This window comes from Iodobacter arcticus, from assembly GCF_042664895.1.
GTDB classification, from domain to species: Bacteria; Pseudomonadota; Gammaproteobacteria; order Burkholderiales; family Chitinibacteraceae; genus Iodobacter; species Iodobacter arcticus.
Genome location: NZ_JBHTBQ010000015.1, coordinates 1 through 56,626 on the forward strand (window position 1 = coordinate 1; position 56,626 = coordinate 56,626).

59 protein-coding genes and 1 rRNA gene (1 of these 60 cut by a window edge) are annotated in these 56,626 nt (G+C 47.8%); 30 read left to right on the forward strand and 30 right to left on the reverse strand.

All coding sequences use genetic code 11. The features are described 5' to 3' along the window. Positions 1-62 precede the first annotated feature (62 nt). From rrf to ACFQNF_RS09985, 9 genes are all read left to right on the forward strand, one after another. A 5S ribosomal RNA gene (gene rrf, locus ACFQNF_RS09945) occupies positions 63-176 on the forward strand. A gap of 321 nt (positions 177-497) precedes the next feature. After that, on the forward strand, positions 498-1,598 hold the full coding sequence (aroC, locus tag ACFQNF_RS09950) for a chorismate synthase (protein WP_380187842.1): 1,101 nt from the start codon (positions 498-500) through the stop codon (positions 1,596-1,598). A 2-nt stretch (positions 1,599-1,600) separates the two neighbouring features. Next, positions 1,601-2,233, forward strand: coding sequence for a DUF4136 domain-containing protein (locus tag ACFQNF_RS09955; RefSeq protein ID WP_380187843.1), 633 nt, complete (start codon positions 1,601-1,603; stop codon positions 2,231-2,233). A 91-nt stretch (positions 2,234-2,324) separates the two neighbouring features. Beyond that, the gene (gene hpnD / locus ACFQNF_RS09960; protein ID WP_380187844.1) at positions 2,325-3,161 is read left to right on the forward strand and encodes a presqualene diphosphate synthase HpnD; all 837 of its coding nucleotides are present in this window, start codon (positions 2,325-2,327) and stop codon (positions 3,159-3,161) included. Then, complete coding sequence (gene hpnE, locus ACFQNF_RS09965; RefSeq protein WP_380187845.1) at positions 3,149-4,462, forward strand: hydroxysqualene dehydroxylase HpnE; 1,314 nt, start codon at positions 3,149-3,151, stop codon at positions 4,460-4,462. Before hpnD ends, hpnE begins: the two co-directional genes overlap by 13 nt. 35 nt (positions 4,463-4,497) lie before the next feature. Next, positions 4,498-5,307: an SDR family NAD(P)-dependent oxidoreductase gene (locus tag ACFQNF_RS09970; RefSeq protein ID WP_380187846.1), complete on the forward strand. Its 810-nt coding sequence runs from the start codon at positions 4,498-4,500 to the stop codon at positions 5,305-5,307. Between the two features lie 144 nt (positions 5,308-5,451). Beyond that, the gene (locus ACFQNF_RS09975) at positions 5,452-7,428 is read left to right on the forward strand and encodes an ATP-dependent DNA helicase (protein ID WP_380187847.1); all 1,977 of its coding nucleotides are present in this window, start codon (positions 5,452-5,454) and stop codon (positions 7,426-7,428) included. Positions 7,429-7,567: 139 nt separating this feature from the next. Further along, positions 7,568-8,590 carry an endolytic transglycosylase MltG gene (mltG, locus tag ACFQNF_RS09980; RefSeq protein WP_380187848.1) on the forward strand — a complete coding sequence of 341 codons (1,023 nt, stop codon included), beginning with the start codon at positions 7,568-7,570 and terminating at the stop codon, positions 8,588-8,590. A gap of 191 nt (positions 8,591-8,781) precedes the next feature. Next, positions 8,782-10,017, forward strand: a complete 1,236-nt coding sequence (locus tag ACFQNF_RS09985; RefSeq protein WP_380187849.1) for a hypothetical protein — start codon at positions 8,782-8,784, stop codon at positions 10,015-10,017. A gap of 116 nt (positions 10,018-10,133) precedes the next feature. Here the strand turns inward: ACFQNF_RS09985 and ACFQNF_RS09990 are convergent, their stop codons facing one another. From ACFQNF_RS09990 to ACFQNF_RS10010, 5 genes are all read right to left on the reverse strand, one after another. Continuing rightward, positions 10,134-11,309 carry a porin gene (locus ACFQNF_RS09990; protein ID WP_380187850.1) on the reverse strand — a complete coding sequence of 392 codons (1,176 nt, stop codon included), beginning with the start codon at positions 11,307-11,309 and terminating at the stop codon, positions 10,134-10,136. Between the two features lie 281 nt (positions 11,310-11,590). After that, positions 11,591-12,406, reverse strand: coding sequence for an indole-3-glycerol phosphate synthase TrpC (gene trpC, locus ACFQNF_RS09995; RefSeq protein ID WP_380187851.1), 816 nt, complete (start codon positions 12,404-12,406; stop codon positions 11,591-11,593). A 180-nt stretch (positions 12,407-12,586) separates the two neighbouring features. Beyond that, positions 12,587-13,609 carry an anthranilate phosphoribosyltransferase gene (gene trpD / locus ACFQNF_RS10000; RefSeq protein ID WP_380187852.1) on the reverse strand — a complete coding sequence of 341 codons (1,023 nt, stop codon included), beginning with the start codon at positions 13,607-13,609 and terminating at the stop codon, positions 12,587-12,589. Between the two features lie 54 nt (positions 13,610-13,663). Continuing rightward, positions 13,664-14,059: a lysozyme inhibitor LprI family protein gene (locus ACFQNF_RS10005; protein WP_380187853.1), complete on the reverse strand. Its 396-nt coding sequence runs from the start codon at positions 14,057-14,059 to the stop codon at positions 13,664-13,666. Between the two features lie 152 nt (positions 14,060-14,211). Further along, positions 14,212-14,781 (reverse strand): aminodeoxychorismate/anthranilate synthase component II, encoded by a 570-nt coding sequence (locus tag ACFQNF_RS10010; RefSeq protein WP_380187854.1) that lies wholly within the window; start codon positions 14,779-14,781, stop codon positions 14,212-14,214. A gap of 236 nt (positions 14,782-15,017) precedes the next feature. Between ACFQNF_RS10010 and ACFQNF_RS10015 the strand changes: the two genes are divergently transcribed. Further along, positions 15,018-15,251 (forward strand): type II toxin-antitoxin system HicB family antitoxin, encoded by a 234-nt coding sequence (locus ACFQNF_RS10015; RefSeq protein WP_380187855.1) that lies wholly within the window; start codon positions 15,018-15,020, stop codon positions 15,249-15,251. 39 nt (positions 15,252-15,290) lie between these two features. Beyond that, positions 15,291-15,692 (forward strand): STY0301 family protein, encoded by a 402-nt coding sequence (locus tag ACFQNF_RS10020; protein WP_380187856.1) that lies wholly within the window; start codon positions 15,291-15,293, stop codon positions 15,690-15,692. A gap of 261 nt (positions 15,693-15,953) precedes the next feature. On the opposite strand, the gene ACFQNF_RS10025 is transcribed toward ACFQNF_RS10020, so the two are convergent. After that, the gene (locus ACFQNF_RS10025) at positions 15,954-16,340 is read right to left on the reverse strand and encodes a type II toxin-antitoxin system VapC family toxin (RefSeq protein ID WP_380187857.1); all 387 of its coding nucleotides are present in this window, start codon (positions 16,338-16,340) and stop codon (positions 15,954-15,956) included. Next, on the reverse strand, positions 16,337-16,579 hold the full coding sequence (locus ACFQNF_RS10030) for a type II toxin-antitoxin system Phd/YefM family antitoxin (RefSeq protein ID WP_380187858.1): 243 nt from the start codon (positions 16,577-16,579) through the stop codon (positions 16,337-16,339). Before ACFQNF_RS10030 ends, ACFQNF_RS10025 begins: the two co-directional genes overlap by 4 nt. A gap of 564 nt (positions 16,580-17,143) precedes the next feature. On the opposite strand from ACFQNF_RS10030, the gene ACFQNF_RS10035 reads away from it, so the two are divergent. Genes ACFQNF_RS10035 through ACFQNF_RS10045 form a run of 3 tightly spaced genes read left to right on the forward strand, consistent with a single transcriptional unit; the run spans position 17,144 to position 18,687 of the window. Beyond that, a complete protein-coding gene (locus ACFQNF_RS10035) occupies positions 17,144-17,776 on the forward strand; it encodes a PAAR domain-containing protein (RefSeq protein WP_380187859.1) in 633 nt (210 codons plus the stop codon). A gap of 9 nt (positions 17,777-17,785) precedes the next feature. After that, complete coding sequence (locus ACFQNF_RS10040; RefSeq protein WP_380187860.1) at positions 17,786-18,328, forward strand: type VI secretion system amidase effector protein Tae4; 543 nt, start codon at positions 17,786-17,788, stop codon at positions 18,326-18,328. Then, positions 18,325-18,687, forward strand: a complete 363-nt coding sequence (locus tag ACFQNF_RS10045; protein WP_046352090.1) for a hypothetical protein — start codon at positions 18,325-18,327, stop codon at positions 18,685-18,687. The genes ACFQNF_RS10040 and ACFQNF_RS10045 overlap by 4 nt, the downstream gene beginning before the upstream one ends. A gap of 642 nt (positions 18,688-19,329) precedes the next feature. On the opposite strand, the gene ACFQNF_RS10050 is transcribed toward ACFQNF_RS10045, so the two are convergent. The 11 genes from ACFQNF_RS10050 to trpE form a co-directional block, all read right to left on the reverse strand. Then, entirely contained in the window at positions 19,330-19,881 is a 552-nt protein-coding gene (locus ACFQNF_RS10050) for a hypothetical protein (RefSeq protein ID WP_380187861.1), read from the reverse strand. Positions 19,882-20,058: 177 nt separating this feature from the next. After that, the gene (locus tag ACFQNF_RS10055) at positions 20,059-21,015 is read right to left on the reverse strand and encodes a hypothetical protein (protein ID WP_380187862.1); all 957 of its coding nucleotides are present in this window, start codon (positions 21,013-21,015) and stop codon (positions 20,059-20,061) included. Positions 21,016-21,245: 230 nt separating this feature from the next. Further along, complete coding sequence (locus ACFQNF_RS10060; protein ID WP_380187863.1) at positions 21,246-22,370, reverse strand: PIN domain-containing protein; 1,125 nt, start codon at positions 22,368-22,370, stop codon at positions 21,246-21,248. Between the two features lie 114 nt (positions 22,371-22,484). Beyond that, the gene (locus ACFQNF_RS10065; RefSeq protein ID WP_380187864.1) at positions 22,485-22,907 is read right to left on the reverse strand and encodes a hypothetical protein; all 423 of its coding nucleotides are present in this window, start codon (positions 22,905-22,907) and stop codon (positions 22,485-22,487) included. 467 nt (positions 22,908-23,374) lie between these two features. After that, positions 23,375-24,052: a hypothetical protein gene (locus ACFQNF_RS10070; protein WP_380187865.1), complete on the reverse strand. Its 678-nt coding sequence runs from the start codon at positions 24,050-24,052 to the stop codon at positions 23,375-23,377. Beyond that, complete coding sequence (locus tag ACFQNF_RS10075; protein ID WP_380187866.1) at positions 24,049-24,609, reverse strand: hypothetical protein; 561 nt, start codon at positions 24,607-24,609, stop codon at positions 24,049-24,051. The genes ACFQNF_RS10070 and ACFQNF_RS10075 overlap by 4 nt, the downstream gene beginning before the upstream one ends. Before the next feature lie 161 nt (positions 24,610-24,770). Beyond that, positions 24,771-24,947, reverse strand: coding sequence for a PAAR domain-containing protein (locus ACFQNF_RS10080; protein WP_380187867.1), 177 nt, complete (start codon positions 24,945-24,947; stop codon positions 24,771-24,773). Positions 24,948-25,050: 103 nt separating this feature from the next. Beyond that, positions 25,051-25,737 (reverse strand): TIGR02117 family protein, encoded by a 687-nt coding sequence (locus ACFQNF_RS10085; protein ID WP_380187869.1) that lies wholly within the window; start codon positions 25,735-25,737, stop codon positions 25,051-25,053. A 155-nt stretch (positions 25,738-25,892) separates the two neighbouring features. Further along, positions 25,893-26,402 (reverse strand): superoxide dismutase [Cu-Zn] SodC, encoded by a 510-nt coding sequence (gene sodC / locus ACFQNF_RS10090; protein WP_380187870.1) that lies wholly within the window; start codon positions 26,400-26,402, stop codon positions 25,893-25,895. Positions 26,403-26,535: 133 nt separating this feature from the next. Next, positions 26,536-27,192: a glycine-rich domain-containing protein gene (locus tag ACFQNF_RS10095; RefSeq protein WP_380187871.1), complete on the reverse strand. Its 657-nt coding sequence runs from the start codon at positions 27,190-27,192 to the stop codon at positions 26,536-26,538. 70 nt (positions 27,193-27,262) lie between these two features. Beyond that, positions 27,263-28,732: an anthranilate synthase component I gene (trpE, locus tag ACFQNF_RS10100; protein ID WP_380187872.1), complete on the reverse strand. Its 1,470-nt coding sequence runs from the start codon at positions 28,730-28,732 to the stop codon at positions 27,263-27,265. 432 nt (positions 28,733-29,164) lie between these two features. Here trpE and ACFQNF_RS10105 point away from each other — a divergent pair, with 432 nt between their 5' ends. The 14 genes from ACFQNF_RS10105 (at position 29,165) to ACFQNF_RS10170 (ending at position 43,846) form a co-directional block, all read left to right on the forward strand. Further along, complete coding sequence (locus ACFQNF_RS10105) at positions 29,165-29,884, forward strand: ABC transporter ATP-binding protein (protein ID WP_046349792.1); 720 nt, start codon at positions 29,165-29,167, stop codon at positions 29,882-29,884. Further along, positions 29,881-31,257, forward strand: a complete 1,377-nt coding sequence (locus ACFQNF_RS10110) for an ABC transporter permease (RefSeq protein WP_380187873.1) — start codon at positions 29,881-29,883, stop codon at positions 31,255-31,257. The genes ACFQNF_RS10105 and ACFQNF_RS10110 overlap by 4 nt, the downstream gene beginning before the upstream one ends. 108 nt (positions 31,258-31,365) lie before the next feature. After that, positions 31,366-32,121, forward strand: a complete 756-nt coding sequence (locus tag ACFQNF_RS10115; RefSeq protein ID WP_380187874.1) for an outer membrane lipoprotein-sorting protein — start codon at positions 31,366-31,368, stop codon at positions 32,119-32,121. A gap of 3 nt (positions 32,122-32,124) precedes the next feature. Continuing rightward, positions 32,125-33,300, forward strand: a complete 1,176-nt coding sequence (locus tag ACFQNF_RS10120) for a hypothetical protein (protein WP_380187876.1) — start codon at positions 32,125-32,127, stop codon at positions 33,298-33,300. A 48-nt stretch (positions 33,301-33,348) separates the two neighbouring features. After that, positions 33,349-34,389 (forward strand): sensor histidine kinase, encoded by a 1,041-nt coding sequence (locus ACFQNF_RS10125; protein WP_380187877.1) that lies wholly within the window; start codon positions 33,349-33,351, stop codon positions 34,387-34,389. Between the two features lie 14 nt (positions 34,390-34,403). After that, the gene (locus tag ACFQNF_RS10130; RefSeq protein WP_046349798.1) at positions 34,404-35,132 is read left to right on the forward strand and encodes a LytR/AlgR family response regulator transcription factor; all 729 of its coding nucleotides are present in this window, start codon (positions 34,404-34,406) and stop codon (positions 35,130-35,132) included. A 345-nt stretch (positions 35,133-35,477) separates the two neighbouring features. After that, positions 35,478-37,094: a methyl-accepting chemotaxis protein gene (locus tag ACFQNF_RS10135; protein WP_380187878.1), complete on the forward strand. Its 1,617-nt coding sequence runs from the start codon at positions 35,478-35,480 to the stop codon at positions 37,092-37,094. 69 nt (positions 37,095-37,163) lie between these two features. Further along, on the forward strand, positions 37,164-38,054 hold the full coding sequence (locus tag ACFQNF_RS10140; RefSeq protein ID WP_380187879.1) for a DMT family transporter: 891 nt from the start codon (positions 37,164-37,166) through the stop codon (positions 38,052-38,054). Between the two features lie 75 nt (positions 38,055-38,129). Then, on the forward strand, positions 38,130-38,873 hold the full coding sequence (gene surE / locus ACFQNF_RS10145) for a 5'/3'-nucleotidase SurE (protein WP_046349799.1): 744 nt from the start codon (positions 38,130-38,132) through the stop codon (positions 38,871-38,873). Then, positions 38,858-39,529: a protein-L-isoaspartate(D-aspartate) O-methyltransferase gene (locus ACFQNF_RS10150; RefSeq protein ID WP_465262210.1), complete on the forward strand. Its 672-nt coding sequence runs from the start codon at positions 38,858-38,860 to the stop codon at positions 39,527-39,529. The genes surE and ACFQNF_RS10150 overlap by 16 nt, the downstream gene beginning before the upstream one ends. A gap of 118 nt (positions 39,530-39,647) precedes the next feature. Next, on the forward strand, positions 39,648-40,655 hold the full coding sequence (locus ACFQNF_RS10155) for a peptidoglycan DD-metalloendopeptidase family protein (protein ID WP_380187880.1): 1,008 nt from the start codon (positions 39,648-39,650) through the stop codon (positions 40,653-40,655). Then, the gene (gene rpoS / locus ACFQNF_RS10160) at positions 40,652-41,617 is read left to right on the forward strand and encodes an RNA polymerase sigma factor RpoS (protein ID WP_380187881.1); all 966 of its coding nucleotides are present in this window, start codon (positions 40,652-40,654) and stop codon (positions 41,615-41,617) included. The genes ACFQNF_RS10155 and rpoS overlap by 4 nt, the downstream gene beginning before the upstream one ends. A gap of 243 nt (positions 41,618-41,860) precedes the next feature. Beyond that, on the forward strand, positions 41,861-42,286 hold the full coding sequence (locus ACFQNF_RS10165) for a cache domain-containing protein (RefSeq protein ID WP_380187882.1): 426 nt from the start codon (positions 41,861-41,863) through the stop codon (positions 42,284-42,286). Between the two features lie 30 nt (positions 42,287-42,316). Next, a complete protein-coding gene (locus ACFQNF_RS10170) occupies positions 42,317-43,846 on the forward strand; it encodes a methyl-accepting chemotaxis protein (RefSeq protein ID WP_380187883.1) in 1,530 nt (509 codons plus the stop codon). Positions 43,847-44,043: 197 nt separating this feature from the next. On the opposite strand, the gene ACFQNF_RS10175 is transcribed toward ACFQNF_RS10170, so the two are convergent. The 8 genes from ACFQNF_RS10175 to ACFQNF_RS10210 form a co-directional block, all read right to left on the reverse strand. After that, positions 44,044-45,168: a DUF6058 family natural product biosynthesis protein gene (locus ACFQNF_RS10175; protein WP_380187884.1), complete on the reverse strand. Its 1,125-nt coding sequence runs from the start codon at positions 45,166-45,168 to the stop codon at positions 44,044-44,046. Between the two features lie 24 nt (positions 45,169-45,192). After that, positions 45,193-45,636, reverse strand: coding sequence for a GNAT family N-acetyltransferase (locus tag ACFQNF_RS10180; RefSeq protein WP_380187885.1), 444 nt, complete (start codon positions 45,634-45,636; stop codon positions 45,193-45,195). Positions 45,637-45,645: 9 nt separating this feature from the next. Beyond that, on the reverse strand, positions 45,646-46,116 hold the full coding sequence (locus ACFQNF_RS10185) for a GNAT family N-acetyltransferase (RefSeq protein WP_380187886.1): 471 nt from the start codon (positions 46,114-46,116) through the stop codon (positions 45,646-45,648). Between the two features lie 223 nt (positions 46,117-46,339). Continuing rightward, positions 46,340-47,161: a 2,3,4,5-tetrahydropyridine-2,6-dicarboxylate N-succinyltransferase gene (dapD, locus tag ACFQNF_RS10190; RefSeq protein WP_380187887.1), complete on the reverse strand. Its 822-nt coding sequence runs from the start codon at positions 47,159-47,161 to the stop codon at positions 46,340-46,342. A 213-nt stretch (positions 47,162-47,374) separates the two neighbouring features. Then, entirely contained in the window at positions 47,375-48,580 is a 1,206-nt protein-coding gene (gene dapC, locus ACFQNF_RS10195) for a succinyldiaminopimelate transaminase (RefSeq protein WP_380187888.1), read from the reverse strand. Positions 48,581-48,871: 291 nt separating this feature from the next. Beyond that, positions 48,872-49,396: a peptide-methionine (S)-S-oxide reductase MsrA gene (msrA, locus tag ACFQNF_RS10200; protein WP_380187889.1), complete on the reverse strand. Its 525-nt coding sequence runs from the start codon at positions 49,394-49,396 to the stop codon at positions 48,872-48,874. Positions 49,397-49,550: 154 nt separating this feature from the next. Beyond that, the gene (gene queF / locus ACFQNF_RS10205; RefSeq protein WP_380187890.1) at positions 49,551-50,378 is read right to left on the reverse strand and encodes an NADPH-dependent 7-cyano-7-deazaguanine reductase QueF; all 828 of its coding nucleotides are present in this window, start codon (positions 50,376-50,378) and stop codon (positions 49,551-49,553) included. Between the two features lie 261 nt (positions 50,379-50,639). After that, positions 50,640-51,227: a LexA family protein gene (locus ACFQNF_RS10210; RefSeq protein ID WP_380187891.1), complete on the reverse strand. Its 588-nt coding sequence runs from the start codon at positions 51,225-51,227 to the stop codon at positions 50,640-50,642. A 191-nt stretch (positions 51,228-51,418) separates the two neighbouring features. Here ACFQNF_RS10210 and ACFQNF_RS10215 point away from each other — a divergent pair, with 191 nt between their 5' ends. Together ACFQNF_RS10215 and ACFQNF_RS10220 are read left to right on the forward strand one after the other, a co-directional pair. After that, a complete protein-coding gene (locus tag ACFQNF_RS10215; RefSeq protein ID WP_380187892.1) occupies positions 51,419-52,363 on the forward strand; it encodes a tRNA-dihydrouridine synthase in 945 nt (314 codons plus the stop codon). A 2-nt stretch (positions 52,364-52,365) separates the two neighbouring features. Next, positions 52,366-53,247: a mechanosensitive ion channel domain-containing protein gene (locus tag ACFQNF_RS10220; RefSeq protein WP_380187893.1), complete on the forward strand. Its 882-nt coding sequence runs from the start codon at positions 52,366-52,368 to the stop codon at positions 53,245-53,247. 114 nt (positions 53,248-53,361) lie between these two features. On the opposite strand, the gene ACFQNF_RS10225 is transcribed toward ACFQNF_RS10220, so the two are convergent. The 4 genes from ACFQNF_RS10225 to pflA form a co-directional block, all read right to left on the reverse strand. Further along, positions 53,362-54,171, reverse strand: coding sequence for a substrate-binding periplasmic protein (locus ACFQNF_RS10225; protein WP_380187894.1), 810 nt, complete (start codon positions 54,169-54,171; stop codon positions 53,362-53,364). A 155-nt stretch (positions 54,172-54,326) separates the two neighbouring features. Further along, positions 54,327-55,019, reverse strand: a complete 693-nt coding sequence (gene lolD, locus ACFQNF_RS10230; RefSeq protein ID WP_380187895.1) for a lipoprotein-releasing ABC transporter ATP-binding protein LolD — start codon at positions 55,017-55,019, stop codon at positions 54,327-54,329. Continuing rightward, positions 55,012-56,250 carry a lipoprotein-releasing ABC transporter permease subunit gene (locus ACFQNF_RS10235; protein WP_380187896.1) on the reverse strand — a complete coding sequence of 413 codons (1,239 nt, stop codon included), beginning with the start codon at positions 56,248-56,250 and terminating at the stop codon, positions 55,012-55,014. Before ACFQNF_RS10235 ends, lolD begins: the two co-directional genes overlap by 8 nt. 343 nt (positions 56,251-56,593) lie before the next feature. Beyond that, positions 56,594-56,626, reverse strand: partial view of a pyruvate formate-lyase-activating protein gene (gene pflA, locus ACFQNF_RS10240; RefSeq protein ID WP_380187897.1) — the 3' end only. Its footprint extends 753 nt past the window's final position; only the last 33 of its 786 coding nucleotides appear in the window; its start codon lies beyond the right edge, outside the window; it ends in the stop codon at positions 56,594-56,596.

Below are 56,626 nucleotides of genomic sequence, written 5' to 3' on the forward strand. Positions count from 1 at the left end.
ACTTCTTCTATTGAACTGAACGCGTTGCAGAGCAAGATGTGCAACGAGTTAACCCGTTAAAGTCTGGCGACCATAGCGAGGTGGTCCCACTCCTTCCCATACCGAACAGGACAGTGAAACACCTTAGCGCCGATGATAGTGCAGATTACCTGTGTGAAAGTAGGTCATTGCCAGACACCCCCTTACTGAGCGAATCAAAGATTCGCACGTTAAAGTAGTAAAGATGCAGTAAACAGAACCCCCGTACTCGAAAGAGGCGGGGGTTTTGCTTTGCGCGGAAGAAATGCACGTGTCAGTGCAACTACAAAATCAAGCTTCTGTGGTTTGCTGTCGGGTTACGCGATAAAGCGTTGCTAACCCGACCTACGTTGCGATATTACGAGTTGGGTGCTGTCAGTAAAAAATACTCGAGTGGATGTTTGCTTGTAAGCCTAGATCGATGGCTGTCCATGTTAGAATTCAGACTATCTGTCTGCCACTGGCTCTGAGGATTTGGAATGTCTGGAAACACGCTGGGTTTATTGTTTACGGTAACTTCATTTGGTGAAAGCCATGGGGCAGGGATAGGTTGCGTGGTGGATGGCTGTCCTCCTGGGATGGATCTGAGTGTTGAAGATATTCAGGCTGAGTTAGATCGGCGTAAACCAGGCACCTCACGCCATGTCACGCAGCGTAAAGAGCCGGATACGGTAGAGATTTTGTCTGGCATTTATGAAGGCAAAACCACCGGCACGCCAATTGCGCTGCTGATTCGCAATCAAGATCAGCGTAGCCAAGATTACGGCAAGATTGTTGAAACATTTCGTCCGGGGCATGCTGATTACACCTATTGGCATAAATATGGCATTCGCGATCCGCGTGGTGGTGGGCGTTCGTCCGCGCGTGAAACGGCGGTGCGTGTAGCGGCTGGAGCGATTGCTAAAAAATGGTTGCGTGAGAAATACGGAATTGAAATTCGTGGCTATATGAGCCAGCTAGGTGAAATTGCGATTCCATTTAAGAGCTGGGATGAAGTGAGCGGAAATGCATTTTTTGCGCCTAACGCTGAAATCGTGCCGCAACTTGAAGATTATATGGATGCGATTCGTAAAGAGCGCGATTCGGTTGGCGCGCAAATTACCGTGGTGGCAGAAAATGTACCAGTTGGCTTGGGCGAGCCTGTGTATGATCGCTTAGATGCAGAAATTGCTTACGCTATGATGAATATTAATGCGGTGAAAGGCGTTGAGATTGGCGCTGGCTTTGAAAGCATTGCGCAAAAAGGCTCGGTGCATTGTGATGAGCTGACTCCAACAGGCTTTGCAAGTAATCACGCTGGCGGTATTTTGGGTGGGATTTCTACCGGGCAGGATATTGTGGTGAATTTAGCGGTCAAACCCACTTCCAGTATCGCGCAAGAGCGCCATTCGATTGATAAAGAAGGCAATCCCGTGCTGATGGCTACCACCGGCCGTCATGATCCTTGTGTAGGGATTCGGGCCACGCCGATTGCTGAAGCGATGCTGGCTTTAGTATTGATTGATCACGCTCTGCGCCATCGTGCCCAGTGCGGTGACGTTAAAGTAGATACACCGCGTATTCCAGGGAAAAGGATTTAATCATGCTTAAGCTGATGGTACTTGCGGCTTTATTTTTAACGGGCTGCGCTGCGCCACAATTTGCAGCAACGGTAAGCGTAAGGCATAACCTGGCAAGCAGCCCTGCGGCTCAGCGTTTCGCGTTTGAGCGCAATGCATCTCAAGTACAAAGCCTGGCTCAGCGTGATTTTGAAGAAGATGTAAGCGCCGAGCTGATGCGTAAAGGCTATGTGTACGAGCCTAATATGAGCGCAGCAGACTGGCTGGTGCGATTGCAGTATCAAGTGGATGGCGGCAAAACAATCACAACGCAGGAGCCTATCTGGGGGACGGTGGGCTTTAGCACCTACTACCGCCGGGTTTCTACTGCAAATGGGGTTGTGCTCGTGCCTTATACACGAACAGAGAATGGCATTGTAGGTAGCCGCCCTGTGAGTGATACGGTTTATAACCGCCAGCTCAGCTTAGATATTCTGGATAGAAAAGATTTGGCGGCAGGGCGTTTTGCTAAGTTATTTGAAGGCAAAGCGGTTAATCGCAGCTCTGATGATGCGATTGAGCCGGCCGTGCCTTGGCTGATTCGCGCCATTTTTGAGCAGTTCCCCGGCATTTCTGGCTCTACGCGGGAAGTGAAAATTATCTTGCCTGAGCAATGATGATGGCTGAGGGCTGGCTCTTCTTTATTGAAAAGATAAATAGCGATGCCTTCAGTGTCGTTTTACGCTAATTATTTAAACGGAAAACCCCGTGACCCCTGAGCAATATTGTGAAGATAAAGCCGCCAAAAGCGGCTCCAGTTTTTATTACAGTTTTCGTTTTTTGCCTTTAGAGCAAAGAAAAGCGATTACTGCCTTATATGCATTCTGTCGTGAAGTCGATGATGTGGTCGATGAATGCCATGAAGAAAGTGTGGCAAGAACTAAATTAGCTTGGTGGCGTAGCGAAATTGATCAACTATTTGCGGGCTCGCCTCAGCATCCGGTCACTCAAGCTTTATTGCCAGCGCTTAAAAAATATGATTTACAACGCGAGTTATTTATAGAGATCATCGACGGAATGGAGATGGATCTAGATATGGCTCGTTATAATAGTTTTAAAGATCTGCAATTGTATTGCTATCGGGTGGCGTCTGTTGTTGGGCAAATGGCTGCACAGATTTTTGGCTTTACTGATCGCGGCACCCTTAAATACGCGCATGATTTGGGTTTGGCGTTTCAATTAACCAATATTATTCGTGATGTGGGTGAGGATGCCCGCCGTGGCCGGATTTATTTACCAGTGACTGAATTACAGCAATTTAATGTACCTGCCGCAGATATTCTGGCCTGTCGTGAAACAGCAGAATTCAGAGCGCTTATGGATTTTCAAATTGAGCGTGCAGAGCAATATTATGCGCAAGCCATTGCTGCATTGCCTGCTGTAGATAAAAAACAACAACGTACAGGCTTGGTGATGGCGGCGATTTATCGGGCGACATTAAAAGAAATTAAAAAAGATGGCGTAGGCAAAGTGTTAAATCAACGGATTTCTTTAACCCCTATTCGTAAATTATGGCTAGCGTGGAAAACGTGGTGGCTGTGCTAAATAACTATTCGGTTGCTGTACTGGGTGGTGGCTATGCCGGAATCACTGCTGCTGCGGAGTTAGCTGCCGCTGGCGTTAAAGTCAGCGTATTTGAGGCGGGTAAAGTCTTGGGTGGCCGTGCTAGGAAGGTCTGGCTGGAAGGCAAGTCGCTCGATAATGGGCAGCATCTTGTGATTGGGGCCTATACCGAGCTGCTTTGCATGATGGCCAAGGTGGGCGTAGATAGCAAAGCGGTCTTTTTGCGCCGCCCAATGGAGCTGGTGGTGGAGCCGGGTTTCAGACTGGCTTGTCCTTCTGTTCCTGCTCCATTGCACTTGGCTTTGGGGCTGCTGTTTGCTCAGGGCTTATCCTGGTCTGAGCGATTTGCCTTGGTTCGCACGGTTCGTGCTGCGCAAGCTGCCAAATGGAAACTGGCACAGGATGTAACGGTCAGTTGCTGGCTTAAGGATCAGCGCCAGCCGGATGGCTTAATTAGCCGTTTTTGGCAGCCGCTGACGGTGGCTGCATTAAACACCCCGCTTGAATGTGCATCCGCTCAGGTGTTGCTGAATGTGTTGCGAGATAGCTTAGGGGGCGTGCGAGCTGCATCTGATCTGCTGCTGCCCCGTCTTGATTTCTCAGCCTTGTACCCAGATACAGCTGCTCAGTTTATTGAGCAAAAAGGGGGGCAGATTTACCGCTCCAGACGTATCAGGCGTGTTGAAAAAACTCAGCAAGGCTGGCAGCTGAATGGCGAGCCTGAAGTTTTTGATGCGGTGATCTGTGCTTTGCCACCGCATGGCTTGTCTGCTTTGCACGTGTCCGAGCCCGATGTATTGCCAGTGCAGTTGAATAGCTGGACTTATCAGCCGATTGTAACGGTGTATTTGCAATATGATCCCGCAGTGAAGCTGGCTAAACCTATGCTGGGCCTGAGTGATTCTTTAGCGCAATGGGTGTTTGATCGTGGGTTTACCCATCAAACGGATGGCTTGATGGCTGTGGTGATTTCTGCTGAGGGGCAGCATCAGGCTTTCACTCAGGACGAGCTGGCAGAGGCGGTTGTGCTGGAGCTTCATCAGCGCTTGGGTTTGCCGATGGATATCAGCTGGCAACGTGTGATTACTGAAAAGCGAGCCACTTTTGCCTGTATACCCGGCCTTGAGCGCCCTGCGAATCAAACGAGTGAAGTCGGGTTTTGGCTGGCAGGGGATTACACCGCAGGCTTGGCGGGAAAGGGGGATTATCCGGCGACCTTGGAGGGAGCAGTCAGAAGTGGCATGGCGGCTGCGCAAGGTGTGTTGGAAGAGCTGGATCAATAAATCGGATCAATAAGTTCAGATAAAAGGAATAAAAAATGAACGAAGTAATCGGTGATTGGAAAAACTATCAAGCGCCCGCTGGCGCGTTTCGTAGCCGCGTGATTTTAGTCACGGGTGCGGGGCAAGGAATCGGCGAAGCGGCTGCGATGGCCTTGGCCGAGCATGGTGCAACGGTGATTTTGCTGGGCCGTAATGAGAAAAAACTCGCCAAAGTATATGACGCAATTGAAGCAGCGGGCTATCCGCAGCCGGCGGCGATTCCTTTTGATTTAGCAAAATCCGGCGAGGCAGAAATTGCCCAGATGGCGGTGCTGATTCAAAAAGAATTTGGCCGCTTAGATGGTATTTTGCATTGTGCTAATGGCTTCACTCATTTATCGCCACTCGCCAATCAAAAAATGGACGAATGGGTGGACATGTTCAAAGTGAACGTTGCCGCGCCCTTTGTGCTTAACCGTGCCTTATTTCCACTTTTAAAAGAAGCGCCAGACGCCAGTATCTTGCTCTTAGGCGAGCACCACGCTTTTGCGCCCAATGCCTATTGGGGCGGCTATAGCGTGACAAAAGTAGGGCAGAAAAATTTAGTTGAGATTGCCGCGGCTGAGTGGGAAAACATGGAGCATTTGCGGATTAATCTCTTGGTGCCAGGCCCAATTCAATCGCCATTCCGCCTAAAAACGCATCCAGGTGAAACGCGTGAAAGCCTGCCGCCAACCAGCGCCATTGTGCCGGCCATTTTGTACTGGATGGGCGACGCAAGCCGTGGGCAGAGTGGTCTAACGCTAACAGCTGACATTGCTGTAAATAAAATTGAAGCTGAGGGGAACTTGTCGGTTGAGGGCTAATCCTAGCTAGAGTGCTAATGAGTGTTAGTGCTTGCTTCGTCCCCTTATGGCCCCACCGCTGGTGGGGCTTTTTTTATGTATTTTATTTAGAGAGAAGCGCCTCCATCTTGTTACAATCCTGTCTTTGCTTTTTGGCCTACGTTTATGACACTTGATGCAGTTTTTGCCGACGACGGCCCCTTTGCCGATGCGTTTCCTGGCTATAAATTGCGCGTGCAGCAATTAGAAATGGCGCAAGCCGTTGAAGCTGCCATCAAGAACCAAGGCCAGCTGATTGCCGAGGCGGGCACGGGCACGGGTAAAACCTTTGCTTATCTTGTGCCTGCCCTCTTATCTGGCGGCAAAGTGATTGTTTCGACGGGGACTAAAACGCTGCAAGACCAGCTGTTTCAGCGTGACATTCCGACGGTAAGGCAAATATTACAAGTGCCGGTGACGGTGGCACTGCTTAAGGGCCGCTCAAATTATGTTTGCCATTATCATTTGGCACGCACCGAGCAAGAAGGGCGCTTTATGCGCAAAGAAGACGTCGCCGATTTGGTGAAAGTGCAGCGATACGCTAAAACAACGATTTCAGGGGATAAAGCCGCCTGCCCCGGTGTGCCAGAAAATGCACCGATCTGGGGGCAAGTCACCTCGACTCGGGATAATTGTCTGGGGCAAGACTGCCCAAGTCACCAAGATTGCTTTGTGCTAAAAGCGCGTAAAGATGCGCAGGATGCCGATGTGGTGGTGGTAAACCATCATTTGTTTTTTGCCGATGTCTGGCTGAGAGATGAAGGTGCGGGGGAGCTATTGCCCGCCTGTAATACCGTTATTTTTGACGAGGCGCATCAGCTGCCCGAAGTGGCAAGCTTGTTCTTTGGTGAAACACTCACCTCGGGCCAGCTGATCGATTTGGCGCATGATTCGCGAGCCGAAGCGCTGGTTGCGGCTAAAGATTTTATTATGTTGCCTGCTGCTGCCGAAGCGCTGGAAAAAGCCGTGAAAGACTTGCGGCTGGTATTTAAATCGGATGCCACGCGCTTTCCGCTACACCAGCTAGAGCAGCAGAATCCTGAGTTTATCCCCGCACTGGATCTGGTCGCCGAAAAGCTAGCTACGCTGTGCGATTTACTCGGCAAGCAGTCTGAACGCGCCGAAGGCTTAGAGAATTGCCAAGTTCGCGCGCTGGAATGCGTGGATATTTTGAAGCGCTGGAAAGCAGGCGACGATGAAGAAAGCGTGCATTGGGTTGATGTTTTATCGCATGGGCTGATCTTGCACGCTACACCGCTCAATATCGCCCAGCTGTTTCAAAAGCAATTGAAATCACACCCGCGTGCATGGGTGTTCGCCTCGGCCACCTTGGCCGTGAACGGGCATTTCAACCATTTTAAGCATGAACTAGGCTTGTGGGATGCGGTTGAAGCCACTTGGGAAAGCCCCTTCGATTACAAGCAGCAGGCCGCGCTGTATGTACCGCAAGATATGCCCGAACCGAATGCGCCAGACTTTACCAAGCAAGTGATAGAAAAAGCGTGGCCGCTGCTGCAAACCACGCAAGGCCATGCATTTTTGCTGTTTACTAGCTTGCGCGCGATGCGTGAAGCGCATGAATTGGTGCAGGAAAAGCTTAAAGCTGATGGGCTGGAATGGCCGGTGTTTCTGCAAGGCCAAGGCTCGCGCACCGAGCTATTAGATAAGTTTCGCCAGGCACCGAATGCCATCCTCGTTGCGAGTCAAACCTTCTGGGAAGGGATTGATGTGAAAGGCGAGCAGCTATCTTTGGTGGTGATCGATAAGCTGCCCTTTAGCCCGCCGGATGATCCGGTATTGTCGGCGCGTATCGAGCAGATTAATAAATCGGGCCGCAGCGCGTTTATTGATTACCAAGTGCCGCATGCTGCGATTACCTTAAAGCAGGGCGCGGGGCGTTTGATTCGGGATGAAACCGATATCGGTATTTTGATGATCGCCGATAAGCGCTTGGTAGAAAAACAATACGGCAAAATGATCTGGAAAAGCCTGCCCCCAATGTTTAGATCAAGAGAGCTTGCCACGGTGCAGCGCTTTTTTGAGGTGAAACGGCAGAAGCAGCAGGAAGCAAATGCGGTGCCGGATCAAGCCGTCACCGAGTAAGGTGGGCAATGTATCCACTATACGCATCACGCTAAGTTATCGTAGGGCGGGTGAAACCCGCCAAACTTTGGCGTTAAATACAACAAAAACCGCGGGTTTCACCCGCCCTACACAAGATTACTGAAGGTAAATCGCCAGCATGGCTGTAAAGAAAAAACCACAAAACCAATCTACATTTGGGCGCACGCTTGGGCGCGTATTTTTACTGCTCATCATCTTAGTCGGCGCATTAGCGATCTGGCTTTATCAATACGCCAGCACACCTCTGGAGCATAGGGTGCAAGATTTTGTAGTGGAATCAGGTGGCGTTAAGAAAGTGGCTGATCAGCTGGTCAAGCAGGGCGTGGTTGATCAGGCCTTGCCTTTTTTATTGCTGGCACGCGTAACGGGTAAAGATAAATTATTGAAGGCAGGTAGCTACACCATCAGCTCGCCGCTTAGCCCTTGGCAGTTATTAGAAAAGCTAAGCAATGGCGACACCACCACGCTGACGTTTACTTTGATTGAGGGCTGGAGATGGACTGATTTTCGCAAAGCTTTAAATAGCAATCCTCATTTACGTCACGATAGCGCCTTGATGTCGGATGCAGAGCTATTGGCTGAGCTGGGTATCAGTGCACTGAGCCCGGAAGGTTTATTTTTCCCGGATACTTACCATGTAGATAAGGGCAGCTCTGATTTAAAGCTACTGGCACGAGCCAATCAGCGGATGCAAAGCAAGCTGGATAAAGCATGGGCAGGGCGTTCGCAAAATGTGCAATTAAAAACGCCGTATGAGGCGCTGATTTTGGCTTCTTTAGTTGAAAAAGAAACCGGCCGCGCAGCTGATCGCCCCTTGATTTCAGGGGTGTTTGCAAATCGCTTACGGATTGGTATGCGCTTACAAACAGATCCTGCGGTGATGTATGGGGTGGGAGAATCACTGGATGGGCGCTTGCGTAAAATCGATTTGCTCACCGATACGCCGTACAACACCTATACCCGCAGCGGCTTACCCCCTACGCCGATTGCGATGGTGGGTGATGCGGCACTAAAAGCGGCGCTCCATCCTGCCTCGACCACGGCTTTATATTTTGTGGCAAAGGGGGATGGCAGCTCGGTATTTTCAAACAATCTGGACGAGCACAATAGCGCTGTGCGCCAGTATATCTTACAAAAATAAAATATTTGTGTGTATTGCACACGTACAGTGCGTGCCCAACTCAGTATGAAGTAGATGAATAAGAAGTAAGGATAAGCTTTCTTATTGATGCAAGGTTCTTACTTTTCTCCTTGTCTAGTCTTATGCTGGTGATGGCTTGATTTTTGCAGCGCAGCATCTAAAACGGTTACATATTGTTTTGGAGCGCTGCAATGTTGGTTTCAACTCGTCTTATTTGCTGGGGTATTTGCTCTGCATGGCTGGCCAGCAGCCATGCAGGCAACTTTGATTTTAGCGCCACCATGAATGGCCAAGTGGGCCAAGGCAGCTTTGATACCGCTGAAGAAGCTGCGAATACCTATTATGAAGATAAATTAAAAACTATTTTTCCGACCTATAGCGGTATTGAAGCGATTAATAGCGTGCTTAATTTTCGCGGCATGCCGATTCAATTGGCGTTTCCCCTGCAGGGATCGACCCGGCTTACTTTTCAAATTCCCATCTTAGAAATCAATGAATCATTTACGGGAGCAACCCGCAATGACAGCCGTGATTTATTAAAAGAGTATTTAAAAAACCGCACCGATTTATTAGAAAAAATGGCGCGTCATTTGGTTGCGGTTTCTCCGGTAGATCCTATTGCAGGTAATCCAAATAGTTTAATGTCACGGGCGGTGTCTAATGATGCGAAAGTGCTGTGGCTAGGGGCAAGAAGCAATACCTCTACTGTTGCTACAAGCCGTGATGGCAGCCATCGTTTTGGAATCGGTGCTAATTATAAGCATATGAAAAGCGATGCCGTGGGCGGCGCTAAAGAGATGGAGAGTGATAGTTATAATTTTCCGCTTTCCTATTCATATCAATTTCCTGAAGCCAATCACGAGCTGATTGTTGATGTGCCGCTTGGCTACACCTCTAGCGATGGTGCGAAGGGCTACGATGGTAGTTTGGGGGTGTTTTATCGACGGCCTATTTTTGAAAATTGGGTGGTCAGTATTACAGGAGCCGGCCGGGGAACGTATTCCAGAGATCTGGCAGGTGCTGCGGCAATGGGCTCGGGCGCAATTGCATCGAGCTATGTATGGCGCGGCGATGTTTATTCAATCACTTTAGGCAATATGCTGGGCTACTACAAAGCGCTGCGTTTAACTGTGGATGGTAAATCTTTTGATCCGGGCATTGCGAATACGGTGTTTCATAATGGTTTACTTTATGCACGGGAAAGCCCTTGGAAAATGGGGGCTGATCCTTTGACATGGGAAGCGTATATCGTTGATAGCCGTTATTCTGGTACCAATTTATTTAATAATTATCAAACCGAAGTGGGCTTTACGCTGGGCACACTGCGCGCTGCGCATTCTAAAGATGCAGATTTAAGATTTGGTTTTAGTTTTACTAAAGGTGAAAATGCCCAAGGCTGGCAAGCCAATTTTGGCGCTTGGTTTTAGCGGGAGCTGAGATTATTAAATAGATTATTAAATGTTTTGAATGAGGATAAAAAAAGGCCTCCCGTGGGGGAGGCCTTTCAAATATCAGCTAGCTAGGAGGCTAGGAAATATAAAGCTTAGAACTTACCAACCAAGCCCAGTGCGAACTGGTTCATGCCGTTGCTCTTGTCCAGACCAAAGCCTGAAGCGGAGGTGAAGTTAGCATTGGTTTGGTTGTGAACTTTGGTGAATGAAGCAACAGCTTGTACATATTTGTGAAGCGTGTAGCCAACAGCAATACTTGCTTGCTGACCACCAGTGCCAACCAGTGTTGTACCATCTACATCACTTGCTTTAGCGTACTGAACTTGTACTTCCAGAGCATCTTTCTTGTAGCCGCCGATCAGACCAAATACATTTTGGTATTGATCAAAGTTGCCTTTAGCAAGGCCGCTTAAGCTAGATGATGTGCGTTCAAATACTGCACCTGCGCTGAAGTCCATATAGTTCACTTGACCACCTAATTGGTAAGCCTCAAGTTTTTGTGAACCAGTCAGGTTTTTAGCACTTGCACCGCTGCTACCGTCCAGTTTCCAAGCGGCATTGCTAACTGATGTGTAGCCAAAGCCAACATTAAACATGCTGTGCTTATAAGCAATACCAAAAGCTGTTTGGCCCATTAGGTCAGTTGCCGCTGTGTTGCTTGGAACACCAGCCGAGCCTGAAGAGATTGAGTTGGTTGAGTCTTTACCAAAGTTGTAGCTTAAGTTACCGCTGAAACCTGACCAATCTGGTGTTTCGTAAGCAACCATATCACCTTGACGACCGCCAAGACGGTTCAGGATTTGCTTGGAACCATAAGTTGCAGAAGCATCGTTCAGATTGCCGTACAGCGTAGGAACGATTTGCTTAAGAGATAGCTTGTAAGCATTGTCGTAACGACCAAAGCGTAAAGTACCTACTTGCTTGCCACCAACGCCTACGAATGTGTTGCGGCTACCAATTTCAGCTTTGTCATCGGTGTTATCACCGTTGTTGCCAAGGTAGAAGCGGCTTTCAACTTGAGCAAGAGCGAAGAAATCATTGCCCAGATCGTATTTTGCTTTGAAACCTAGCTTAGATGTTTGATCCATCAGGCGGGTTTGGCTATCTTTTGTGCTAACTAGCGGCTTGCCAGTGTTGTTTTCTACAGAAATCACTTCAACAGCGGTTGCAGCTGCGCCGTAGATGCTGAATGGTCCGAGCTCTACATCTGCGAAAGCGGCTGGAGCAACAAAAGCAGCGCTGATAGCAAGGGCGATAATTTTCTTCATGTGTTTATAACTCCAAAAAGACGTATGGTAGAAATTACAAAATTATTTGTAATTTCCGCAAGCTAGACAGTTCACGGCAACTTCTAAAAAAGACGCCATTTATAGTTATTGTGGAGATCGGTGTTGATGGCTTTATTTAATTTGTAAGCAAATTTAAAAAACCTTCTCTTGCCTTATCCATGCTCAAAGAAAGCAGTCAGTGCGTTGATGCAACATAACTGCTTTCGAACCATGCGAAGTTTAGGGGAGTTTTATTAAAAATATATGACAAAAATATAAGTTTAAGCCCGTATAAAATCTTTGTAAGCAGGGCCAAATGTAGCATCTATGCAGCTTCCAGGAGATTCTGCCCGCATAAAGGTTTCGCCAACCAGAAAGTTGTTGACGTGATTTTGTTGCATTAGAGCAACATCATCAGGGGTGACAATCCCGCTTTCTGTGATCACGATACGATCGCTATTGATCAGTGGAAGCAGCTTTAGGGTGTTTTGTAGCGAAACTTCAAAGCTGCGCAAATCACGGTTGTTAATTCCTAGTAAGGGAGTTTTGAGGTGTAGTGCAAGCTCTAGCTCAGCCTCGTTATGTACTTCTACCAGTACTGCCATACCTAAGCCTTCTGCAATTGATTCAAAGTCTTGCAACTGACTTAAGCTAAGCTCGGCAGCAATCAGCAAAATACAATCCGCGCTCCATGCACGTGCTTCAAACAGCTGATACTCGTCCACCATAAAATCTTTACGCAGCACGGGTAGATCGCAAGCCGATCTGGCCGCTTTTAGGTAATCCAAATGGCCTTGAAAGTAAGACACATCGGTGAGCACCGAAAGGCAGGCTGCACCATGTGCTGCGTAATCCTGTGCATGGGCTGCAGGCTGAAAATCAGCGCGAATCACGCCTTTGGATGGACTGGCTTTTTTGATTTCCGCAATAATGCCCGGATGGCCGACTGCATTTTTGCTGCGCAAAGCCGCAACAAAATCACGTAAATCAGTGTTGGCTTCGGCCTGGCTGCGAATTTCACTTAATGGGATTAACTTGCTGGCTGCGGCCACTTCTTCGTACTTAGTGGCCCAGATTTTTTTTAAGATGTCGGACATAGTTGGCTCTTTGGATGTGGGCGTTGCGATGGCGGGGGGCACCCCAATTCTATCAACTTAGCTAGATGGCACAGCGCTGCCGCGCAATAATTGAATCATCGTAGGGCGAGGGCGGGCGAAACCCGCGTATTTTTCAGCATGGCTCGTGGGTTGCACCTGCCCTACATTGTATTTTGCTGTTTAAATGCTTTGCGTAAATTGAACCAAGGCATCGAGCTTGGAGCGGGCGCTGCCGTTCGCCAGCATTTGGCCTGCTTGCTCAACCCCTGCCGCCAGTGTTTCTGCCTTGCCTGCGGCATAAATGGCTGCACCGGCGTTAAGCTGCACAATATCGCGGCAGGGGCTTGGCTGATTCGCGAGGACTTGCTCAATGATGTGCTTGGATTGCTGCGCATCGTCTGCGTGCAGCGTTTTAATGTCGGCCAGTTCAAAACCAAAATCGCGCGGATTGATTTCAAACTCGTTAATCTGGCCGTTTTTAAGTTCGGCAACAAGGGTAGGGCCTGAGATGGAAATTTCATCCATCCCATCTTTGCCATGCACAATCAGCACATGCTTACTGCCTAATTGCTTGAGTACCCGCGCTTGAATCCCGACCAGATCAGGGTGAAAAACACCCATCAGCTGATGATCTGCACCAGCAGGGTTAGTCAGTGGCCCTAGAATATTGAAGATGGTGCGCACCCCCAGCTCCCGGCGGATCGGGGCAACGTATTTCATTGCGCTGTGATGATTAGGGGCAAACATAAAGCCAAGGCCAATTTCATCAATAGAGCGGCCCACCTGTTCGGCGCTCAGATTTAGATTAATGCCAAAAGCTTCTAAAACATCGGCCGAGCCTGAGCTGGATGAGACGGATCTTCCGCCGTGTTTGGCGACTTTGGCGCCGGCCGCCGCCACCACAAACGCAGCACAAGTCGAGATATTAAACGTGTGCGCGCCATCGCCGCCTGTACCGCAGGTATCAATTAAATGGCTGCGATCTTGCACCGCCACCCGCGTTGATAATTCACGCATCACGGTTGCTGAAGCGGCGATTTCTGAAACGCTTTCAACTTTAGTGCGTAAGCCAATAAGCAGGGCAGCGGTTTGCACCGGTGTCATTTCCCCGGTCATGATTTGCCGCATCAGATACAGCATTTCATCGTAAAACAACTCGTTATTATCGATCAGGCGATTGAGTGCAGCTTGTACGGTAATCATGAATGCTCCTTGGCTGGGGGAGGTTGGGTTGGCTTTTAGGGCCGTTGGCTGGGGCTATTGCACATAAAAGCGTGATAGTTCTTCGGCACGGGCACGATCTAAATCAATACGGCAAGCTTGTTCGGCAATGCCTGCACCGCTGCCACCTGCAAAGCTTTTGCCTATCCATGCACAGTGCGCCTGGCGGTAGCTGCGATAGGCCTTGCTTGCCCGCTCAAATGCAGGCAGCGCTTCGTGACGGGTGGTAGCGCGATCTAAATTCTTCATCATGGCTCGCGCAGCGGTTTCTGCGTTTAAGCGATCTTGCTCTGCTTGAGGAGCGAGTTTGGCCAAGCAAGTTTTAATCAGTACCTGATTGGCAGCGTCGCATTCAGTTTGAGCAGGAGGCGATGGCTCTGCTTGTGCATGGGCAACAATTAAGGCGCAAGCGAGGGTAAAGATAAAGCGCATGATTTATCCTTTTGCTACTAAAAGCAGCAGATTGGCAGGCAGAGCACTTGGCAGATTCGGCAAGCATAGAGCTGCCCTGAACGGATGGGCAGCTGCATCATATATTTTGTTTATTGTGTTTTTAGGGCAATCGCTGTGCGGGCAGCTGTGAATTACGCCCATTCTTTAAGGAAGTGATCCAGCATGGCGTGGCCGTGCTCGGTAAGGATGGATTCAGGGTGAAACTGCACCCCTTCAATAGGCAGCGTTTTATGCCGCACGCCCATGATTTCGCCGTCTGGCGTCCATGCTGTGACTTCTAGGCAATCGGGTAGACTGGCGCGCTCGATGGCGAGCGAATGGTAGCGCGTCACGGTAAAAGGCGAAGGCAGGCCGGTAAAAACGCCCATATTTTTGTGCTCAATTGCAGACACTTTGCCGTGCATTAGCGTTTGGGCGTGCACCACTTTGCCACCAAATGCCTGCCCGATGGCCTGATGCCCAAGACAGACACCTAAAATAGGCAGCTTGCCAGCAAAGTGATGGATAGCCGCCAGCGAGATGCCTGCTTCAGAAGGAGAACAAGGCCCCGGTGACACCACTAGATACTTAGGTTTGAGTGCTTCGATTTCTTCAATAGTGATTTCATCATTACGATGCACCACCACTTCTTGGCCTAATTCGCCAAAATACTGAACAATGTTATAAGTAAAAGAATCGTAATTATCTAACATAAGCAGCATGATTTGTCTAAGTCCTTGATTTTATAGGGTTGGATGTGGGTGCTGCTTATCTGTGATCCGGTATCTTATCCGGTTATTTTTTGTCGTTAGCGCTTAGACCGCTATAAACGCCCTTATCCTGTAAATTATCGCAGTACCGGCGCAGGGCGTCTAGCGCATAGGAAAATAGACTTATTTTATTGAGCCAGTATTACGCTGGGCCATTAACGGTACCAGAATAAAAAAATGAAACTTAAGTGAGCTTAAAAATGGGGGAATTACCGCCACTCATGTTGGTAAGCATAAAATATGCAGGGTTTATATGGGGCGTTGTTGAGATGGATGTCTCGCGCTACTTAGGCAAGGCTGAAAAAATCAATGTGACTTTACCTAGCCTATTAATTTATCGTATTGATGCCCGCACAAAAAACCGCAGTGGCTGGCTGGCAGAAGCCGCGATTGAGAAAATCGCCCGAGAAAATCGCGCCTAATTAAGTTTAAATTTTTTACGAAAGTTGAGGCTTTAAAATATGATGATTTTGTTTGGTGCTGTACGAAAACAGCTTGTAGTTAAAACACTATTTGCGCTTTCTACTTTGCTGGTATTGGGATGCTCTGCACATGCGGCAGTAAAACCAGAAATATTTTCATGCCCAAGGCTAACAAATGAATCGGGGCATTTAGAAAGAGCATCAGGAATCGATCTCTTCAGCGGCCCGCCTTCTGAGCTTGCGCAGTTAAAACCTGACAATGCAGAGACGGCCAATCGAGGCCCGCTATTTTGGACGATGGGGCCGTCTCAGCATGATTACTGGTATGTGTGTATTTATAAGCGTAGCAATACAAAACAGGAATTTAAGCTTCCTAAAGTTTACGAGCGCTGTACAAACATCAGCTCAGGAAAGGGCTTTGACCGGCTGAAATGCAAATAGGCTTTTGATTGAAGCATAAAAAATGGCGACTATTTGGTCTAATGCCGTTCACTTAAGCGGTTTTGTTTGAGTTCCCCCTTTTGTAAAGGGGGGCTAGGGGGGATTTGCAGTTGATGTTGGGCTTAAAATAAGCAAAAAACTCAAGGCAAATCCCCCTCAATCCCCCTTTTTCTAAGGGGGAAGCAAAACCAATACCTTAAGTGAACGGCATTAGACCATTTGGTCGCCGTTTTTTTGTCCGCCTACTTCACGGGCTTTTGTTCAAAGCTTAAGTATTGGCGCTGGATACTGAGCAATAGAGCTATCTGCCGTAATGAGCGTGATTCCCTCAACCGTTGCTTGAGCAATGAGGATGCGATCAAACGGATCTTTATGAATGGCGGGCAAGTTATCTACAGAAACGGCATGCTCGCTGTAAATGGGCAATTCTTGATAGCCATTATCAAGCAGGCCACGGCGTAAAACGCGCGCGTTTACTCTAAAATCTTCTCTGCCTAATTCATTTTTGATTGTAATTTCCCATAACGACGCGGCACTAAAGAAAAGCTGGTTTTTTTCATCACTCAATAGAGCGCGTGCGCTCTCAGGTAGTTTCTCAGGAGCGCTTGCCGCCCATAGCAGGATATGCGTATCCAACAAATACTTCACTCGTCCGCTCCTCCGAATAAAAGCTCAATTTCTCTTGCTGCCATCGTGTCGAAGTCATCCGGCACCAAAAACTGCCCAGACATAAAACCGAGCCTTTGCATCGTTGGCGGCGCATCAAGGGGCATGACTTTTACTATGGGCTTTCCAGCTTTCGCAATAATAAAGCCCCCACTTATTTTGGCTTGATCGACGAGCTTGGATAAGTTGGTCTTCGCTTCGTGCATATTAACCGTTAACATAAGCACCCCCTCAATTTTAAACTAAGTTAAGTTAGTCTAGTTTAATGGCTAGCGAAGTACAAGTGAACAAATTCTTACCTGCCACCTCACTGACTTTTCATTGACGGCATATTGGCTCTTATCAACCAAGCCACTATCAGACCAGCCCAGCGACACGCTAACGGAGGCACTGATCTCTTCAATGGCCCGCCTTCTGAGCTTGTGTAGTTAAAACCTGACAATGCAGAGATTGCCAATCGAGGGGCGTTATTTTGGACGATGGGGCCGTCTCAGCATGATTACTGCTATGCGAAGTAACGGGGTCAGGTCTTACATTTTGCACCTGATGAAATTTACAGTGGTTTGCAAAGCAGGTTAAATTGATTGCGCCATGTCAAATGTAAGACCTGACTCTATTGGTTTTATGCTTTTTGAATATGCGCTTAGTAAGGTATTTAAATAATTATTTAAAATTTAAAGATGCTGTATATGTATTCTGTAACTTAAGCGTGTCACTGAACTAATAGAGTGCGTTTTTTAAGTTTAATCAATTTGAATAAGTAATTATATTTTGAGGAACATTAAATGGGTCTTAAAGCAATAATAAGAGAGGGTGATCCTACCTCACATGGTGGTACAGTTATTGAAGGTTTTGCAAGTATTAATATTTATGGGAAACCTGCTGCAGGTGTCGGACATAAAGGCGTTTGCCCAAAGTGTAAGTGCCAATTTTTTATTGTTGCAGGAGTAGTGGGCGTTTCATATTTAGGAAAAAATGTTGCGGTTGAGGGGATGTTAACGTCGTGTGGTGCGACGCTTATTGCAACTCAAAAGTATGCAATGATTGAGGCCCCAAGCGGAGCTGCTTTACCCGTTTCTAAGAGCAAAGCGCCTGCTGTTATTGCGGCTGCTTTATCAAGTTTGGTAAGCCCTATTGTAAAAGAAAAAGAAATTAAGCGTATTTATTGGAGCTATGGGGAGGACGAAACCCCTCTTGCTGATGTATCTAGATTTTATTCAGATATAAATGTGCATGTGGAAACTTTAAATTACCAAGCGGGGGAGTCTGTAGAGGTCATTATTAGTGGTGGAGATGAACATGAGCTTGCAGAAGGTGTTGCTCAAATTACATTGACCGCTATTGTGCAAGCCGATGGGAAGGCCAAAATAATGAATGCTTTAAAAGATCATTCGGTAGAAATTTATGCTTCAGCTTAAGGATTGAAAATGGGACAAATACAAGCAACAGCAGGTAATCAAAGTGCAAGGATTAAAGTTAATAGACCTAAATTTAATGATGTTTGGTCAAAGTATCCCGTGCATATGGATGCTCCAAATGTTTATAAATTAGTAGGTGGTAATGCCTATGAACTCTTTAAAGTAAATCCTGCTGATTATGCAAATGCGTGTGCTCTTCGTTTAAGCCGGTCATTCAATTATGGCGGAGTAACTATAACGAAAGGGGGGCCAGGTTATAAAGTAAAAGGTGGTGATGATAAAAATTATTTGTTACGCGTAAAAGATATGATTTCTTTTGTGAAGGCTAATTTTGGTAGTTCTGATGTTTCGGTAAAAGCGAATGGAAAAGACGTATCAGAAAATTTTAAAGGGAAGAATGGAATTCTTATATTTACGGTATCAGGTTGGGGCAATGCATCGGGGCATGTAACTCTTTGGAATGGCTCGGATTGTGGTGATCATTGCTATTTTACGCATCCAGGCAGACCTGATGTACAAACAATTGATGTGTTTTTTTGGGAGTTGAAATGATTAAGAGGCTGATAGTTATCATCTTATTTATTTACCCAGCAATGGCTATTTCAGCCACTAAAGTGACAGAGACGCGCAGCATTCTTAAGAAATGGGGACTTGCGTATTGTCTGAGCTCAAATGAGCAATTGAAAAAAGAGGCTGGGCTTGCTAGGGGAGGATACTTCCAACTTGGCAGCCATGATGATGAAGCCGCTTATGTAAAGGTGCGAGGGTATTTTGATGCGTATCTGAAAAAGAGTAGGCTTGTTGGTCAACAATCAGGGGAAGAGCTTACCGTCATGAAATGTTTGGATGCTTATGAAAGGCCGGACTATGACCGCCTCATTAAAGAGCAAGATCGTTATATAAGTCAGTAGTCCGCAATAAGCCCGCAATTGCGGGCTTTTTTTGAGCCTGCATGTTGAGAAGAATCTGCCTCAGCCCCCAGCGCGCGCCCTCGTGACCCCGCCACGCCTGCCCACTTAACCCACTATTTTTTATGCAGCTGCATGGGGTTGGCTCAAGCCGCGCCAAATATGGCCCTAAATGGTAAAGAATGCCCCTATAAAAGCTTGCATAATTTGCGGACTTATTGCCGATTGTTGCATCGTGCGCAATACCCACTATCAGGTGGGGCTGCGTACTGAAACTTGGTAGTAAAACCTCAAAAATTGGAGCTTAATTTGTAAGTCCCATATTTTTTCATTATTCATCGAAAGGCAGGGTGCTCTCGTTTTGCTTCGTAGAGTGCTTGCTGTGGGGAAGCATCTGGTGCTATCAGCAGCAAGCATTTCACCCTCTTTAGTGATTCCTCGTCGTAAAAATGTGGATTTACTACATAGTCGTCTTCGAGGACCGTCTCTATCTCTGGTGGAAAAGTGTAGTTCCAAGATAGGTTAACGTAATCTATTCTCAAATCGGTTGTTGTCTTCATTTCAAATTTAAGACCTGAACCTGCAAGTTAGTTGGCCCGTCCCAGTGAGCGAAGTGAACGGTTTGAACCAGTTTTTAGATGGCTATTACGCCGAATCATTTGTTTTCGCAAGTGCATAATCTTGTTTTTTGTCATTCCACTCAAATTTAGCACTCGTTATTGCAGACGACTCTTCACTGAATACGCTAAATAATTTTAAAAGATCGTCGATTTTAATCTCGTATGCCCATTTATGCCGTTGGTAATCAGAGAAAACGAGCATAGATACAAAGGCTGTACCTTCAGTAATTGTTTGCATCCAGTAGTAATGAATTAGTTGGTTGCACACATCAAGTGCGGAGAGGGTATGTGGCTCAGGATTCTCCATGTCGAATCGATCTTCGGGCCAGCCCACTCCTGTGACGGTAAATGGTCGATTGCCGATTTTTTTGTAACGTAGTACCGGCAGGCAAGTTCCGAGAGCCTGATCATTTACTTTTGACCGCTCTAGCAGCGAACGAACTTGAAAAGCAACGATCATTAGTTTTCGTTCGAAGAGAACATGCTGCTTTTCAGACCACCGTCTATACTTACGTCTCTTGCGGAGCCAGATGAGATCACTTCTAAGTTCTGCGCGCCAGTAACGGGATTCGAGCATCTTTACGCCTAATGATCAGGTAAAGTAACTGGGGTCAGAGTAAACTTAAATACTGCTATGTTTCATGTCCTCAGAGCCGAAGCAAGCAGTATTTAAGTTTACTCTGACCCCAGTTATTCACCCCAGTTATTCTTGAGTGGCTAAGCATAGCGTGATGTTGCACGTAACCGCCCGAACTTACTTGACGGGGTGCAACATTGATATCATTGCTTGAACACCTTCAATTGGGTAGGGGGCGTAGTTTAAAAAAACGGCTTTCACTCTGAAATTCTTTGCTTTAGCTATTGCCCCAGCAGTAGTTTCTTCTTCTATTGGCGCCGAGGGAGCGATGAATTTTTGCCATTCCTGCCATACCTCCGGTGAGGCGGTCGACTCACTCCTGAACTCAATCGCTTTATGATCAGTTATCGCGGTGTAATTGCCACTCTCGTCTTGCTCCTGGATTTCATAAAGCATGATTGGTTGCACCTTGAGGCTTCTAGTTTGAATCCATTTGGGAGGTATCTGGGGAGAGAAGGTTCTGAGCACCTCATGTGCAACTTGTCTTGCAATTACTCTGGCGGGATTGGAATCAAAGGTGTGTGAGTTCAGATTGACTTGAGTGATGCCAATTGCGCCCCGGTAGGATATCGATGCGTATCCAGAATCTAGCTCGCCATCTGTGTGCGCATCCTCTTTATCGCGCATGGTTTCAATGATGTACTGTCTTGAAAACTCGTTTCCTTTTCCATCGCGAAGAATTGGGTCTCCCCACCACTTATCAAATGGCGTCAATTTTGGCGACGGGAGATTGTCTTGTGGGAATCCGTCGAGCAAAGGAGCAAGTCCACTTGCTCCTGTAACATGAAAGCCAAGGATAAATAATGGCCCATGAAGATTTGTCTGCTCCATTGCTCCATGGAGAGCGGTGTCAACCATCGACGCTGGTTTTACACCAAGGTGAGTGGATAAGGAAACAAAGTTTTTGCTTGGCTCTCCGCTCTTCCTTTTCCGATCGCCTATTATCTTTACAATAGAACCTGCTAGCCTAGTGGCTTCAGCATAGTCACCTTGGTCGTATGCCTCGGCTGAACGAGAAAGCATTCGTAGTCGATCATTTAAGTGTTCTGCAAATTGATCTTCACTGAGTTGCATGGTTTCTCCGCAATAAGCCTAACGTTGAAATTAACGGGCGGGCGTTAGCCCGTCCCAGTTGAATGAAGTGTTAGATAAAACACTACTTCGAAAAGCTTGTCAAAAAGCTTGGGGTCAGGTCTTACATTTCACATCAGAGAAAATTTACAGTGGGTTTGCAAAGTAAATTAAATTGATTATTTCATGTCAAATGTAAGACCTGACCCTATAGGTTTTCCTGGAACGATTTGTTATGCATCCGGGTCATGCCACCAATCAGGCTCCAAAGAGCCGAAGTCGATATATCGTGGTGAGGCAAGTAACTCGATTGAATCCACATCGACTTCATCAATATCGCCTTCAAAGTCACCCTTGGCTGACAGAAGGAGTTCTGACTCAAATTCGAAGTCAACGGTCTTGGTTGCGGTACCCATAGAAACGTTGTCTTTATCTATTGAGTCGTGAACCGAAAGAGAAAATTTGCCCGAGGCCCTTCCGCGGATTAATACTGACAATGCAATAGAAATGTCTCCGTCCTGAAATTGCACGGGGGATAGGCGTGGGCGCTCTTCTGCATCTTGTAGAATCTCAAAGTCGACAAACTCAATTTCAACATAGTCGGCATCCCAGAAGAACGCGGAATCCGCATCGGGGTATGCATCGATTTCAGAAACTGCTGACGAGAGGAAAGAATCAATAGATGCAGAGATGTTCGTGGCATTACCACTCAGCAACTCTCCGCCAAGCCTCTCGCAAAATTTGAATGCTGCCTCTTGAGGCTGAAATGCAGCAATGCCTTCCGATAGGTCACCAATAACGTCTATCCACTCAGATTGCTTTCCGAATTCAGCCCAGTCGCTATCAGCTGAGATTGCGAGAATTTTGTAATTATTCTTCTTGGCAAATGATTCCAAAGATACCAATGCTATGGCGTCAGGAAACTCATTTTTCTTCTTTCCGGTCTCTGCAAATGGCGGAGCAGCTTGAAAGTAGCGCTTGATGAGGTTTGATATGTCAACATAATCCTCAGCCTTAATCACCTCCGCCCCTGTTCTTTCGACAAATGACTTTACCTTTTCCTTTGATATGTCTTGATCGGAATCGTTTGGGATGAAGTTGGCTCGTGCATCTTTAAGCTTCGAAGGATCTATCGGGAGATATTCAGCGCTTTGGTGGAAGGCTCGCTCAAGCTGCGCACGCGTCTCGACTACTTTCTTGCTTAAGTGCTTATGAACCTCACGGACCACAATTTCTGACAAAATCAGACCGATAGGTTTTCCATTGAATTGTTCCAGAGTTTTCATAAGCCCGCGATCAAGCTTGAGTCCCTGCTGATCAAAAATAGACGTATCAAGAGTAATTGCGCCGTATTTCATATTTTTCCTGTGGTCACAAGCGGCAGAAACTGAATAGATGCATAACGTTTGAATTAAGGGGCGCCGTTAGGCGTCCCGCTTGAATGTCGGGTTAGGCAACGATTCATAGTGGAATTAAGGTTCAATTTTCTCATGTTTTCTTAGCTCTTGATTTACCAGTTCGCTTACTCGGTTAATCAAAACTCTTTCTTGAGTAACCCATATTTTAGGAGCGGAATATCCAAGAAGAATAGATAAGGCAACAATTTTTGCGAGTGTAGTAAGATTCTCTTGGAGAGCACCAACAAAATAGAGAGCGATTACTAAACCAAGAATTGCACCAAGCATAAGCCTTAGAGTTAGCCATGCACTACGGGCTTCAGCAAGGTGGCTAGGTGCTCGATAGGTTTTTGTCGGATTTTTTGGTGGGGTATTTGGATTTATTGTAACTAATATTGATTGAGCAAGGCTTCCAATAACCGCCCCCGCAGGACAAAAAATAAGTAGTGCTAAATCATATTTTTTAAACCCTAGTTCGGTTAAAAATTCAATAATCATAGTTGTTTGCCTAACAAGATATAGACACCCTAAAAGGGCAGAAAAACCACCACCTTGGACGTATAAAAACGCCGCGCACCTTTGAAAAATCTTGTGGGGCGAGGCCTGAAGTATTTTATGCCGATATATTACACCCGATTGAGCAGGGGGTCCCACCCTTTCATTGCTATTGAGTCAGATTAGCTACTGATTTCTTAGGGTTTAGCGTAAGGTATGGCATGAATTTGATATAAAAATAGATGTCTTAACTGCTTTGTTTAATTATTTCTTCTGCGGGGTTTTTGCGGGGCAGGGTGATTATCTGTTTCGACTTGTGGTGATGCCTTTTAATGTGACTTAATTATAAGTGTTTGATTTTATTAGCTAGATTTAAACCCCTCACGCATGGGGTGCAAGACTGTATAAATACACAAAGCAAAAATTATAAATAATTTTTGCTTTGTGTGATGTTAACCGACGATAAGATATTACTTATTTTCAATAATAAATTTGTATACGTTATCTGGTTCAATAAACTTGCCTGCGACTTCTTTTTCTGATTTTTGAAATTGTTGTTTATAGCTTGTGTACTCAGTGAATTTTACGCCGCTAGGGTAATCTTCTCCTTTTTCGTATTGGTACTCGACCTTATCAAAAGTAATTAATCCTTGTGGATTAATTCGAATTCCAGTGCAAGATGCGAAAAGACTTGGTAGTTTTAAAAATACAACAGGCTTTGTTTTTTGATTAATTAAATAAACTGATGTATGCCTGATCGCTGTTCCACTGGAAGAGGGGGGGACACTTTCAAGGCAGGCATAGTCTTTTGATAAATAAACGTCGGCATTCCTTCCCTGATCTTCGATGTTTGCTATTTCGCCAGGAAATATCCTTGCTTTAGGTATTTGCAAAGACTTACCATCAATTTTAATTAAGCCATTACTGACTGATATATGGCGCTGCTGGCCTTTGATTTTCCCGCCCCATGAGTATTTTATATTTCCACTGGGTGGTGTGCTAAATGCTTCCAACTCATGCTTATCTGCTGATTTAAAAATAGCGTCGGATAAGGTGGAGTAGTAGCTCTCATACCCATCATAAGTATTTCCAGCGTTTGCGAAAGATGCCAAGAGGAATAGGCAGGCTAGTGGGGCTTTGTGTTTCATCGGTACTCTTTGCCAAATAGCCTTTGCCAGAATGTTGAGGTATTTAATGGTTCTGAAGTACAACCATTCTGCTGATTTATTTGTGTAAGAGTTGGCTTGCCCTGCGTGTCTTTCTGAATACAAAAGCTGACTTCGTGCCTATTGATAAATTCTCCGCCATATTGGGTGTCATCAGGGGCTTCAATGATTGCGCTGTAAATGACATTGTTTTCTAAGTTAAGCGGGGCTTGTTCTTCTTTGCTCATGGGCCAGCGCTGGCCGTAGCCTATGCAACGTCGCGCAGAATCTGGTTTAGGTATTTGCGTATCTTGTTTGGAAGTCAGGGACCAAGCTAATTTTGATGATGTATTTCTGTAATAGACATTAATATTAAAGCCTTGCCAATTACTATGATTTTCTAGTGCCTTAACAAAAAAGCATGGCTTGCCGTTTTGTAGAACGACTTCTGCATCATTTTCGTAGAGTTTGGATGCCGCATTTGCACTTCCTCCACAAAGCAAGACTATGAGTATTGCACTAGCGCGGAACATGAGTGGTGCTCGGAAGAAGTGACGCATTAGATGGAGTCCCTAAAAATACAGCTAATGCTGACCGTAAAAATGGCATGATTTTCGTGTAACGCAGTCCCGCTGTTTTAGGGAAGGTAATTGCCGCAAAATAATGGGAGATAAGCTCGCCTTGTTGTTCCATATTAAAATCTGAGAGCGCCTTCCCTGCGTCAGCTGTAGGGTTGTAGCGGTAGCCTAATCGGGCAAGAGCCGTGTCTAGGAATAGGGCAACTGACCATATCCCCAACTCGTGCAACGGCTTTGCCAAAAAAATTACTGCGTGCGGCTCCACTGACTACAACGCCGCCGTGGCTGGTTTGCTCGCCTAAGCGTATTACTCTTTTCATGCCTGCTACCTATGAGGGACCAAGATTAGTATATTAATTTTAATATTTGCTTACTCCACTAACAATTAGAGCTAGGGTTTATGGGCTAGGTAAGCTGACGTAATTAATGCACATTGGGGATTTCCGGAAGCGCCTCTACTGCACAGCCTGAGGGAAGTTTACTCAGCGCATCCATTACACTGCTGGCCGTCAGTTTTAAAAAAGCGCTGATCTCAAGGCCTGCGCTTTGTAAGCTCTTGGCTGTCCAGCTATTGCAGGTATTGAATAAGTGATAGGAGCCAACTGCCTCGTAAAACTGGCTGTCTCCGTAAATTCCTGCTTGGCCTGCAATGATGTTTTTGCTGCTGTTTTGGTAAAAGCTGGCGGCAATAAATTGATTAAGCGCGCTGAGTTGTTGGGGATTCAGGCAAAAGGCACGAGGGTTTTGCCGGGCTAAATGCCGCTCAGGTGATTGGGGTAGGGCAACCACATGGATAATGGAGCCAGATAAACCAAATATTGCGCGTAATGCCACTTTTACGGTGACATCCGGTATTTGATAAAAGCCTTTATCCCCCCAGCCAATTTCTAAGTAGGCCGCATTTGCAAAGCGCTGTTTTAATTCAGGAAATAAATCCTGTAATGGTTGGGCAGGCACCACTAATCCGGTATGCCAGCCATTATTTACCACATAAATTTTATTGAATTTTGAAGGAGCGGCAGAGGCGCGTTCCGGGGTATTTTCAGCTAGGGAAAATAGAGAAATAAAGCAGAGTAAAACTGCAACAGATTGAAATAAGTGGGGCATCATTTAAAAGTAAATTGAGATTAAAAATGGGATGGGTTTGAGTAAAATAAAAGCAGATAAGTATCGGGCCGCAGTTGCTCATTGAATATTGGGGTGAATAATGGCCGGATATAAATGGCCATTTTAAAGGCAAACCCGGCCCGATTTTGTTTAAAGGCTTAGCTTGGTATCACGCCACAAGCAAGCCGCATACCGCCTCCACCTAATGGAGAAGGGTGATCCGCGTGATTATCGCCGCCCAGATGAATCATCAAGCTGCGGCCTTTTAAATCGCCCATTTTTAAACGGGGAGCAAGCAGGGGGTGAGTATATTTGCCATCTTCGCCCACAATCATCGCGGGTAAATCCCCTAAATGGCCATCGCCCCAAGGCGAGCCGTGGCGTTTTGTGCCGCGTGGATCATAATGCCCACCGGCGGATAAGGCAGGCACCATTTTGCCATTTTGCTCCTTAGGTGTGCAGCTGCCGTTCTCATGCATATGAAAGCCATGAATGCCTGCACTTAAGCCTTCAATAGCAGGCGTAAAGACGAGGCCGTAGGCTGATTCTGAAACGATGATATGGCCGATTGATTTAACGCTGCCTTTGTCATCGACTAAATCCATAGGGACCGTGATATCGGCATGGGCGCTTAGAGCAAGGAAGATCGATAAACTGGCGATTTTCATAGCGTATCCTTTATGTAATCAAAGTGATAAGCAGGAAAGGCAAGGTGCTTTCGATGCGTCTCAGCAGTATAGGCCTGTGGTTCTAGGCCGCATGGGCAAATAATACGGTATCTGCCGAAGATCGCCGCCTCAGCTAATCACCTCCGCCGCCGCCCCCACCACATCCTCCGCTGCACCCGCCACTACAGCCACTGCTGTCACCACTACTACTCTCGCTGCTACTGCCGCCGCTATCGCTGGTAAAAAAATCGGCGCCGCAATGCACGGTTCCATTGCCTGTTTGTTGCCTGCAATCAGGCGAGTAGTAAAAGCCATCGGCCAGATTCCATTTTGCATCTAAGGCAAAGAGCAAAGGCAAGCGGGTAGGATGTTTTGGGTTGATATTTTCTTCAAGGCAGGCGTAGTACCACACTTTGCGTAAGCCATCGTTATTATTGGCGCTCATTGCACTGGCAGGTGTGTGGTGCAAATAGCGGCCAAAGGCTTTTTGGCAAAAGGCCTGATAGTTCTTGGTGTAAAGAATAAATTCATGCCATAAATCGTCGACCACTTGCGAGGGCATGGCAATCTGGTGATGGCTACTCTTGTGATAAACCAAAAAAAACTGCCTTAAGGCGTGGGCTACCAGCTGCCTGTCTTTAAGGCTTAGCTCCGGGCGTGTTTTCTGCAGCTTATCGAGTAAGCCCGCAGGAAACATATAGCTGCGGATGAAATCTGCTCTAGCTGCTTTTCTAAGCTGCAGCCACATGATGAAAAGGAAGATACAAAGGGCAAGAATAAGAAAGGGCATGTCAGCTCTTATTTGAAAGTGCTATTGCTGGGGGCTTCCGGATGTATTCAATACGCCCGGAAGCAGCCTATCAAGCGTCTAAACCATCCTGTACGAGCTCCGCCGCACGTAAGACTGCGCGGGCTTTATTCAGGGTTTCTTGCCATTCACTTTCGGGCACCGAGTCGGCCACGATGCCGGCCCCTGCTTGCATATAGAGAGTTTTATTTTTGATGACGGCGGTGCGCAGCGCAATGGCCACATCCATATCGCCATTAAAGCCCAGATAGCCAACTGCACCTGAATAAATGCCGCGCTTCACCGGCTCAAGCTCGGCAATGATTTCCATGGCTCGCACTTTAGGTGCGCCCGAAACCGTACCGGCAGGGAAGGTGGCTTTCAGTACGTCGATATTACTCATACCCGCTTGAAGCTTGGCTTCCACACTAGACACAATATGCATCACATGCGAGTAACGCTCGATCACCATTTTATCGGTGACTGCTACGCTACCGGTTTGCGCTACGCGGCCCGCATCGTTGCGGCCCAGATCCATCAGCATAATATGCTCGGCAATTTCCTTCGGGTCGGCCAAGAGTTCGGCGGCGAGTGCTTCGTCTTCAAGACGGGTTTTGCCGCGAGGGCGCGTGCCGGCAATCGGGCGCACGGTCACGGTGTCGTTTTCAAGACGCACCAAAATCTCTGGTGATGCACCCACAATATGAAAGTCACCAAAATGGTAGAAAAACATATAGGGCGATGGATTTAAGGAGCGTAGCGCCCGGTAAAGCGAGAGCGGCGATTCTTCAAAGGGCAAGCTCATCCGCTGCGAAAGCACCACCTGCATGATGTCGCCATCAATAATGTAATCTTTAGCCTTGAGCACAGCGGCTTTAAAGGCTTCTTCGCCAAAGCCTGATGTCATCTGGCTTTGGCTGGGGGCTTTGCCTTGCAGCGGGATTTTTGCAGGCTCGCGTAATGCCATGCGCAGGGTGTGTATGCGATCGGCGGCAATTTGGTAAGCGTTGTTTTGCTCGGCATTGGCGTACACCACCATAAACAGCTTGCCGGATAAATTATCAACGACCACTAATTCTTCAGATAGCAATAGCTGGATATCAGGCGCGCCAATTTCATCAGGCTTTTGTGTGCTAGCGAGTTTCTTCTCGATATAGCTGATGGTTTCGTAGCCAAAATAGCCGACTAAACCACCCAAGAAACGCGGCAGCATTTTATTGGCCGGGGCGCGATAGCGTTGCTGAAAGCTTTCAATAAAATCGAGCGGATTGCCCTGATACGTTTCGATCACTTCATCATTGCAAATCACTTCGGTGTGGTTTCCAACTACTTTTAAACGCGTGCGTGCTGGCAGGCCGATAAAGGAGTAGCGACCAAAACGCTCGCCACCGACTACCGATTCTAAAAGATAGGTGTAAGGCTGATTGGCGAGCTTCAGATAAACAGATAGCGGGGTATCTAAATCGGCAAACAGCTCTAGTGTCAGCGGAATGCGGTTATAGCCTTGGTCTTTAAGGGCGTTGAATTCATCAATCGATAACATGGGCGTACTCCAAAGTTTGTCTTTGCGTTAAGGCAGTGACAGCTAGGCAAGAAAGGCGGGGCAGAGAAATCAGGAGCGACGCCATCGTGATGTGTTGGAGTAAAAGTCCATGGTGCTCTGAAAAGTGAGGCGTTAACCCTGATTTTTGCCGATCTTGACTGAAATGGTCAACCTTATTGATGTGTTCAGTTTGAAAATAGCCCGATTAAGGCCTCGTCAGCGGCGTCATTGTGCATAAAGCGCACATCGCTTGCGCTTTAAATTCGCCTTATCTCGCAAGGCGGGGTTAAAAGCACGCTGAGTACCTTATTGCCCGAGTATTTCATCCTTATTTTTTACGCTTTATTTCTCTTGGTGGCGTTTTATCACATCAGCTGAAAGCGAGCAGAAAGGCCGCATATATTGATGGCATTCCCCTAATGAGGACTGCTCATGTACCCCGTTATCTTAAAACAGGTTAGTAAGCACTATCGCCTAGGCTCGGTGGATGTGCCCGCTTTGCAAGAGGTCAATCTCGTTATTTACCCCAACCGCTTTACGGTGATTGCTGGTCAGTCCGGTAGTGGTAAAAGCACGCTACTGAATTTGATCGGCTGCATTGATCGGGCCGATCAGGGGGATGTGATTGTGGCGGGGCAATATATTGCGCAGCTACCTGATGATGCATTGGCTGATTTCAGAGCGCGGCATCTAGGTTTTATTTTTCAGAATTTCAATTTATTAGCGGTGTTGTCTGCGTTTGAAAATGTGGAATACCCGCTGCGCATGTTGAATATCCCTGCTGCCAAACGCAGAACCCGCGTGATGGATTTACTGGATGCGGTGGGGTTGGCTGATAAAGCACATCATCGCCCAGGGCAGCTTTCCGGCGGGCAAAGACAAAGAGTCGCGATTGCACGAGCACTGGCCCCAGCGCCGCAATTGGTGCTGGCCGACGAGCCAACGGCCAATCTGGATAGCCAGACCGGCAAGGCGATTTTGCAATTGATGCGCCGTATGCAGCTGGAGCATCAGGTGAGCTTTGTGTTTTCTTCGCATGATCCGCAGGTGTTGGCCGAGGCCGATGATGCCGTTTTGATTCGCGACGGACGAATTGTGTCTGTAGAGCAGCGCGACCGATCGGCTGTGAAAAAGCAGGAGGTGCTGGTGTGAATATCTTCTCTTTAGCGCTACGTAATCTCTTACGCAATTATCGCCGCTCGCTGGCCACGCTGCTGGCGATGCTGGTGGGGGCGGTTACCATCTTATTATTTGGCGGCTATAGCCAGGATCTGAATCTGGGCTTGCAAACCGGCTTTGTACAAAGCAGCGGCCATTTGCAAATTCAGCATAAAGATTACTTTCTGTATGGCAACGGCAATCCGGCGGCTTACGGAATTGCCCATTACCCGGCGCTGCTCAGTGTGCTTAAAAAAGACCCTGTGCTGGCGCCCATGCTGAATGTGATTACGCCCACGCTGAGCTTGGGCGGCATTGCTGGGAATTATTCGGCGGGCGTTTCACGCACCGTGCTTGGGCGCGGTGTGGTGGTGGAAGATCAGAACAAGCTAGGGCTTTGGAATGATTATGATTTTCCTATTACACCCAAGCAATCAGCGCTGACGGGCACATCAGAAGATTCGGTGGTGATTGGCACGGGAGTGGCGCGGGTTTTGGCTTTGTGCGGCGCTTTACACGTTAAAAATTGCCCACAGCCTGCCGCTGAAGCAAGCAGTGGCTCCGATGCGCCTGCTGATGTGATGGCGCTGTCGGAAGGGACTGGCAGTAAAGCCATTACGGGGCGTATTGAAATGCTGGCAGCTAATTCGCATGGCGCGCCCAATGTGGCGGCTTTAACCGTGGTGAAGGCAGAAACCATTGGCGTGAAAGAGCTGGACGATATGTTTGTGGGCCTGCATTTATCGCAGGCCCAAAAGTTAATTTATGGCGCGGGCACGCCGCAGGTGACGGCAATTGTATTGCAGCTTAAGTACAGCAGCCAAATGGCGGCAGCTAGGGCGCGTCTGACGGTACTAATGGCTGGGCCGCTTAAAGCGCAGCCGCTAGAGGTGCTGGATTACACCGTGATTAACCCACAATACGGGCAAATTACGGGCATGTTTGCCGCCATCTTTGGCTTTATTGCCTTACTGATTGGCTCGATTGTGCTGTTTACCGTGAGCAATACCATGAGCATGGCGGTGGTGGAGCGGACGGTAGAAATTGGCACTTTACGTGCCATGGGGCTGCGTCAGTCTGGCATTCGCCAATTATTTGTCTGTGAGGGGATGCTCCTGGGGGCGATGGGCGCGGTGACGGGCGTGTTTACCGCTTTGGTTTTAGCTTGGCTGGTGAATCACAGCGGCTTTACCTGGACCCCACCGGGCAATGTAGATCCTATTCCGCTTACGGTACGCGTGTGGGGTGAAAGCCAGATGTTATTGACTACGGCACTTGGGCTGATCGGGGTGGCTTTACTGTCTGCATGGTGGCCGGCAAGGCGCGCTGCTCAGCTCAATATTGTGGATGCCTTACGGCACGCCTGAGCAGAGGCCCGCATTGCATCTTTTTGCATTAAGCCGCTTGCGGGCGATTGCGCCAACTCGGCTGATTGATGTGCTTTACTTTGCTGCTTAAGCCATATGGAGATTTTGATGAAACTACTGTTTGTTTTAGGCCTGTTCATCAGTAGCGCTAGTTTTGCCAGCATGGATGCTCAGGCTTTGCTGGCGGCTAGCGATGCAATTCGTAATCCGACTCAATCTTTTGGCCTGACTTCCACGCTGATCGAATACCGAAAAGGCAAAGAAACCGATAGAAATACGCTGGCGATTTATTCACGGCCGGATGGCGGGCGCTTTCGTAACTTGATTCGCTTTGTGGCACCTATTCGTGATGCCGGCAAATTGATGCTTAAAGATGGCAATGATCTGTGGTTTTACGATCCGGCCAGCAAAGCCAGTGTGCGGATTTCACCCCAGCAACGTTTACTGGGGCAGGCGGCGAATGGCGATGTGCTGACGGTTAATTTGGCGCTGGATTACCGTGCAGAGCTGGCTGGCGAAGAAGAAATACAGGATGGGGATCGTAAAAATCGAGCTTGTTACAAGCTAAAGCTTAAAGCGATTTCACCGGATCTTACTTATCACTCGATTGAAATGTGGCTGGATAAAACCAGCAAGCAGCCGGTTAAATCCTTGTTTTATACAGAGAGCGGGCGCTTATTAAAAACGGCTTATTTCCGCCGTTATCAGCCTCAGCTGGGGGCTGAGCGCCCGAGTGAAACGGTGATTATTGATGGTTTGGACCCCGCTTGGGTCACGGTGATTAAAAACAGCGATTATGCTTGGCGTGATGTACCGACCAGCTGGTTGCAGCGAGATTATCTACCCCGCTTTAAGCCGGAGTAAGCGATGAAATGGCTTATTGGCTTGCTGTGCTCTGCCGCATTCGCCAGCGATCAGGATGCTTTGCTGCTGGCGGATCAGACTTCGGCAGCGCCTGTAGAAAGCAGCGATTGGCTGCTGTCGGTGGAAGGCGCGTGGGGCAGGGCGCGTTTGGATCATGGCTATGAAAATACCCAGCGCCGGTCTTTGGATTTTCGTCTGGATACCCGAGTGGCGGCGGATTGGCGCGTGGTGCTGGCGGATCGGCTCGATGGTTTCGGGCCAGGTTGGCAAGATCCGGAAAGCAAGGTCAATACTTTAAAAGAAGCGTATGTAAGCTGGCAGCCGGTGGACGATATGGTCCTAGATTTTGGCCGTATCAATACCCGCTACGGCGTGGGGCTGGGCTATAACCCCAGCGATTACTTTAAAGAAGGAGCGGTCAGATCGGTGGTTTCGGTGGCTCCTGCTAGCTTACGTGAAAATCGTCAGGGTAGTGTAATGTTGCGTGGGCAAAAGCTCTGGGCAGGCGGGGCGTTTACTGGGCTGATTTCGCCGAAATTGGCAAATTATGCAGATCGCGATGCATTCAGCTTTGATTGGGGGGCAAGCAACCCGCGCAATCGTTATTTGCTGGCTTTGAGCCAGAATGGGGCGATTTCTTCGCAATTCTTAATCTTTGGCGACGCTGATTCTCAGCCGCAGCTCGGGCTGAATTTAACCGGCTTACTCAATGATGCAACGGTGCTGCATGCCGAGCTCAGCACCGCCGAAGGTGGGCGGGTTTATCGTCTGGCGAGCGGGCTGACCTGGACATCTGAATCCAAGCTGTCGCTTAGCTTGGAATATCAGTACGATGGCGGAGCTAAAAACGCAGCAGAGTGGCAGGCTTTGCAAGGGAGGCCATTGCAAGACTATTGGCGTTACCGCAACGAGGCGCAGTCGCGCCAGTCTATGCTCACTCGGCAAGCCACTATGGTTCAGGCTCGTTGGCCGGATTTAATGCCCCAGCTGGAGCTGGCGGCGATGTGGCGGCATGATTTAATTGATAGTAGTGATATGGCGTGGTTTGAGGCGCGTTATCACTTTAAAACGGTTGATGTGGCTTGGGAATGGCAGCTTAATCGTGGGAATGCGCTCAGCCAGTACGGCGCTTTGCCCGAGAGGCGATCAAGCAGCTTGTTATTAAAGTATTTCTTTTAGCGGTGTTTGACGCTTTTTACCTGATCTTTTTAAACAGTGGCCACAACCATGATTAATTTTCCGCTGTTACTGGCGCGCTGGTGGCGTGATTTGCCGGTTTTATTGGTGGTGAACACGCTGATTGCCGTGTTATGCACTTTATCGAGTAAGCCAGAGTATTTTCTGGATAACTTACTGATTTCGCATTCGATCGGTTTTAGTATTTCTGCGCTGAATACGCTCGCTTTTTGCTCCGGTGGCGGCATGGGCGGGCATCGTTTATGGCGCTTGATTGTGGTGCTGCCACTGGGCTTATTCTGTGGTTTTAAGCTGGCCTATTTTTTAGGTGCACCCGATGTTATTAGTTATTTTTGGCTTAATCCGCAGTATCAATGGCGCTGGATTGCTCTGGCTTTTCTGGTGTCGGTGGCGGCAACGGGTTTTTTCTTTGTGCTTTATCGCTCGCAAACGTATCGCGCCCAGCTGGCTACAGAACAGCAGCAGCTGGCAGAAGTGCGGCAATCTGAAATCGCCGCGCAATTGGCCATGCTGCAAGCGCAAATCGAGCCGCACTTTTTATTTAATACCTTGGCGAATATGCGCAGCCTAATTACCCGCGATGCGGCGCTTGCACAAACTATGCTCGATCATTTAAATGATTATTTGCGTGCCAGCTTAAGCCGCACACGTAAAAAGCAAGTCACGCTGGCTGAAGAGCTGGATTTAGTCTGTGCTTTACTGGCGATCACCAAAATTCGCCTTGGCGATCGTTTGCAATACCAGATCGATGTGCCCGCCGATTTACAAGCTGCGCTCTTACCGCCGCTGCTTTTGCAGCCCTTGGTAGAAAATGCCTTAGAGCATGGCATTGAGCCTGCAATCGAGGGCGGCCAGCTGCATATTGTGGCGGATGTCTTTGAAAAACTACTGCGCTTGCGGGTCTACGATACGGGCTTGGGTTTGCAAACGGCCGGGGAAGAAGGCGTGGGCCTGCCTAATGTACGTAAGCGTTTAGAAAACCTCTATGGCAAACAGGGGCGTTTGGCGCTTTATCCCAATGTACCCTGTGGTGTGATTGCTGAATTAACCCTGCCTTTGAATAAAATTTGAGCGAAGGAAACCCCATGCCCACCGCCTTAATCGCCGACGATGAGCCGCTGCTTGCCAGCAGTCTTGCAGAGCGCTTGCAAGTGCTTTGGCCGGATTTAAATATTGTGGCCGTGGTAAAAAACGGGCTAGAAGCGGTGAGTGAGCTCAATCGCCTCTCGCCTGATTTTGCTTTTTTAGATATCCGCATGCCGGGCTTAAGTGGCTTGCAGGTGGCCAGCACTTTGCGTGATACGCGGGTGGTGTTTGTTACCGCATTTGATGAATATGCGATTTCAGCGTTTGATAATTCGGCACTTGATTACCTGTTAAAGCCGGTGAGTGATGATCGGCTTTTGCAATGCGTGACTCGTTTGCAAAGGGAGCGTAAGCCGCAGTTTGATTTCAACGCCCTATTGAGCAGCATACAAAAAGAAGCGGCTCCGCTGGCATGGCTAACTGTGGGTCTGGGGGATGTGACGCGTTTGGTGGCGGTGGATGAGGTGCTGTTTTTTCAATCGGCGGATAAATACACTGAGGTGGTCACTGCGCACGAGCGGCATTTAATCCGAACTTCTTTAAAAGATTTATTGCCGCAATTACAAGCTAAAAGCTTTGCTCAAGTGCATCGGGCTTATATCGTGAATTTGCATGTGGTTGCGCGTATTGAGCGGGATATTCTTGGGCGGCAGCGTATTGAGCTTAAAAATAGTCAACACACCTTACCTTTAAGCCGTAGTTTTGCGGCGCAATTCAGGCAGATGTAGTTTTATTAATCTATTGAGCAATAGGTAAGCGTCGTTGTGAAGCTTGAATGCATCCGCGGATGTTGCGTTTTTATTGCGTTTTAAAGTAATTTTTTTCAAAACAGCAAATTCTTATGTACCCCGTTAAGGCTGTTCTGGCTTAGAATCTCAGCTCTGATAAAAATATTGAGTTTTTTTGCTGCTTGTCGAACGTTATGTTCGTCATAAGTAAAGGCCTGATTTAAGCGTAATCAATATTTTGTGGTGAGTAGCCGTTAATTTACCCCGCAAAGCATGAAATAGAGCCCAATCTGGTTTTTGCACAGCAAAACAATCTTAAGTCTGATCGCTGCCAGGGGTTTGATAATGAATATTTCACAACGTTTAACTGCGTTAATCGCAGTTGCGTTACTTTCTTTGCTGTCAGTTATGCTGCTGGGCGTATCCAAGCTGAATGATCAGGCCGCGCGTTTAAAGTATATTTCTGAACACTCAATGCAAAGCGCTTTATTGGCTAATCGAATTGCCAATGATCTGAATCAAAATCGTATTGTTTTATTTGTGCATATTTTGTCTTCTAAAGATCAGGAAAAAGCAGAAATTGTTAAATTTGTCTCGGCGAATCGTGATTTGCTGACGAAAAATATCAATGCCTATAGCCAGCTGGCTTCCGAGCAAGAGGATGGAGCGCTCTATAAGCAATTACAATCGGCATATAATGATTACGATCAGCTGTATATGAATGCGATTAAATTATCAGATGATCGCGATTTTACGGCTGCATTTGAGCTGGCGAATACCACAGGGTTTTCTAAATTTACCGCTGTGATTGAGCCGGTAAACGGCTTGGTTAAATTTAATGAAGATCATGCTAAAAAAGTGATTATTGAGGCTGAATCAGCTAATTCTAAATCAGTGGTATTGTTTTTGATGATTTCTGGTTTGGGCGTGGTCTTGGTTTCCTTTATTGGCGTACTGATTTATCGGGCAATTAAAAAGCCAATGACAGAGAGTCTGGCGGCATTGTCTTATATTGAAAAAAATCTTGATTTTACTGGCCGTATTCCGGTTAGTGGTCATGATGAAATTAGCCAGTTGGTTAAAGCAGTTAATCATATTTTAGAAACGGTACAAAAAAGTTTTGTGAGTATCGAGCAATCGATTAAAAAAATGTCAGGCTCGGCGATTGAAGTGTCGGCGAATACCCAGCAGCTTACAAAAATTTCTGCAGTATCAAGTGAATCAGCTGCGCATATGGCCGCAACAGTTGAAGAAGTCACAGTAAGTATTAATCATGTGGCCGAGCGCGCCAGAGACACCAAGGCGCACACTCAGGATTCCGGTCGTTTAGCCAGCGATGGTGAGCGTGTGATTAATACAACGGTGACAGAAATTGATGCGATTGCCGGCACAGTGCGTGAAGCCTCGGCAGAAATGAGCGATTTGCAGCTTAAAAGCAATCAGATCCGCACCGTAGTGAATGAAATTAAAGAAATCGCTGATCAGACCAATTTATTGGCTTTGAATGCAGCAATTGAGGCGGCAAGAGCAGGAGAGCTGGGGCGCGGCTTTGCCGTGGTGGCCGATGAGGTGCGTAAATTAGCCGAGCGTACCAGCCGCTCTACCCAGGAAATTGCCAATACGGTGAGCGCTATTCAGGAGGGCTCGGACAGAGCCGTGGCGCGGATGCGGCAAGTGGTGTTGCAGGTTGAAGAAGGCGTGGCCCATGCGCGGGATGCAGGCTCGGCTATTGCTAATATCCGTGTGGCTTCAAATTTAGTGGTTAATTATGTTGTGGATATTTCTGAAGCTTTGGTTGAGCAGAGCAGCGCCAGCACGGCAATGGCACAGCAGGTTGAAAAAATCGCGCATATGTCTGAACAAACAAATGATGCGGCTGTGCAATCAGCTGCCTCGGCAGATCAGTTGCAGCAATTAATTGAAACGGTACAAAAAACGATTTCTGGCTACCGACTTTATTAATAAACAGGCCATTTTATTCAATAAGCCCCGTGTAAATGGGGCTTATTGCTATTTAATTTTGGAGGGGTAATGTTACAGCGGCTAAAACAATCGAGTTCTTTCTGGATGATTCTGGCTTGTTTTTGCTTTGGAATCATGGGTGTTTTTGTGAAACTGGGCAGTGTGCAGTTTTCTATTTCGGAGCTGGTTTTTTATCGCTGTATTGCGGGGTTTGTTGGTATTTTATTTGTGGTGATGTTGCAAGGAAATACATTAAAAGTAAGCTTGCCTATGCTGAAATTGCATATGTCCCGTTGTGTGGCTGGTTTTGTTGCATTATTGTTTTATTTTTATGCGATTGCTCATCTGGCCTTGCCTACTGCGGTGACGCTCAGCTATACCTCGCCCTTATTCTTAACGTTAATTACCATCTTTTATCTAAAGCAAAAACCGCAAGGCGGCCAGATTCTCGCCATAATGATTGGTTTTGTGGGGGTGGTGCTCTTGTTAAAGCCTACCTTTGAAAGCGCGCAATGGCAGGCAGGTTTACTGGGTTTGCTCTCTGGCCTGCTGTCCGGAGTGGCTTATTTTAATGTGAATAAATTGGGTCAGGCGGGTGAGCCTGCATGGCGTACGGTTTTTTACTTTTCTCTGGTTTCATCTTTAGGTGCGGCTGTATTAATGGGACTGCAAGATGAGCCTTTAACCATGCTGGACAGCCGTAATATTTGGATTGTGCTTGGTTTGGGTGTTTCTGCCACGGTTGCACAGTTGGCGATGACGCGCGCATATAGCCGGGGCAAGACGCTGGCAGTGGCAAGCCTCGCTTATCTGACGGTGCTGTTTGCTACCCTATTTGCTGTATTGCTCTGGGATGAGCAGCTTCATTTGTCCAGTTATATCGCCATGGCTTTGATTGCGGCATGTGGCATATTATCAAGCGCCTTAAAAATGAATAAAAGTGTTAGCCTGAGCCCCTGACAGGGGGCTTTATAAAAAATGTATTGCCCGCTGGCTTGCTGTCGTTGATGACGTGCGGCGTTTAAGGAGAAATTCATGCGATTTTTGTTGTCGAATGACGATGGTTATTTTGCCCCTGGTATTGTTGCGCTTGCAGATGCTTTACGTGAAGAAGGCGAGGTGATTGTCTGCGCGCCAGAGAGGGATCGCAGCGGGGCCAGTAATTCATTGACTTTGGATCGCCCTTTAAGCGTTCGTAAAGCACCAAGCGGTTTTTTATATGTAAACGGCACGCCAACCGATTGTGTTCATCTGGCCGCAACGGGCCTGATGGAATCTCTGCCTGATATGGTGGTTTCAGGGATTAATCATGGCGCGAATATGGGCGATGATACGATTTACTCCGGTACGGTGGCGGCTGCTACAGAAGGCCATCTATTAGGCGTGCCTGCGATGGCGATTTCTTTGGCGTCGCGTAACCCGCAGCATTTTGCTACGGCCGCTCAGGTTGCCCGAGATTTAGTGCAGCGCTTTATCGCATCCCCATTTGCATCGCCTGTTTTATTAAATGTGAACGTACCGGATATCCCTTACGCAGAATTAAAAGGGGTGTTAATGACGCGTTTGGGGCGTCGACATAAATCCTCCGGCGTGATTCAATCCAAAAATCCGCGCGGCGAAACCATTTGGTGGGTAGGGCCGGTGGGGGAAGTGTCCCATGCGGGTGAAGGGACTGATTTTTATGCTGTAGCCCATGGCTATGTCTCTGTGACTCCTTTGTCGGTTGATTTAACCGCTAAATCTCAACTTGATCTTGTCTCTACATGGCTATCCGATTAAATATTGCCGCCTTAGGCGGTGCAGGCATGACCTCTGCCCGAACTCGTGCGAGGCTGGTTGATCGTTTAAAAGCGCAGGGTATCAGCCATCCTGCGGTGCTTGCTGCGATGGCTGAAGTGCCCCGTCACGGTTTTATGGATGAGGCGCTGGCGCATAAAGCCTATGACGATGTGTCATTGCCGATTGGTTTTGGCCAGACGATTTCTCAACCCTATATTGTGGCTCGTATGACCGAGCTGGCAATGGCTGCGGCTCAGCACGATAAAGTGTTGGAAATCGGTACGGGGTGCGGCTACCAAACAACGGTTCTGGCTTTATTGTTCAAAACGGTTTATTCCATCGAGCGGATCGGGGGCTTGCATAAAGCCACGCGTGAGCGCTTGAGCAAGCTAGGGGTGCATAACGCGCGCCTGCGCCATGGCGACGGCAGCAAGGGGCTTGCCGAAGCCGCTCCCTATGATGTCATTATTATTACTGCCGCCGCGCCTATTTTGCCGGAAGATATGCTCCCTCAGCTGAAAGTAGGGGGGCGATTGATTTTTCCGGTCGGCGAGGCCGAGCAAGAGTTGCGTCAGATTGAGCGTACAGAAGAAGGCTTTGTAGAAACGCGTTTAGAAAAAGTTCATTTTGTGCCGCTACTACCCGGTGTTGTGTAAATCTTTTTGATCAAGGATCTGTGCATGATGGGCGCGGTTTGCTTGCGTCCGTTGCGCTTGCGAGCTTGAGTGCTGTGAGTGGCAGTCTTGATTTATTTATAAGTAAGGAGATAAATCTGTGAATTGGCAATGTCTGTGTGCCCCTTTGGCTTTAATGCTTGGCGCGTGCGCCAGCCAGCCTAGCCCCCCCGCCCCGATTGTTGATCGCAATAGCCAGCAAGCGGTAACGCCAGCCCCCCGTGTTAATGCGCCGCTTGTGCCTGCTATGAATGCAGATCCACGTCCGGCAGCTTACATCGTTAAAAAAGGCGACACCCTCTATCGTATCGCGCTTGATCATGGTTTGGCCTATCGTGATTTAGCGGCGTGGAATAATGTAAGCGATGTGAACGGAATTAAAATCGATCAATCCTTACGCTTGACCGCACCCGATGGCGGCGTTGAAATCCGGCCTTTAAAAACGGATGATGTGCAAAAAACAGACATAAAAACAGAGCTTAAGGCAGAAAATAAAAACTACCCCAAAGTAGTGAAAGTCCCCTACGGCGCACAATCAGCCAGTGCCGTGGCTGCGCTCTCTGAAGGCCCTGTTGTTGCGCCAAAATTACAATCTGACAACACAAAACTACCGTCTGTCGCCGCTTCTGCCGGATCAGTGGCGCTAGGGGCTGTTGAGGTGCGGGGGGCCTCAGCTGTAAAAACAGCAGAAAAACCAAGTGTTAATGCCTCTTCTGCACCAAATAATGCCGATGAAAAGCTGGGTGATTGGGTTTGGCCTACAGCAGGAAAAGCAGTAAAAGGTTTTTCTGAGGAAAATCGCGGTATTGATATCTCTGGAAAAATAGGCCAGTCTGTAATTGCATCAGCTAAGGGTAAGGTTGTTTACGCAGGAGCAGGTTTACGTGGCTATGGGAAAATGATTATTCTTAAGCATAACCAAGAATTCCTGACTGCGTATGCGAATAACAGTAAACTTCTAGTCAAGGAAGGGGATGAAGTAAGAAAGGGGGATAAAATTGCTGAGATGGGTAATAGCGATAGTGATCAGGTCAAACTGCACTTTGAAATGCGCAGATTTGGGAAGCCGGTAGACCCTGCAAAATACATCCAAGCGGAAAAAAAATGAACGATCAGCTTGATATTCTGGAAGAGGAATTACTCGAGGAAGCAGAAGACCTCGAGAAGGCCGAGCAAGAAGAGGGGGCGGAGATTGAGGCCGAACCCGCTGCAGATGAAGCCGAAGCACATGTTCATGAAAGTACCGGCGACGTCACGCAGATTTATCTGAATGAAATTGGCCAAAGCAAATTACTCACCCCTGATGAAGAGCGCGCCTTATCTCGGCGCGTGGTTCAGGGAGATTTTCAGGCCCGGCAAAAAATGATTGAGCACAATTTGCGCTTAGTCGTAAATATCGCCAAGCATTATATTAATCGCGGCATGACCCTGCTTGATTTAATTGAAGAAGGGAATATCGGATTAATGCATGCATTAGAAAAATTCGACCCTGAGCGGGGCTTTCGCTTTTCTACTTATGCCACGTGGTGGATCAGGCAAAGTGTAGAGCGCGCAATTATGAATCAATCACGTACTATTCGATTGCCGGTGCATGTGATTAAAGAATTAAATGTCTATTTGCGTGCTCAGCGGCATTTGGAAGCGCAATTGGGGCATGAGCCTGTGATTGAAGATATTGCGCATTTGGTGGGCAAATCAGTAGAAGATGTGCGCCGGGTGATGAGCTTAAATGAAAGAGTTGCGTCTTTAGATGCGCCTCTGGATATTGATCCGATGCTCACCATTGGTGAATCCATTCCTGATGATCAGCACGATGGCCCTGAAGCCATATTACAAAATGCCGAAGTAGAGCGTTATGTGCGTGAATGGTTAAAGCAGCTTAATGAAAAACAAAGAATTGTAATAGAACGCCGCTATGGCTTGAATGGTTATGAAGTCTGTACTTTAGAAGACTTGGCCGCCAATTTAAATTTAACACGTGAGCGTGTGCGGCAAATTCAGATTGAAGCATTAGAACAATTACGCCGTATCTTACGCCGGTATGGCGTAACGAGTGATGTCTTGCTCTGATCGAGAAGTACCTCTGTTTATAAAAAACCAGTGAGATCCACTGGTTTTTTTTATGGCCTGATTTCTTAAAAATGATTGCAAATGCTTGTTTTCGCCTAAGCAAGGGTGAAGGTGAAACTATGCCGCTTGCGATGACATAGATTTGAAGGCAGAGATCAGCTATACCGTGATTCATCCTCCTACTATTTATTGATTAATAGGGAAATAGAGATGAAAGTCATAATAGGGCTGGTTTTGCTGTTGATGATGATGCCCGCTATCGCGAAAGAGGATGAACGAGGCGGGCGGGTGGATGCAGAAAACATGGTTAAAAAAGCCATTGCCTATCTCAATGTAAATGGTCCGCAGGAAAGCTTTGCGGCTTTTACTGCACCCAGCCAGGCTTTTGTGGATAAAGATATTTATATTGCCGTTTATGATCGGCAGGGTGTTTGCCGTGCGCATGGGCAAACAGCAAAAATGGTAGGGAAAAATTTCATGAATATCGTGGATATCAGTGGCAAAGAATATATAAAAGAAAGAATTAAATTGGCAGCAAGTCAGCAGGAATTCTGGCATCAATATAAGTTTACTGATCCTATTAGCAAGAAAATATTAAAAAAAGATATGTTCTGTAAAAATAACAATCAATTTATAGTGTGTGCGGGTGTTTATTTTCCGGATAAATAATTAAATCAGGAAAGACTAGGGTTTTGAGTGATGAAAATATCCATTAAATATAAAGTAATGCTCCCTGCTTTATTATCTATTGGCCTCTTGCTCTGCATCGCCACGGTGGCTTATTTATGGGTGGGCCGCCAAGTGCAGGCAACTGAGCTGCTTTATGATACCAACTATAAAAAGAGCCATGCCCTGAATAGAATTGCCAATGATGCTTATATGATCAGGGGCGATGTTTATCAGCTATTGGCGAGTATTAGATCGAATAATGATCAGGCCCGCAGCCGGGTGCTTGGCAAGACGCTGATTAGCAAGCTGGATGATGCCATTGAAAAAATAGGACAGGTGGGGGCTGATGAATTAGGTGCAGATCGGGTTAGCCAGCTAAAAAATGCCTTATCCAAGTACAGAATGCTGCTGATTGATGCCTTTGATATGTTTGGTAATGATGATAATTTGGCTGGAATGATTGTACTTTCGGCAGACCCCAGCTTTGTTGCATTTAACGCTTTACTGCGTCAGGAGCTGGAATTACAAAACAAAAACATGGCTGAGCAGCAAGAAAAAAATACCCAGCACAGAGAGCAATCTAGTTACCGTTTTATTTTATTATCGGGCGCTGCACTTTGTTTATCCTTACTGAGCGCATGGTTTCTGGGGGGGCGTTTTTCCGCCATGATTATTTATTTCTCTGAAAATATTCGTCATTGTGCTCAAGGTGATTTGAGCCATGAAGTGATTAAAAAGAGTGATGATGAAATTGGCGCGGCGATTGAATCATTTGAATATATGCGGCTAAATCTAATTGGCTTGATTGCTGCAATACAGGATCAGGCAGATAGAGTGGGGGATTTAGTGGCACAAATTAATTTAAGCTGCGATGAAACGCTGCAACAGAGCCATCACCAATCGCAAATGATGAACAATAATTTTGGCACACTAGAAGCCCTGTCAGGCAGCATTAGTCTGGTGGGGAATATAGGTAATGATGCAGCACACAAATTTAATGAAATGCAGCAAAGAACGCTAAGCATATTAAATACCAGTGGTAAGCAGCTTGATCGCTCTCTGGAAATTAAAAAAATTGTTTTTCTGATTGAGAAAATAGCAGAGAAAACAAATTTGCTTGCTTTAAATGCCGCAATAGAAGCGGCAAGAGCCGGAGAAAAGGGCAGAGGGTTTGGCGTAGTGGCGGCAGAAGTAAGACGGCTTGCCGAACAAACGGCCGTGGCGACTTTAGAAATTGGAAAGCTTATCCATGATGATGGGATCAGTGCAGATGCTGCTGAAGCCAATAACGAAGCTGGAAAAGGCCAGTTGAAAATTGAGCAAATTATTCAGCAAATTAATCACGAGGCTGATCAGTTTAAAGCAGATTTAAATGAATTAAACCTAGCGATGGATCAGCAAATTAAATCGGTGCAAAGTGTTTCTGAAACGATGGCCCTTTTTTTGCAGCAAACTGAATCAACACAAAATATCACGACCTTAACCGCTCAGCACGCTAAAGCGCTAAAAGCCAGCGCAGAGCCATTAATAAACGCAATTGGGCGTTTTTCTGTGCATTAGTTTTATTGCTGGTGTTTTTTTACTTTTTATCAGGTCAATCACCGGTGCGGTTGTCGGTGTCAACGGTACCGCTCATCTCTTTTTGCAGGCAGAAAACGCAGCATGCTTGCGTACGAAGCGAGCTTAAGCTGTGTGTTAATAAGCAGGCCGTTTATATTCAATGCAAACATCGGATTTCTATCAACGCTAGGGCTGGTTTATAAGGGCGTGCTTAGCATGGTTTCAAATGCATAACTCGCTTGTTTTTTGCTGAAACCGATTGCTTCATAAAAAAGATGGGCGTTTTTTCTATGCAGGCCAGATCGCAAGCGCAGGCGTTCGTACCCTTGTGATTGGGCCCAGTCTTTTGCATGACTGACTAAGGCTTTGCCGATTCCTCTGCGTTGCAAGGCGGTGTTTACCACCAGCGCGTTAATTTCTGCATAACCATTGCTTGCAATCAAACGAACGCCTTGAGCGTGGCAGAGGCCTGCGAGTTGATTATTCTGTAAAGCTAGGAAAATAATTTGATCTGGCTGGGCAGAGAGCAGAGTAAAGCGACTCGCTACCTCGCTGGGATCACCTGAGTAACCAAGGGTAGGCAGCAGGGCAGAGACGGCTGCCGCATCGCTTATTGTCATGGGGCGGATGGTGAGGAAGGGCTGAGCTTTGAGGCGGAGGCGAAAATCGTCTACAAGGCGCTTACGGCTGCTGAATGGGTAGTCAATCGGAGAGAAGGGCATTGATGCTTTGGCAAAAGCATCAATCAGAATAAGCAGGTTAGGGATCTCTGCTTCTGTGAAGTTTGTATTACTTTGATCGTTTAATTTTTCTTGCAGCACTTCTTTTTCTGCAATCGCCGCTTCTGACACGGGATAAGCAACACAAAGGCCAAATGTGCCCTGAAGAAAATGCTCCCATGCAGCATGACTACGGGTCTCTAATCCCAGAGCAATGGGTGAGCTATCTTCATTAAAACTATCTTTTAACGGCCATATTCTGTGATTACATTCTTTGAGCGCGGCCTGAAAACGCGATATAAATGATGCTTTTAATGCCTCAAATGCAGTTTGAATTCCATGTGTTTTGATTTGCTGCTGCGCGATCGTCGTCCAGACCGTGTTTTCTGGGTGAAAATAGTGAGCTGGGGTGGCATCTGGCGCAGCCATTTCACCAAATACATAAGATTTAAGCGTTGAGTGCGCGGTGACAATATAAGACGGGGCAGGAATGAGGCGAGCTTGAAGTAGTTCGTTAAGTGCTTTGACGGTGATATTACAGGCGCTGGCGAATTGTTCTGTATTTAAATAGTACTTTGTAAGGTAAAAATCTAAGTCGGACATTTTTACTCCATAAATGGCGGGTATTTAATTTAGTCCATACAGTACATCAGGGCAGTTTTCTTCATTGTTTGAGCCATCGCTAAATTCAAGGGCAAGAAAGCCATGCCGCTCGTAAAAGCGCCGTGCGCCGGTATTGGCTTGAAAGGTATGCAGATACAGGGGGCGTGGCATAAGGGGCAGGGCATATTCAAGCAGGGCGGAGCCGATGCCTTGCCCTGTGTGGCTGGGGTGAATATAGAGATGATTAATCCATTGCCTGCCCTCATTACCTGACGTGGCAATAAAGCCATAAATCACGCCTTTTTTCGATGCAGCAGTGATGTGGTCTGTTTTAATCAGTATCTCAGCCACCCAGCTATAAATGGCTTCGTCAGAATGAACTAATGGCGCATAGGGCAGCTGTGCTTTACGGGAAGCAAGATAAAGGGCGGCAATGGCTTTGCTGTCTGAGCACGGGCCTAATTTCATTTTTTATTCTTAAAGTTTTTTCAGCATATTAATGCTCGTTACTTCGTAGCCTAAGTGTTTGTATAGCGTTTGCGCGGCTGTATTCTGGTTGAAAACATGCAGGCCAATGCGAGTCAGCCCGAGATCATTTACAAGCGTTTCTATTGCTTTGAAAGCGCGCTTGGCATATCCCTGACGGCGATGGTCGGCTTTAATTTCTAAATCATAAACAAAAGCAATTCGCACACCGTCTTCTATAACAATGCCAAACCAAATAAAGCCGACGGCAGTCAGATTATCTTTGCCAATGATTTCAAATAAGTATTGATCGGGTGTGTCTGTGCCTTGCGGTAGTAATGTGTGAAATTCATTGCGAGATTGCTCAAGCGCGTCTTCTTCGCGCCAGCGGCCGGACTGAACATTATCTTCTGCATAGCTCAAAATCGAAGATTCGTGGTAGGACTCGTAAGTCTCTGCACGCATAGGCAATAGGGTGGTCATTAGCTTGAAGTGCCTAGAATGTAAGGCGGGCAGCGCTCAATTTACCCGGAGTTAGAAAGAGAATTTGGTAATGCGTTTGACATGAGTAGCCGAGATTATCTACTGGCAGGGTTATGCTGACAACAGTTAGTAGTCAGAAACTGCAATATTATAGATGGCTTATTTAAGGCAGAGTGGCGTGGTTTCAATCCCCATCCTGAGCAGGATGGGGTGGTTTTATTGATTAAATACCGCGTAGCAAATCGTTGATGCTGGTTTTTGCGCGGGTTTTTGCGTCTACTTTTTTGACAATTACAGCGCAGTACAAGCTGTATTTACCATCAGCCGATGGCAAGTTGCCGGAAACCACTACCGAGCCAGCAGGGATGCGGCCATACGTGACTTCACCGGTTTCACGGTCGTAAATCTTGGTGCTTTGGCCGAGATAAACGCCCATCGAGATCACCGAGCCTTCTTCAACGATCACGCCTTCAACCACTTCGGAGCGGGCACCAATAAAGCAGTTGTCTTCGATGATCGTTGGGTTGGCTTGCAGTGGCTCAAGCACGCCGCCAATGCCTACGCCGCCGGATAAATGCACATTTTTACCGATTTGCGCGCAGCTACCTACGGTGGCCCAAGTATCTACCATTGTGCCTTCGTCTACATAGGCACCGATATTCACGTAAGAAGGCATCAACACCACGTTTTTACCGATAAAGGAGCCGCGACGCGCCATGGCATTAGGCACAACGCGGAAACCGCCTTCACGGAAATCGTTTTCGCTGTAATCAGCAAATTTAGACGGCACTTTGTCAAAATACTGAGTGCAGCCGCCATCCATAGGCACGTTGTCGTTAATGCGGAAAGACAGCAGCACGGCTTTTTTAAGCCATTGATGGGTATGCCACTGGCCATCAATTTTTTCTGCAACACGGTATTCACCCTTATCCAGACCCAAAATCACGCTATTAATTGTGTCACGCAGCTCGGATGGCACATTGGCAGGAGTGATCTCTGCGCGGTTTTCAAAAGCAGTTTCGATGATTTGCTGAAGTTGGCTCATGGTGCTTCCTTGGTTAGGTCATTCGTAGAGCGGGTAAAACCCGCCAAAGTGGTGATGCTGCGGTATTGGATATGTGACGGGTTTGCCCCAGCCCCATTGCTTAGCTATATGTCATGGGTTGCCGCACAATTACAAGTATTGAAACATCGTAGGTCGGGTGCAACCCGCGTACTTTTCTGCATTGCTCGCGGCTTGCACCCGCCCTACATGACATTAAAAAGTGGTATCAAGATGGCGTTGGCAAAAGCGAGAAATCCGCTCGGCTGCCGCAATACAATCATTGAGAGGTGCAACCAAGGCGATACGGATATAGCCCTCGCCGGGGTTGATGCCGTGGGCGCTGCGGGCCAGATAGCTGCCGGGTAAAACAGTAACGTGCTCTTCTTCAAATAGCTGGCGGGCAAAGGCGGCATCGTCCCCTTTGATTTTTGCCCACAGATAGAAAGCGGCATCGGGCATGCTGACGTTTAAAACGTTTTGTAGCAAGGGGGTGACGGCGGCAAATTTCTGGCTATAGAGCGAACGATTTTCGATCACATGCGTTTCATCATTCCATGCTGCCGCACTTGCGGCCTGCACCATCGGGCTCATCGCACAGCCATGATAGGTACGGTAGAGCAAAAACTGCGCTAAAAGTTTCGCATCCCCCGCCACAAAGCCAGAGCGTAAGCCGGGTACATTTGAGCGTTTCGATAGCGACGAGAAAATGACCAGATTATGGTAATCACGTCCTAGCTGAGTAGCTGCTTCGAGCGCGCCTAGCGGCTTATCTTCGCCAAAGTAAATCTCTGAATAACATTCATCAGACGCAATCACAAAGCCATATTGATCGGACAGTGCAAACAGCTTCTGCCAGTCGGCGAGCGAGGCGACTGCGCCGGTTGGATTGCCAGGCGAGCAGGTAAAAACCAGTTGGGTACGCTGCCAAATGGTGTGCGGCACAGCATCCCAATCGGGCTGAAAGCGGTTTTCTGCATTGCAATTTACAAAATAAGGCTCCGCACCAGCCAAAAGTGCTGCGCCTTCGTAGATTTGGTAAAAGGGATTGGGTGAGAGCACGACGGGCTGCTGCTCAAGGCTGCTATCAATGATGGTTTGGGCAAAGGCAAACAGCGCTTCGCGGCTGCCATTGACGGGAATGATTTCGGTAGCCGGATTGGGCGCTGCAATACCGTAGCGATTACTTAGCCAAGTGCTAATGCTTTGTCTGAGCGCATCTGAGCCCAGCGTGGCGGGGTAGGCAGACAGGCCATCAAAGTGCGCGATCAGCGCATCGGTTATCAGCTTGGGCGTGGCGTGTTTGGGCTCGCCGATAGATAAATTGATATGGGCCAATGCTGGATTGGGGCTAAGACCCGCAAAAAGCTGCTTAAGTTTTTGAAACGGATAGGGCTGAAGCAAGGAGAGTTGCGGCGTCATGGCGTTCCGAAAGCACTGGGGAAAACCCCGATTATAGCGGCAGAGCGCCGTCAGGTCTTGTGGTGTGTGATTGTAAGAGATGATATAGGTGGCGCAGAGTGAGTGCTGGGACGTGGGCACAGAAAAGTGTCCTATACATGTCCGTTAGGTCCTTGTCATAAGTCGACTACATGCCACAAACATTGAATTATTGTAGGGCGGGTGAAACCCGCCCTACGAAAGATGCATGTATGCCATTTGTTTTAGTGGCGTACATGGTGGGCACAAAAACGTGCCCACCTTACAATGTGCTTATTTAAGCAAATCGCCATATTCCTGCATAAGCTTACGTACTTTCCCTGCAACCACGGCCGAGCAATAAGGCTGTTGTGGGTTTTGATCAAAGTAATCTTGATGATAGGTTTCAGCAGGCCAAAAAGTGACGGCAGGGGTGACTGTCGTGACGATAGGATCGCTGTACTCGTTGGCCAATTCAGCGATCATTGCCTTTGCTGCTGCCTCTTGCGCTTCGTTATGGAAAAACAGGCTGGAGCGATATTGCGTGCCTACATCCTCACCTTGGCGATTCAGTGTGGTGGGGTTGTGCAGGGCAAAAAATAATTTAAGCAGGGTGCTGTAGCTGATAATCGTGGGGTCAAAAGTCAGCTGAATCACTTCGGCGTGGCCGGTGTCGCCTGCGCATACCGCTTTATAAGTTGGGGCTTCATTCTTGCCGCCCATATAGCCACAATCGACTTGTGAAACACCACGCAGGCGGGCAAAAGTGGCATCGAGGCACCAGAAGCAGCCGCCGGCTAAGGTTGCGATTTCGCTCATAATTTATTTTCCTGTTATTTATTGGTGTATGGGCTAATGGTTTAGGTTTTGCGAATCTAGCCTATGAGGAGTTATGGCGTACTGCGCACTTGCTGAGTGACGTAAACGTCACTCAGCAAGTGCTTCGAGTACGCCCTACCTTACACCTGCCCGGCTATTGCCGCGCGCCACGCAAGTTACTGGGGAGCGGGCCGCTAAAATTACAGCGGTAGGGGTTAATGTCCAAACCGCCACGGCGGGTATAGCGAGCGTAAACGGCAAGCTTCATGGGGGCGCAGTCACGCATGATATCGACAAAAATACGCTCTACGCATTGCTCGTGAAATTCATTGTGATTGCGAAATGAAATTAAATAACGCAGTAGCGATTCACGATTAATCGGCTTGCCAGTGTAGCTGATTTGAATGCTGGCCCAATCGGGCTGACCTGTTACAAGGCAGTTAGACTTTAGCAAATTGGATGTTAAAGACTCGGTAATGGTCGTTTCGCCGCTATCACATTTTAACAAACCGGCTTGCGGGCCGTATTGATCGACTTCGATATCCAGATTATCAATGCAATAGCCATCTAGCTCAGCAAGACGTTGCTGATGAAATTGCTCCGGGCCAATGAGCTGTACGCCGATACTTGCGCCTGCCGCTGCGGACAAGTCGGTTTGTAGCAGTGTTTGTAAGGCTTCGCGTGTTGCTAATTTAGTTTGATTAAAGCTATTTAAATAAAGCTTGAATGATTTAGATTCGATGATATTCGGGCTGCTGGCAGGAATATTAAACACAGCAATGGCTACCTGTGGCTTGCCACGGGCATTGAGCCAAGATAGCTCGTAGCCATTCCAGATATCCATGCCCATAAAAGGCAGGGTTTCGCCGAGTCCAATTTCCTGGCGCTTGACCGTACGCGAAATAGGGAAGAGCAGGCTAGGCTCGTATTCAGTGATATAGCTGACTGTTTTGCCCAGAGGGGAGTGTTCAACGTCGCTCACGAGCGCTCCTTAAAGTGGATTGGATCAGATGGACGCGATTGAGCTGCATCTTCTGATCATTTACGCCGTATTTTATCGTTTAAAGGCTGGGTAATGGGGGAAATAAGGGCGAGGGGTCTATTAATTCCCCGTTTTTGAAGTTGTGTCATACCCGCATCTTTGGGCGGGAATCCAGCTGCCCGACTGGATCTTCGATAAAAACATTCGGGGATGACGGCGTTGTTTGATCACTTATTTCAAAAGCTTATTTCGAGCTAAGCCTTATTTATACTTTCGGATCAGCCCTACCATCACGCCAAAAATTTCTAAACCTTCTTTCGGGCGAATAGGCTCATAGGCGGGGTTGTGCGGCATCAGTACATAGCCTTGTTTATCACGGCTAAGCGTTTTAAGCGTGTATTCACCATCGACAATGGCAACGACCACATCGCCTAAATTGGCGCTATGGCGTTTTTCTACCACGGCGATATCGCCATCGTGAATGCCGGCATCAATCATGGAGTCGCCTTTTACCCTGACCATTACCGATGCAGAGGGGCGCTCGATCAGGTAATCGTCGATGCTAATGGCTTCGCTCATGGCGTCGTTGGCGGCGGCGGGCAGGCCAGCCGGTACCGGAAAATCAGCCAGCTCGCGTTCAAAAAAGCGTTTGGTGGGGGCGAGGCGTTTATCGGGCGTGGTGTCCACATAGCCTGCAAGCATCAGGCGCTTTACAAGGGCCGATACGGCGGATTTGGAAGCCAGCCCGAGTAGATCACCGATCACCGAATAGGACGGTAGATTGCGGTAGTTAGCGTAATAGTCTTGCAGCTTGCCAAGGTATTCGGCGTCGCGATTAGGGTGTGCCATGAGATTTGACCTGTGCAGAACAAACGTTCTACTCTAGCGTAGTGAACGTTCGTTCTGTTGTCAAGTGTGGGATATTTGCTTGTTGTATTGGCGTGGATGGATCTTATTAAGCAAGTTCGGACTTTTACCACACGTCATACAGTGAGCTGTTTTACAATGACCGCCTTTCTGCGTTGCTTTGGCCGTATATCTTGAAGATTTTACTTGCCCCGATGGAGGGGTTGCTTGATTTTGTGCTGCGCGATGTGCTGACACGAGTGGGTGGCATTGATATGTGCGTCACCGAGTTTATTCGGGTCAGCGGTTCTTTATTACCGAATAAAACCTTTTTGCGCATTGCACCAGAGCTATTGAACGGCAGTAAAACCGTAGCGGGTGTGCCAGTAAGCGTGCAACTATTGGGATCTGATCCCGTGTGCATGGCCGAAAACGCCGCGCGCTTGGCTGAACTGGGCCCTTATGAAATCGATTTAAATTTTGGCTGCCCGGCTAAAAGTGTGAACCGCCATCGTGGCGGTGCAGTGCTGTTGCAAGAGCCTGAGCTAATTTACGAGATTGTGGGCGCTGTGCGCCGTGCGGTGCCTCTGCACATCCCTGTAACAGCCAAGATGCGTCTTGGCTACAACGATAGCAGCCAAACCATTGAATGTGCGCATGCGATGGCGAGTGCGGGTGCCGCGCGAGTTGTCGTACATGCGCGCACCAAACTCGATGGCTACAAGCCGCCTGCCTATTGGGAACTCATCCCCGCCGTTCGTGAGGCTTTATCTGTGCCGGTGGTAGCCAATGGCGAAATCTGGACGGCAGAAGAGTTTCATCGCTGTGCGGCGGTTTCAGGCTGTGATCAGATTATGTTGGGGCGTGGGATTGTGTCGAATCCCTCTTTAGCGCTGATGGCTAGAAATGGCCAGCCCCAATTGCCGTGGGCGGATTTACAGCCGCTGTTTATTTGCTTTTGGCAGCTGATTCAAGCACAGCACATTATGCCTAAGCATCGCGCTGGGCGGATGAAGCAGTGGCTGACTTATTTACGCCGCACTTATCCTGAAGCTGAGGCGCTGTTTGCACAGGTTCGTACTTTAACTGAGCCAGATGATGTGGCTGCCGTGTTGTTGGGAAGTAGCCTGGAAGGATAGTTATGCAAGGGTATTACGAAAGATTGGCGGCGGCTTTGTTGCCGATGCTGGCAGATAGGGCATTGATTCGTGATGCGATTATTTGTGCGGTATTTATTTTTTCTTTAATGGTTTGTCGCTCCCTGATCCGCCGCGCGATTTTACGTCGGCATGATTTAGGGCCAGAGGTTCGCCGCCGTTGGGTAGTTTATTTACGTAACTGCTCTTTAGGCGTATTTACCCTCGGGATGATTTTTATCTGGGGGCATGAGATTCAAACCTTTGCGGTATCGTTGGTGGCGATTGCTGCAGCGATTGTGCTTGCCACCAAAGAAATGATTCTTTGTATGTTGGGCTCTATTTTTAGGAGTAGTAGCAACGCTTTTGCGGTAGGCGACAGGGTTGAAATTGGCGGAATCCGCGGGCAGGTCATTGATATGAATTTGGTTTCTACGACCTTAATGGAATCAAGTCATGCATCTCATCGTCAGGGAACGGTTGGCCGTGGTGTGACCGTACCTAATTCATTGCTGCTGAGCCAGCCGGTATTTAATGAAAGCATGTTGGGCGATTATGTATTGCAAACTATCCACGTGGCTATTTTGCGCAATGATAATTGGGAAAAAGCTGAGCGGGTGTTGATGGAGGCAGGAGGGGTGATTGCTGCTGAATACGCGCATGATTTATCTCGTCATGCGCGTGAGCTGGAGCGTCGCTATGCGCTGGAATCGCCCATGATGGAGCCCAGAGTGCGGATTTTCCTCGATCACTACGAGGAAATTGGCTTGCAGCTGCAAATTGCGGTGCCGCTTGGGCATCGTGCCAAGATCGAGCAGCGGGTATTAAGATTGTTTTTGCAGGGGATGAGTACTAATACGTCGTTAGCAAAGAGCGATGTGAAGTGATCGTCTTATGAATAGCGCTGCTGCCATTGACGAATGCGTTTATTGGGGATTTGGCGTAAGCAACTCTTGAGGGCAGGCACTGTGCGGCAAGGCTGAAGCGCTAGATGCGTTTTTTTAGCGATCTTGCTGGGGCCTTAATACATTCACTTCCATGGGCGGCGCTTCATTGGGAAGCCATTTTCGATGTATTTTCTGAAAATAGCCTTCTTTTTTGAGCCAGATCAGCGCTTCTTCCCATTCTTTAATGGTGCGGGCGGGCGTTTGGATAGAAAACGCTAAATAGAGCTCTAAGCTATCCAGCGTCATGACTTTTTCGACTTCATTGGCGGAGTGGCCAATTTCTTTCAAAATAGAAGGAACCGCTACGCTGCCATCAATCCAAAGATCAAAGCGCTTGCCCATGAGTTTGGTTGCGGTCATTTGTGGTGTGGCGGCGATGTCTATCCGGGTAAAGCCTTTCTTTGCGGCGGTATCCACAAAGATGCTGCCACGATAGGTGCCAATGGCTTGGTTGTAGATGGCGTCACCTAATCCCAATAGACGCTCTGCACTACCTTTACGGGTGTAAATGTTGGTACTGCTGATGGCAATGGGGCCAAGCATAATCATTAATTTTTCACGCTCGCTTGAGCGTCCCAAGCTAAATAGCATCACATCAGGCCCCTCAAGCAGCGCCTTATAGCCTCGGACCCAAGGTACAAGTTGAATAGGGTCTTTATTTCCTAGCTTGCTTTGTAATGCCTGCACTATTTCAACTGCCATTCCCGCTGCTTTATTGTCTGCCATGTAATTGACGGGCGGCCAGTTCTCGGTATAAATCGTGAGTGCATGGGCCGAAGTGCTGACGCTGCAAAAAGCAAGCAGCACGATGGCTTGCTTGAGTATGCAAATAGACGGTAAGAAGTAAGGTATTGGCCGTTTCATGGACTACCTGGCTGCGCCGATAGTTAAAATCTTCCATTACGGTATAGCACGCTTTGGGCTGGGATTGTTTTGAGTAGGCATTTTCATTCTCTGCACTTAAGCAAGCCCAGCGAGGGGCTTTGTGTGTCTTAAGTTTAGAGGATGGCCTTAGGTATTTAGCCCACTGCCAAGCCCGCTTTAGATAATCTGAGCATGCGCCCACATTTGGCGGCGAGTTCAGGATCATGCGTCACAATCACAAAGCCTGTGCCTGATTCTTTGGCTAATTCCAGCATTAATTCAAACACGCCACCGGCGGTTTCGCGGTCTAGATTACCTGTGGGCTCGTCGGCTAATACGCAAGCAGGGCGAGTCACCAGCGCACGGGCAATGGCGGTGCGCTGGCGCTCGCCACCGGATAATTCACTGGGCTTGTGGTGGCTGCGATCAGCGAGGCCAACCCGGGCAAGGATCGCTTCGGCTTCTTGCATGGCAGAGGCCTTATCCATACGGCGGATAAGCAGCGGCATGGCGACGTTTTCAGCTGCGGTAAATTCGGGCAATAAATGATGAAACTGGTAAACAAAGCCCAGATGCAGATTGCGCATCAGGCCGCGTTCGGTTTCATTGAGCGCAAGCGGATCTTTGCCCATCAGCTGAATTTGCCCACTGCTAGGCGCATCCAAAGCGCCAAGGCAGTGCAGCAGGGTTGATTTGCCAGAGCCAGATGCGCCCACAATCGCCACGGTTTCACCACGGTGCAGTTCAAAATCAATATGTGCCAATACTTGGGTTTCTAGCTTGCCGGTTTTATAGCTTTTGCTTAAATTTTGTGCCGCGAGTACCGGCACTTGATCAGTATTACTCATAACGTAAAGCCTCGGCAGGATTAACGCGAGATGCGCGCCAGCTTGGGTAGAGGGTTGCAACCAGTGCTAAGACCAGCGAAATACCGCCAATACTGCTGACATCGCTCCATAGCACGCGCGATGGCAGCTCGGAAATCAGGTAAACATCCGGAGACAAAATAGTCGTGCCTAGTATGCGTTCAATAAATGGCACAATTACATCCAGATTTTTAGAAATAAACACACCGGCCAGTACGCCAGAGCCAGTGCCGATCAAGCCAGATAAAGCGCCTTGAATCACAAATATTTTCATGATCGAGCTGGGGGCCGCGCCTAGGGTACGCAAAATGGCGATATCAGCTTGCTTGTCAGTGACGACCATGACCAGCGTAGAAACCAGATTAAACGCGGCTACCGCTACAATCAGTGTCAGAATGATAAACATCATGCGTTTTTCGATTTCAACGGCACGGAAATAAGTGGGGTTTTCTTGTGTCCAATCGCCGATCAATAAATTGGGCATTTCTTGATTTAATTCGCGAGCCACACGGCGGGCCAGATTTAGATCATCCAGCTTAAGCCTCAGGCCGGAAACGGCATCCCCGGTTCGGAATAATTTTTGCGCATCGCTCAGATGAATCATTGCCACACCTACATCGTAAGGTGCGTAATCGGCTTTAAATATACCGGTGACGGTGAATTGCTTATACCTTGGGGTAAACCCCGCAATGGTGACCTGGCCTTGCGGTGTAATTAGGGTGACACGATCGCCGGTGCGAACACCTAGCTCGTTGGCAAGGGAAATGCCGAGGATCACGCCAAATTGATCCGCGCGTAAGGATTGCAGCTCGCCACTGACCAGCTTGCCCGCAACCTCATTCACAGCGGCTTCCTGTTGGGGATCAATCCCGCGGATCAGTACGCCTTTCACTTGCTCGCCGCCATTGGTTAATAGCCCTTGCCCTAGCACATAGGGCGCAGTGGCTAGCACATGCGGGTTCTTTTTTGCGGTATTGGCGGCAGATTGCCAGTCTGTTAACTGATTGCCTACGCCGCTGATTTGCACATGCGCGGCCATGCCAAGAATGCGATTACGCACTTCTTCCTGAAAGCCATTCATCACGGATAGCACAATAATCAGCGCGGCTACACCGAGCGCAATGCCAATCACAGAAACAAGAGAAATAAACGAGATAAAGCCATTACGACGGCTGGCACGCGTATAGCGCAGGCCGATCAGAAGTTCATACATGGGAGGCGAAATCTAACAGGGCGAGAAAGGCGGCTAGTTTAGCATGCTTAGATCGCGGCGCTTGCTTGCGGAAGGGGTAAATATACTGACCATACAGATTTTTTTTACGTGAAATCGGCCTTATTTACTCCAAATGGTGGCGGGGGCACAAAGGCATGCCTGATAGGCATCACTAAAGACTAAAACATAGCAAGAAAGCTGGTTTTCATAGGGTGTGCAAGTTGTTGCGCACCCTACAATACTCAAAGTCCTAAAAAAGCTTAATTCTAGACTTGTTTTTCTCCGTGAAACTCCGTGTTCTCCGCACCCTCCGTGTTTCAATATTTGGGTTGTGGCGTATCTGTTAACAGGTAAACAACCCTCGTTGGCGGAATTG

Coding starts and splice junctions, on each gene's coding strand:
- ACFQNF_RS10055 (WP_380187862.1), bottom strand. CDS start 21,015: ATGCAACTCAGTGAAGATCAATTTGCAGAACACTTAAATGATCGACTA.
- trpE (WP_380187872.1), bottom strand. CDS start 28,732: ATGTTATCGATTGATGAATTCAACGCCCTTAAAGACCAAGGCTATAAC.
- ACFQNF_RS10075 (WP_380187866.1), bottom strand. CDS start 24,609: ATGCGTCACTTCTTCCGAGCACCACTCATGTTCCGCGCTAGTGCAATA.
- trpD (WP_380187852.1), bottom strand. CDS start 13,609: ATGATTACCGTACAAGCTGCACTCAATCGCCTGATCGATAATAACGAG.
- surE (WP_046349799.1), top strand. CDS start 38,130: ATGCGATTTTTGTTGTCGAATGACGATGGTTATTTTGCCCCTGGTATT.
- ACFQNF_RS10185 (WP_380187886.1), bottom strand. CDS start 46,116: ATGACCACCCTATTGCCTATGCGTGCAGAGACTTACGAGTCCTACCAC.
- ACFQNF_RS10065 (WP_380187864.1), bottom strand. CDS start 22,907: ATGATTATTGAATTTTTAACCGAACTAGGGTTTAAAAAATATGATTTA.
- ACFQNF_RS10045 (WP_046352090.1), top strand. CDS start 18,325: ATGATTAAGAGGCTGATAGTTATCATCTTATTTATTTACCCAGCAATG.
- dapC (WP_380187888.1), bottom strand. CDS start 48,580: ATGACGCCGCAACTCTCCTTGCTTCAGCCCTATCCGTTTCAAAAACTT.
- ACFQNF_RS10010 (WP_380187854.1), bottom strand. CDS start 14,781: ATGCTGCTTATGTTAGATAATTACGATTCTTTTACTTATAACATTGTT.
- mltG (WP_380187848.1), top strand. CDS start 7,568: ATGGCTGTAAAGAAAAAACCACAAAACCAATCTACATTTGGGCGCACG.
- sodC (WP_380187870.1), bottom strand. CDS start 26,402: ATGAAAATCGCCAGTTTATCGATCTTCCTTGCTCTAAGCGCCCATGCC.
- ACFQNF_RS09970 (WP_380187846.1), top strand. CDS start 4,498: ATGAACGAAGTAATCGGTGATTGGAAAAACTATCAAGCGCCCGCTGGC.
- ACFQNF_RS09975 (WP_380187847.1), top strand. CDS start 5,452: ATGACACTTGATGCAGTTTTTGCCGACGACGGCCCCTTTGCCGATGCG.
- ACFQNF_RS10020 (WP_380187856.1), top strand. CDS start 15,291: ATGATGATTTTGTTTGGTGCTGTACGAAAACAGCTTGTAGTTAAAACA.
- ACFQNF_RS10175 (WP_380187884.1), bottom strand. CDS start 45,168: ATGTCCGACTTAGATTTTTACCTTACAAAGTACTATTTAAATACAGAA.
- ACFQNF_RS10220 (WP_380187893.1), top strand. CDS start 52,366: ATGCAAGGGTATTACGAAAGATTGGCGGCGGCTTTGTTGCCGATGCTG.
- trpC (WP_380187851.1), bottom strand. CDS start 12,406: ATGTCCGACATCTTAAAAAAAATCTGGGCCACTAAGTACGAAGAAGTG.
- ACFQNF_RS10040 (WP_380187860.1), top strand. CDS start 17,786: ATGGGACAAATACAAGCAACAGCAGGTAATCAAAGTGCAAGGATTAAA.
- ACFQNF_RS10150 (WP_465262210.1), top strand. CDS start 38,858: ATGGCTATCCGATTAAATATTGCCGCCTTAGGCGGTGCAGGCATGACC.
- ACFQNF_RS10120 (WP_380187876.1), top strand. CDS start 32,125: ATGAAATGGCTTATTGGCTTGCTGTGCTCTGCCGCATTCGCCAGCGAT.
- msrA (WP_380187889.1), bottom strand. CDS start 49,396: ATGAGCGAAATCGCAACCTTAGCCGGCGGCTGCTTCTGGTGCCTCGAT.
- ACFQNF_RS10070 (WP_380187865.1), bottom strand. CDS start 24,052: ATGAAACACAAAGCCCCACTAGCCTGCCTATTCCTCTTGGCATCTTTC.
- ACFQNF_RS10135 (WP_380187878.1), top strand. CDS start 35,478: ATGAATATTTCACAACGTTTAACTGCGTTAATCGCAGTTGCGTTACTT.
- ACFQNF_RS10005 (WP_380187853.1), bottom strand. CDS start 14,059: ATGCGCTTTATCTTTACCCTCGCTTGCGCCTTAATTGTTGCCCATGCA.
- ACFQNF_RS10115 (WP_380187874.1), top strand. CDS start 31,366: ATGAAACTACTGTTTGTTTTAGGCCTGTTCATCAGTAGCGCTAGTTTT.
- ACFQNF_RS10165 (WP_380187882.1), top strand. CDS start 41,861: ATGATGATGCCCGCTATCGCGAAAGAGGATGAACGAGGCGGGCGGGTG.
- ACFQNF_RS09990 (WP_380187850.1), bottom strand. CDS start 11,309: ATGAAGAAAATTATCGCCCTTGCTATCAGCGCTGCTTTTGTTGCTCCA.
- ACFQNF_RS10030 (WP_380187858.1), bottom strand. CDS start 16,579: ATGTTAACGGTTAATATGCACGAAGCGAAGACCAACTTATCCAAGCTC.
- ACFQNF_RS09985 (WP_380187849.1), top strand. CDS start 8,782: ATGTTGGTTTCAACTCGTCTTATTTGCTGGGGTATTTGCTCTGCATGG.
- ACFQNF_RS10170 (WP_380187883.1), top strand. CDS start 42,317: ATGAAAATATCCATTAAATATAAAGTAATGCTCCCTGCTTTATTATCT.
- aroC (WP_380187842.1), top strand. CDS start 498: ATGTCTGGAAACACGCTGGGTTTATTGTTTACGGTAACTTCATTTGGT.
- rpoS (WP_380187881.1), top strand. CDS start 40,652: ATGAACGATCAGCTTGATATTCTGGAAGAGGAATTACTCGAGGAAGCA.
- lolD (WP_380187895.1), bottom strand. CDS start 55,019: ATGAGTAATACTGATCAAGTGCCGGTACTCGCGGCACAAAATTTAAGC.
- ACFQNF_RS10225 (WP_380187894.1), bottom strand. CDS start 54,171: ATGAAACGGCCAATACCTTACTTCTTACCGTCTATTTGCATACTCAAG.
- ACFQNF_RS10130 (WP_046349798.1), top strand. CDS start 34,404: ATGCCCACCGCCTTAATCGCCGACGATGAGCCGCTGCTTGCCAGCAGT.
- ACFQNF_RS10210 (WP_380187891.1), bottom strand. CDS start 51,227: ATGGCACACCCTAATCGCGACGCCGAATACCTTGGCAAGCTGCAAGAC.
- ACFQNF_RS10235 (WP_380187896.1), bottom strand. CDS start 56,250: ATGTATGAACTTCTGATCGGCCTGCGCTATACGCGTGCCAGCCGTCGT.
- ACFQNF_RS09955 (WP_380187843.1), top strand. CDS start 1,601: ATGCTTAAGCTGATGGTACTTGCGGCTTTATTTTTAACGGGCTGCGCT.
- ACFQNF_RS10050 (WP_380187861.1), bottom strand. CDS start 19,881: ATGCTCGAATCCCGTTACTGGCGCGCAGAACTTAGAAGTGATCTCATC.
- ACFQNF_RS10035 (WP_380187859.1), top strand. CDS start 17,144: ATGGGTCTTAAAGCAATAATAAGAGAGGGTGATCCTACCTCACATGGT.
- dapD (WP_380187887.1), bottom strand. CDS start 47,161: ATGAGCCAACTTCAGCAAATCATCGAAACTGCTTTTGAAAACCGCGCA.
- ACFQNF_RS10085 (WP_380187869.1), bottom strand. CDS start 25,737: ATGATGCCCCACTTATTTCAATCTGTTGCAGTTTTACTCTGCTTTATT.
- ACFQNF_RS10095 (WP_380187871.1), bottom strand. CDS start 27,192: ATGCCCTTTCTTATTCTTGCCCTTTGTATCTTCCTTTTCATCATGTGG.
- ACFQNF_RS10180 (WP_380187885.1), bottom strand. CDS start 45,636: ATGAAATTAGGCCCGTGCTCAGACAGCAAAGCCATTGCCGCCCTTTAT.
- ACFQNF_RS10105 (WP_046349792.1), top strand. CDS start 29,165: ATGTACCCCGTTATCTTAAAACAGGTTAGTAAGCACTATCGCCTAGGC.
- ACFQNF_RS10140 (WP_380187879.1), top strand. CDS start 37,164: ATGTTACAGCGGCTAAAACAATCGAGTTCTTTCTGGATGATTCTGGCT.
- ACFQNF_RS10125 (WP_380187877.1), top strand. CDS start 33,349: ATGATTAATTTTCCGCTGTTACTGGCGCGCTGGTGGCGTGATTTGCCG.
- ACFQNF_RS10080 (WP_380187867.1), bottom strand. CDS start 24,947: ATGAAAAGAGTAATACGCTTAGGCGAGCAAACCAGCCACGGCGGCGTT.
- ACFQNF_RS10060 (WP_380187863.1), bottom strand. CDS start 22,370: ATGAAATACGGCGCAATTACTCTTGATACGTCTATTTTTGATCAGCAG.